This window comes from Merdimmobilis hominis (genome assembly GCF_016901855.1).
Lineage (GTDB): Bacteria > Bacillota > Clostridia > Oscillospirales > Ruminococcaceae > Paludihabitans.
Genome location: NZ_JACJKY010000011.1, coordinates 1 through 57,325 on the forward strand (window position 1 = coordinate 1; position 57,325 = coordinate 57,325).

Here is a 57,325-nt window from a genome sequence, read left to right on the forward strand (position 1 = left end):
ACTTTTTTCGAAGTTTTTTCGAGGTTTTCGCTCCCGCGACTCTCTCGATATTCCTTCTCATTTCCTTGTTTTTCCTGTCCTCCGTGACAGCTATATTATAATACCACACCCATCCCCACTTTGTCAACACCTTTTTTCAGAAAATTTGATCTTTTTTAAATGCAATGTTTGCATAATCAAAAACACACCGGAAATGCTATCCATACACAATGAATTTGAAACGGAGGAGCGTATCTTATGAAACATCCGCTCATCAAAACCTTTTTCGCTCTCTTTCTGTGTGCCGTTACTGTGACTGTCTTCGCACTGCGCGTTGATAACACGGCTTTGGCGCTTTCCAAAATGGGATCGCGCGGCACAGAAGTACGCGCCATTCAGGAAAAGCTGAAAGAACGCGGATTATATAAAGGAAGTGTGGACGGCATCTATGGAACACAGACACAGACTGCCGTAAAGCAATTTCAAAAACAGCAGGGACTGACACAGGACGGCATCGCCGGCCCTGCTACCCTCAAACGATTGGGTATCACCATCGGTAAAATTCCGCCGGCAAACGAATCGAACGTCTATCTGCTCGCCCGCATTATCTCGGCAGAGGCACGCGGCGAACCATACAGCGGACAGGTTGCCGTCGGTGCCGTCATTTTAAACCGGATTGAACATCCATCCTTCCCCGACACGCTTTCGGGCGTCATCTATCAAGAAGGCGCTTTCACCGCTATCGTGGACGGCCAGTTCAATGAACCGATTGCAGACTCTGCCTATCGCGCGGCACGCGACGCCTTAAACGGTCAGGACCCAAGCGGCGGCGCCATCTATTATTATAACCCGGACAAGACCTCCAACCAGTGGATTCGCACCCGTCCGGTCATCAAACAAATCGGCGCACATCTTTTCTGCTCGTAATACACTCTTCGACATGCTTTTTCTCGCTTTATTGGTATACTGTATCCATGCTGTGAAAGGATGTTGATGGCTATGAAATCCCGCCCGCTCTTTTGGATTGTCTGTCTGATTGTTTGTCTTGTGATTATCATATCGGTGGTTGCGATTCCGCTCATCACCGGACAGCTCACTGTTTTCCTGCCGTCTCTCATGTTCTCTTCCCCGCACCTGCTTTTGTGGAGCGGGATTGCAGCAGGACTATGGGGCGCCGGCCGCATCCTTCTATTCGTTTATTCCAAACGGCATACCGAATAATAAACAAAAACGCAGAGGAATGATTTCCTCTGCGTTTTTTACGGTTTCGTATAAATTATCGGTTCACGAGTGTTTCTACTGTCTGTGCAAACAGAGTATTTGCCCATGCAAACCATTCACGCGTAAAGTTTGCCGGATCGTTTACGTCAAAGCCCTCGTGCATGAAGTTCGTGCCGGCATGTGTGCGTGCAATCGTATCCATGCATGTGCGGATTTCTTCCTCATCGGTGGAGGTGAGTGCCTGCATTGAAAGCGAAATATGCCAGATATAGTTATTCGGTGTATGCGGGCTGCCGATGCCTTTTGCCGCAGTTCCCTCATAATAATACGGATTCTCTTTCGAAAGGATGAACAGGCGGGTGTTCTGGTAGATCGGGTCGGATGCATCGCAGTAGCCAAGATACGGAATCGCCAGAAGCGACGGCGAGTTTGCGTCGTCCATCAGATTGTAGTTGCCGAAACCATCTGTTTCATAAGCATACATTTTGCCGTATACCGGGTGTTCCACGATGCCGTAGGTCTGGATACCTTTGTCGATTTCTTTGGAAAGCTGTGTGCAGCGGTCTGCAAGCACTTCATCAGAGAAGCCCTCATGCGAAAGAACTGCCGCATAGCGCAGTGCAACAACCGCCATCATATTCGACGGAATCAGATAACCGTATTTGCAAGCATCATCGCTCGGACGGAATCCCGACCAGGTCATGCCGGTATTCGGATTAACCGGTGTGCCGCGGCCGTCGCACGGAAGCGTATCGCTCTCCGGGCAGTTTTCACGGATAAAGAAATAGCTGGTCTGATCGTGGTGCTGCTCGGCGGTAAACGTATTGACGATCGTTTCGATCATCTGATGAAGCGCCGGTGTGAAGATCGCACGGTCGCCGGTTTCTTTGAAATACTCATAGCTAAGATACAGCGATGCACACAGCGAGTCAACCTCATATTTGCGCTCCCAGATCCAGCCGCTCTGCCAATCAGTGTGATCCGCATGACCGTCTTTGCTCTCTGCGGCATTAAATGCGTTGGAATACGGGTCCATGTTCACATAAAACGCGTGTTTCTCGATGATGCTGCGCAGAATTGCACGGAGCGACTCGTCCTCTTTTGCGTATTTGATATACGGTTTGACCTGTGCGGCACTGTCGCGCAGCCACATTGCCGGAATATCGCCGGTGATGACAAAATAGCTGCCGTCATCAAGCTGCTGCACGGTTGTTTCAATCGTATTCAAAAAGCACTGTTTGACAAGCGGTTTGAGTGCCGGAAACTGCTCGGCTGTTTTCTGCTCGAGCTCCTCTGCTTTTTTTAATAAAATCTCAGGAATCTGTGTCATTCGACATCCTCCTATTTTTTTAAATTTCACATCGCGCATTATAGCACATCAGAAAACAGGTTGCAATCACTTTTTGCAAACAAAAACGCACGAACCCAAATCGGATTCATGCGTTTTTCATTTTATTTGATTAGCCCAGATTGATATTGCGCGGCGAATAGAAGTTTACTGCACCTTCATTGACGGTACGGTTTAAACCTTCTGTCCAGGATTCAACTTCTTTTACGAAATCGTCGCTCTTAACGTCGCCCAAGACAGTTTCGCGCATTTCCTCAAAGTTTTTCTCGTCCTCCATGACGTCATAGCGTTTTACAATGTAGAACGTGTCATCTTCTTCGAGTAGTTTTGCCTCGCCGCCTGCTTCCAGATCAAAAATAGATTTTACGAGTTTTTCAGACGGAGAAGTCGATTCAACATGGACATAGGTCTTTGTTTCATCATCTTCTTCGATGACATCGTCTTCGTCCTCGTCGTCATGCTCGGTATCAGCCAGCATGTGTGTTGCCATGTCGCGGACTTCATTGAATGTTTTTTCGCCGGAGTTAATCAGATCAACATATTCCTGTGCTTTCTTTTCGCGCTCTTCATTTTCGGTTTTCTGCTCATCAGTCAGATCATCACCGGTATTCAGCGTGATCGAGAAAATATTGATGCTTGCGAAGTTGTCTTTGAAGTGCTGCTCGAGCTGTTCAACCGGAACTTCCTCAAGACCGCCCTCGCCATAATATTTCATAAAGATTTTCTGGCGTTTCTGCTGTGTTTCGACAAGTTTCTGGTACGATGTTTTGCCGACGCCGTTTTCTTCGTACATTGCGCCGTACATTTCCCAAACGCTGTCAACCGAGTTTTTCACTTCGTTTTCTTCCGACTCTGTCAGCGAAAGACCCAGTTCGTCAAATTTGCGGTTGGTCACGATATATTCGTCTGCCATTTCAAGTGCCTTGTCTTTGATCCACTGCTCGGTTGTCTTGTCATCCAATGTCTGATCAAACAGATCTTTTGTGGAATCATAGTCCTCGTGCGAAGACACCTGTGTATAAGCGCTGATGGTAAATGCAATATACAAACCGCCGCTTATTTTCTCACCGTCATAATCATACACCCAACTTGTATCGCCGCTGCATGCGGTAAACGGCAAAATCATGCAGACAGCCAAAACTGCCGCAACGATTCGCGAAAAGATTTTCATTTGCTGATTCCCCCTGTGTGGTTGTTCGTTTGTTTGTTTCGGCCAAAAGCGAGCCGCTTTTTTTATTATACACACACCTTGCACGAATAGCAAGCCATTTTTTGATTTTATTTTTGTCAACTTGACATTCTTTCCGTAAAAAAAACAGACACACCCACCGCGAGCCTGCGGCAGATTGTGTCTGTACAATTATTTTTTAAGAATCGACATGCATACGCTTCGTATTTCGCTTGTAGATCGCATACAATCCATGCAGCGAAAGATATTCGTCGATCATCACCGAAAGGCGGCAGCATGGCGCAATCGCGTTTGCCATTCTGCCGGTCAGAATGACGTGTGCCGGCTGACCGAGCTCGGCTTCAATGCGCGACACCATTCCTTCCAGCATAGACGCTGTGCCGTACAGCGCACCTGACAGCATGGAATCGACGGAATTTGTACCGATTACATGGTCGATCTGCGCAAATTCAACACTCGGCAAAAGCGCCGACGACCGCGACAGCGCATCGAGCGAAATCGAAACGCCTGCCAAAATCGAAACTCCCAGGAAACTGCCGTTTTTATCGAGCACGGAAAGCTTTGTCACCGCGCCCAAATCGGCGATGATGCAGGGCATGCTGCCTTTTTTCAGTGCGCCGACAGCTGCCGACACAAGATCTGCGCCGAGGATTGCCGGATCATCGATTTTGATATTCAGCCCTGTTTTGATACCGGGTGAAACAACGAGCACCGGTCCGTTTACAATCCGGGCAGCCGCCTCTTTCCAAACAGAGGCGAGCGGCGGCACCACGCTTGCAATAATCGCGCCGTCAAGCGGTTCGAATGAACAGCCGTTTAACATCAGCAGGTTATTGAGCAAAACGGTATATTCATCCGCCGTTTTCGAAAGGTCGGTGCCGATGCGCGATGTAAACCGGCGCTTATCCTGCACAAATCCGCCGATCACGCTGTCTGCGTTGCCCACCTGTATTGTCAGCACCATGGCTTTGCTTCCTCCCGTTTCTTTGTTCTCAGAAAAATTCCATCGTCACTTTTTTGCCTGTTTTCTCGAGCTCATGCGCAAGCTCTTTGATAAGGTTTAATTTTAAGCCGAGCGAAACCGGCATGCCCGGGTTCTGGTGCGCAGGGTTCAACGCCTGACCGACCAAGAACCGCACCTCTGTGCACTCCTCCAGCAGCAGCTTGCACAGTTTCGATGCACCGTCTTTTTTGTTTAAGACAAAATCCAAGCTGTGGCCGTCGCCTGCGGTGTACTCTTTGATATAATCGACACATTTGCCGATCGTGAGCACACCCTCCGTCACAAGATCGATGCCCGGAATCCGTGCCACCGGCGGCACTGCCGGGTTTTCATAGTCAATCATGACCTCGACGTCCTTGCCGGTCACCTTCGAAACAATCTGCGAAGTCGTACCGCCGCAGACCACCTTTTTGCCTTTTGAATACATAAGCTTGTCAACGACCACGCGGTCAAGCTCCTTGTTCATCGGCGGGCCGACCATGACCGTTGCCGGCATCGACTCTTTTATGCGCATGGCACACACGGTCGAATCGTCGCCCGGTTTGTCCATATACAAGGCGTTGACGCTGCCTAAAAGCTTATGCACCATTGCACGCGGCGAAATCTCTGGCTCGTAGTTTTCCTCGATATAGCGGACAATGTTGTCATACTGCCAACCGAGATCCAAAAGCCGTCCGACGCCTGCATGCACCACGCCGTCCGAAAACGAAATGAGCATATCGCCGGGATCTGCCGTAAACTGACTGACAAAAATCTGTTTGCCGTCCAAGCACAGTTCCTTGCGCTCGATCGGCCAGACCACATGTTCATGGATATAAACGGTGAGCGGATTGTCAAACTCCGCCAAATACACCGAGCCGTCCCGATCGACCTTGACGATCGTAAATGTCGAATATGCGACACCGCGTTCCGAGCAGACCGGAAGCGTGCTCGCAATCGTTTCGACTGCTTCATCGAGCGAAGACCCCTCGGCGAGCATCGTCGCGATGATCTTACTCGTCAGCGAAGAGAGAATATTGGCTTTGACACCGCTGCCAAGCCCGTCTGCCAGCACCATCAGGAAAAAATCGTCCTGCCGCACAATCTCCACCTTATCGCCGCAGAGCTCTTCGCCGTCGTGAAACAGACTTTCCCATACTGCATCAATAAAAAGTTTCATGTTCTCACCTTATTCTGCCGAATCCGGCTGTGATTGTGCATGGTTATTCGGAAATTTCCTCGATATCTTCGATCGAGCGTTTGAGCCGCGTGAGCGCCACCTTTGTTTCGGCAGTCGTTTCACCGAGCAGACTTGCAATCTCCTGTGCGACACGCATCTGCTTTTCGATGACGTTCTGCGCCACGTTCACGGTGGACATTCTCAGATTGTTGAGCTGATCCTTGTTTGCTTCCTCATCGGAGATATCCTTTGCAAACGCAATGAACATATCGTTCTGCGGCAGATAGACCATACTCAGCTCCAGACGGATTTTTTCGTTTGCGCCCTCGATCTTTTTGACGATCGTGCGCTTATAGTCACGTGCTTCATCAAAGGCCGTTTCGCCGTACAACGCCGGAATCATCTGGCCGATAATCTCCGCACGGTCAACGCCGAACAGTTCCTCTGCTTTCGGATTAAGCTCTGTAACGTTCATGTCGGCGTCAAACGCGACGATGCCGTTCGGCGAATGCGCAATAATCATCGACGACTTGTTCTCCGCCTGCTCGCGCAAAAACGGCAGACACATCGTCACGTCCGCTTTTCCGTTATAGACAGCGATTGCCTTTTCACGGCAGGTCGCATAGCCGCAGCTGCCGCAGTTTAACTCATCTTCCGGCGTCATCTTGCCAAACCGCGCAAGAATGCTGCGCATCTCTTCCTCGGTCGGCATTTTTAATTTCACTTCGCGGTTTGCAAACACACGCGGAAGCGGCGCCTCGAGCTTTGCAGATTCTGCCGGCGTCTGATCGACCGCAGCCGGCTTGTCAGAAAGCATCATCGTCGAACGAATCAGGCTCTTGCGCTCCTTGCGCATGATCGGGCCGCCGATGCAGCCGCCTGCGCAGATATTCGCCTCGACAAAGATGTGTTCCATCTTATCCTCGGACATCGACTGGAAAAATTCCATACAGCGGTCGATGCCGTCGACTGCCACCGGCGTATAGCCGGAGAATTCACGAATCGTTTTGATGATGCCCTCCTGCTTCGGATAAATCCGCATCACCGGTTCGCACACGCCGTGTGCATCAGGGTCATCGGCTTCGATCGTGATGCCCTCCTCCGCAAACCATTTGTTGATATCACGGTAGTTTAACACGATATCGACCATGCCGCCTGCCAGCGGGTCCTCCGCCTCGTGCATTTTCGACAGACACGGCCCGATAAATACGACATAAATATCGCCGTACGCCTCACGCATCAAACGGGCATGCGCCATCATCGGCGACGAAACGGGCGCAAGCATCGGTAAAAGCTGCGGGAAATGCTGTTCAATCAGCATGACAACCGACGAACAGGCAGTGGCGATGATGTTGTTCATCTGACCGCTCTGCATCAGCTTTTCGTATTCATGCGACACCTTCGCCGCACCGATTGCCGTTTCCTCCACGCCTGCAAAGCCGAGCTTTTTGAGCGCGGCACTCATCTTCTGAAAATCGCTCGTCCCGAAAAATCCGGTATACGACGGCGCTAAGCTCACATAGACCGGTTTGCCGCTTTTGATGAGTTCTTTGACGAGCGGCGCATTATGGCGCACATATTTTGCACCGCGCGGACATGTTTCCATACACGTGCCGCAGAGCACGCACGCATCTTCAATAATTTCTGTTTTCGCATTTTTAAACTCGATTGCCTTCAGCGGACATTCACGGATACATTTAAAGCAGTTTTGGCAGTTTTGCGCATTTAACTTGATAATATTCATTGTTGTCCCCCCGAGAAAAAAGGCGAAACCTCGCCCTTTCACCTTATGCGTTTGCTTCTTTTTCTTTCTGTGCGAGCGGATAGATCTTCTCATAGAACACGCTCTCCGCGTTGCTGAATCCGACGTTGTTGACCGGTTCGCCGTTTACGGTGGTTGCGATGCCGTTTAAGCAGCATCCAAGGCAGAACGACGCTTTGAGTTTGACCACATCCGACAGATTGTTCTGGGAGATGAGTTGTTCAAACGTTTTGACCACCTGATACGAACCTTTCATGTGACATGAACTTCCGACACAAACTTTGACTTCTACCATAACAAATTACGCTCCTTTTATCTTCCGATATGCAAGAATCCAAAACGAAATTTCCGTCGTAAGCAACGGGCAGGACAGCAGTTTTTCCTGTGCTTCGCGCTTCGTGCGGTACGCATACGGCGTCATTGCAAACAGATTCCACAAATCGGTTTTGTTTTGAATGGTGATGGTTTTTTTAACTTCCCGCTTGCTCACAAACGAAAAGCCCGGCAGCGAAAAGGGCTTGACCGCATTTTCATACGGCGTTTCATACAGCAGTGTTTTCAGCCCAAACAGATGGCGTGCACCCGGAATGACCGATAAAAACACACCGTCCGGCTTTAACACGCGGAGAAACTCCTCGCCGCAGTAGGGGGCAAACAGCTCGGTGACCACATCGCACGTGCCGTCTGCCACTGGCAGGTGAAACACGCTTCCCACGGCAAACTGCACGTTTTTTACCTGTTTTGCCGCAATCGCGAGCGCCGATTTTGAAATATCCACGCCTGCAACCCGTGCGCCGTTTGATGCTTCGGCAATCGCTTTGGTGTAATATCCCTCGCCGCATCCCGCATCGAGCACAAACGCATCGTTTTTTGGCACATAGCGGCGCACTTCCTCAAAAACCGCTTTCAGCAGCGGTTCATAATATCCCGCGTTTAAAAACGCACTGCGCGCATCTACCATTTCCTTGTTGTCGCCGGGAACGGCGGCATGCTTGCGGTTTGACTGCAAGAGATTGACATACCCGCTCTTTGCACGGTCGAATGAATGATTGCTTTCACACGCAAACACCCGCTCATCGCAAAAAAGCGCTTTCCCGCACACGGGACACGAAAAACAGCTTTGCTCCAAACAGCGCTCCCCCTTTCCGATCTTTAGTTCTATCGTACCATATCCGCACACAACTTGCAACGAAAAACGGCGAAATGTGCACCGCTTCTTGCACACACGAATGGTTTATGGTATGCTATCATGGATGAAATATGGCGTTTTGCCGTATGAGAAAAAAAGGAGTGTATCCCCTTATGATTACTGTATCCGACGTCAGTTTGAGCTTTGACGGCTCGAATCTGTTTTCCAATGTAAATTTAAAATTCCTGCCCGGCAACTGCTATGGCATCATCGGCGCAAACGGCGCAGGCAAATCGACGTTTTTGCGCATCCTCTGCGGCGATTTGGAACCGTCCACCGGTGAAGTCACGATCCCGCCGGAGGTTCGCCTGTCTGTATTAAAGCAGGATCACTACGCGTTTGACAGCTATCCGGTACTCGACACCGTCATCATGGGCAACGCACGGCTTTACCAGATCATGCGCCAGAAAGAAGACCTCTATGCAAAAGAGGACTTCTCCGAAGAAGACGGCATCCTGGCGGGCGAGCTCGAGGCGGAATTTGCCGAGTTAAACGGCTGGGAGGCCGAATCGGACGCATCAAAACTCATCCAGGGCTTGGGTCTCGACGAATCGATCCTCTACAGCCAGATGTCTTCGCTTTCGGGCAACGAAAAAGTCAAAGTATTGCTTGCACAGGCACTGTTCGGCAACCCGGACATCATCCTCTTGGACGAGCCGACAAACCAGCTTGACTTGGCGGCGATTTCGTGGCTTGAGGATTTCATTTTGGACTATCCGGGCACTGTCATCGTCGTGTCGCATGACCGTCACTTCTTAAATACCGTCTGCACCCACACGGTCGACATCGACTATACGAAAATCAAAATGTATGTCGGCAACTATGACTTCTGGTATCAGTCGAGCCAGCTGATGCAGCGCTTGCAGAAGCTTCAGAACAAAAAGACCGAGGAAAAGATCAAAGAGCTCCAGCGCTTTGTCGAGCGCTTCTCCGCAAATAAATCGAAATCAAAGCAGGCAACCTCCAGAAGAAAGCTTTTAGAAAAACTGTCCGCTGAGGAGATGCCGGCATCGTCTCGCCGCTATCCGTACATCGGCTTTACGATGGACCGCGAAGCCGGCAAGGATATTCTGACCGTGGACGGTATTTCCAAGACGATCGACGGCGAAAAAGTATTAAATAACGTGTCGTTCATTGTGAAAAAAGGCGACAAAATCGCATTCGTCAGTGAGAACGCACTGGCGGCAACAACGCTGTTCCAGATTCTCGCAGGCGAGATGGAACCGGACGAAGGCTCGTACAAATGGGGCGTTTCCACCTCGCAGAGCTATTTCCCGAACGACAACTCCGCTTATTTTGAAAACGGTCTTTCGATCATCGACTGGCTCAAGCAGTACTCCTCCGACGAAACGGAGACATATCTGCGCGGTTTCTTAGGCCGCATGCTCTTCTCGGGCGACGATGTCTATAAACCGGTCAACGTCCTCTCGGGCGGCGAAAAGGTGCGCTGCATGTTCTCGCGGATGATGCTGTTTGGCTCGAACGTGCTCATGCTCGACCGTCCGACCGACCACTTAGACCTCGAGTCGATCACCGCCGTCAATAACGGTCTGTGCGAATTTAAAGGAAACGTTCTGTTCTCCTCCCACGACCACGAATTCATCCAGACGATCGCCAACCGCATCATTGAGCTGAATGCAGACGGCATTGTCGACCGCTTCTCCGACTACGACGACTATGTCGCAAGCAAAAACGGTCACGTCATCGTATAAAACCGCATATTCACCTCATCACCAGCCGCCGTGTTTTTGCACGGCGGCTTGTTTGTTTACAATTTGATAACGATTTTTTGCATCTTGCGTATTACAATATAAATTAGCACTTAAAGCACGAGAGTGCTAAACTGTGAACAATAAAACGCAAAGAGGGACTTTTTATGGCAATGAAACAATTCAAAGCAGAGTCAAAACGTCTGCTCGACCTGATGATCAACTCCATTTACACGCATCACGAAATTTTTCTGCGTGAACTGATTTCAAACGCAAGCGACGCCATCGACAAGCTTTACTACCGCACGTTAAAAGACGGCGATACCGGCTTAAACCGCAGCGACTTCTCGATTTCGATTGAGCCGAACAAGGAAGCGCGCACACTCGTCATCCGCGACAACGGCTGCGGCATGACAAAAGACGAGCTTGAAAACAACTTGGGCGTCATCGCAAAGAGCGGTTCGTTAAGCTTTAAATCCGAGCAGGAAAAATCGGACGATATCGACATCATCGGCCAGTTTGGCGTCGGCTTCTACGCATCGTTCATGGTCAGCGACAAAGTAGTTGTCGAAAGCCGCGCATTCGGCAGTGACGAAGCATGGCGCTGGACATCCTCGGGCGCAGAGGGCTACACCGTCGACCCGTGCAACAAACCGGACCACGGCACAACGATCACACTTCATTTAAAACCCGACACCGACGACGAGAAATTCTCCGACTTTTTGGAGGAATTCCGCCTGCGTTCGCTCATTAAAAAATATTCCGACTACATCCGCTACCCGATCCGCATGGAGGTCGAAAAACACCGCTTAAAAGAAGGCAGTGAAAACGACTACGAATCGTACCGCGAGGTTGAAACGATCAACAGCATGGTGCCGATCTGGAAAAAAGCAAAATCGGAAGTGACCGACGAGGAATACAACCGCTTCTATCAGGAGAAATTCTTCGACTGGAAAGCGCCGGCAAAAGTCATCCGCACCAGCACCGAGGGCACTGCCACCTACGAAGCACTGCTGTTCATTCCGTCCGCCGCACCGATGGACTACTATACAAAAGAGTACGAAAAAGGACTCGCACTGTATGCAAGCGGCGTGCTTATCATGGAAAAATGCGCCGATCTTCTGCCGGACTACTTCAGCTTTGTCCGCGGTTTAGTGGACTCGCAGGATCTCTCGCTCAACATCTCGCGTGAGATGCTCCAGCACGACCGCCAGTTAAAACTTATCGCATCCCGTTTGGAGAAAAAAATCCAGTCCGAGCTTTCGTCCATGCTCAAAAACGACCGCGAAGCGTATGAGTCGTTCTTCAAAGCGTTCGGCTTGCAGTTAAAATACGGCGTATATGCCGACTACGGCACACATAAAGACGTGCTCAAAGACCTGCTCTTATTCGCTTCGTCGAACGGCGATCATCCGACCACGCTCGCAGAATACGTTTCCCGCATGAAAGAGGGACAGACCGAAATCTATTATGCATGCGCAGAAACAGCCGCACGCGCCGCAATGCTGCCGCAGACCGAAGCCGTCCGCGAAAAGGGCTATGAGATTTTGTACCTGACCGACAACGTCGACGAGTTTGCGCTCAAGATGCTCATGACCTACGATGAAAAACCGTTCAAAAACGTGTGCGCGGACGATCTCGACCTGCGCACGGACGAGGAGAAAAAAGAAGCAGAACAGCAGCTCTCCGAGAATAAAGACCTGCTTGCGTTTTTAACCGAGTCGCTTGACGGAAAAGTCAAAGCCGTCACACTGTCGAACCGTTTGAAATCGCATCCGGTGTGCCTTTCCTCCGAAGGTGCAATCTCAATTGAGATGGAAAAGGTGTTAAACGCAATGCCGACCGGAAACGAAAGCGTCAAAGCACAGCGTGTGCTTGAAATCAACGCATCGCATCCGGTATTCACAAAGCTGTGCGCACTGTATGACACAGACAAAGAAACGCTCAAATCGTATGCATCGCTTTTGTATACGCAGGCGCTTTTGATCGAAGGACTGCCGATTGACGATCCGGTCGCATTCTCGAACGAAATCTGCAAACTGATGGCATAAATATAATGGAAAACCGGTGCAGGCTACTTGGCTTGCACCGGTTTTTTGTACTTTTATAAAAGTCAAAATTTTACTGCTCAAATTGCACAAACTGAGATTGTAATTTTCTACATATCGCTGATTGTGAAATCGTTGACAATTTCTTTTTGTTTCCATATAATAAAAATATAAATGGTGTTTCATCATTTATTATAAAAAAGGAGTTGATTTTATGAAAAAGACATTCTTGAAACACCTGTGTCGTTGTGCAATTTCGGTGATTCTTCTCTTACTTGTTTCAGCACAAGCGATTTTTGCTTGTGCAAGCGGAAGACAAACTGATTCTTCTACAGGTTGGACATTTGGCTTTCCTACAAATTATACGCATTCTGGAACAAGATATATGACATATTATTACAATAATTCAAAAGGCGCAAGTTATGCGACATATTTTGACCGAGGGAAAAGTCTTTGGAGTAACAAAATTAGTATATCTCGTATTGATAGTCAAGTTTCTGCTTCTATACACTTAAATGTTTGGGATAATTTCAAAATGACTGCATATGATCCAGATGCATATGCAGTTACAGTTTCACGTTCATCATCTCCCCCACTTTTACATAATACAAGATGGGAAATTCTAGTAAATCAATACAAATTCAATACACTCTCTGAAGATCAAAGAAAAATCGTAATGGCTCATGAAATTGGACACGCTTATGGCTTAGGTCATATAGGCTCTATTTCACAAATTATGTATCCATATAAACCTTCTTCCTCTACTATGGTTCGTTCTGAAGACTTGCGAGGAATGATTCTCATGACGCACGAACACAGTTGTTCAACTTCAACATCTCAAAACACTTATGAACGTGTTGACAACTACCGTCATAAACGGCGCTGTAAAACATGTAAATCATTCGTCTATGAATCTCATACTAACGGATACAGCTGTACGCTTTGTTAAGAAAGAGGTGCTCACTATGACAACGAAAAAACTGCTTCGTCCTCAAATTCTGTTTCCGGCGGTGATTCTCATTTTGCTTGTCATCGCGCTCATTCTCGCCGTTGCCGTCCCTTCAAAGCCGGGATTTCGGGCGGTCAAAACCGATCAACCGGGATCTGCAATGGCATCATGGGCAGATGTTGATGAAGCTCGCTTTTATGAACGCATGGCGATTGCAGTATATGCACATGTAAAAGAAGAACCCCAGTATTATGACCACTATGTGCCCGGACGCGACCACACCACAGGTGTTTCTGTTTATCAAGCTGATGTTGCTTCCGTTTTGGCACAGCCCTGCCATCTTCCTGCAGAGGAAAGAAGCACGATTTCCGTACACTCGATCCCCAGTGCTTTTTCCGATGCGCGAGTAACAAGCGGCGGCAGTTATCTGTTCTTTTTAGCCGATATGCGCGATGTACCGGACTTTGAACCGGACGAAACCGTTTCTCCGTCCTATTATGATGATTACGCGAAAACGTTTGGCTATGCGCTCATCACACCGCGGGTATCTGTCTTCCGTGCAGAGCCATATGGCGACACCATGCGCGTCAAAACTTCTCATCTGCCCGAATATCTCCGCGGCGAAGGCGAGTATACGACATTTGAGGAGCTTCGCGATATTTTAGCCGAGGGTCGTCAGCGTTTTCGCCCGGATGCCGCGCAAAATGCAGAATGAACAAATAACACGAAAGCAAAACCGCCGGTTTCATAACCGGCGGTTTTTTCATGCATCTATTCGATTGTCACACTTTCGAGTACGTTTCCCTGCTCATCCACATAGGAAAAAAGGACACCTGCTTCCGTAAACTCCACCTGCTTTTTTGCATTGCGAAGCGTCTGATAACCATCGTCGCGCGTAATGGTCTGACCTGCTTTTACAAGAAACGGACCAATCTGACGATAAAACGTCGTTGTTCCTGAAAAGAGATACGATCGCTCCTCCGCCACGAGTGCGTGGCTGTCGGTTTCGCTTTGGAACACAAACGTCTGCACGTCTTTCTGGTACGCGGCAAGATTCATGCCGTACACGAGTAAAATTCCCGCCGCCAGAAGCCCGGGCAGAACATAAAGCCATTGTTTCGGAAAGCGAATGCATCCCACAAGACTTGCCGCCAGCACAATGTCATACAAAAAGAACACCAGTGTCCCCGAAACAGCAGACGAAAACCAGAATTTCACGCCAAACAGCAGCAGTACAAGTGTCACTGCACGGACAATCAGCAGTACAGGCGCTGTTTTGCGGCAGATACGCACAAACACCGGCGGCAGAACGCGCGGTGTGATGATCAGCGTTGTTTTTGACTTGCGCATAACTGCTCCCTCCGGTTATTTGTTGTTGCCGTACAACGCGAGCATCCGCTCACGGTATGCCTTTGCCGCCTGCTCCGTTTTGTTGTCACCGAATTCATAGTACACCGTTCCACTGAGCGTATCCGGCAGATACTGCTGGGCCACATAATGTCCCGGAAACGCGTGCGGATATTTATAAAACTGGCCTTTGACTGCGGCGTCCTCACCGTCAAAGTGCTTGTTCTGCAAGCACCGCGGAATCGAGCCTGCTTTCCCCGCTTCGACATCTGCCATCGCGCGGTTGATCGCCATATATGCGCTGTTCGATTTCGGCGCAGTGCTTAAAAGCACGACAGCATCTGCCAGCGGAATCCGTGCTTCCGGCAGTCCTAACTGGAGCGCCATATCAACACACGCTTTTACAATCGGAATCGCCTGCGGATACGCAAGCCCGATGTCCTCACATGCGATGACCATAATCCGCCGGCACGCCGACAGCAAATCTCCTGCCGTTAAAAGCCGTGCCAAATAGTGCACCGCGGCGTTTTCGTCCGAGCCACGGATCGACTTTTGCAGTGCGGACACAATATCATAGTGCTGATCGCCCTGCCGGTCATACTGCATACTGCTTCGCTGAGAAAGCGACGCGGCAAGCGATTCGTCTACCACACGCACACCGTTTTCAACCGCAGCCGACAAATAGCAAAGCTCTGTGCTGTTCATCGCCTTGCGCACATCACCACCGCATGAAACAGCAATCCGGTGAAGCGCCTCATCGGAAACATTCGCCTGCTCGCCGTATTCGTCCGACAAAATCGAAAATCCGCGGCGCACCGCTTTTTCAATCTCTTCCGGCTCAACTGACTTAAACTCAAACACCGTACTGCGGCTTAATACCGCATTATAGATATAAAAATACGGATTTTCCGTCGTCGAGGCAATCAGCGTGATGCTGCCGTTTTCGATGTGCTCAAGCAGTGACTGCTGCTGTTTTTTATTTAAGTACTGAATCTCGTCGAGATACAGCAAAATCCCGCGGTATCCGGCAAACGAATGCACTTCCTCCACAATCGCCTTGATATCGGCAGTGGATGCGGACGTTCCGTTTAATTTATGAAGCCGCATCTGTGCTTTTTCGGCGATAATCCGGGCAACCGTCGTTTTGCCGACGCCCGACGGGCCGTAAAAGATCATATTCGGAATCTGCCCCGATTCAATGATACGGCGGAGCGGTTTGCCCGGTGCTAAAAGATGGGTCTGTCCCACCACTTCGTCAAGTGTAGAAGGGCGGATGCGGTCTGCAAGCGGCGATGCCATACTGTTGTTCGTCCTTTCGTGGATTTATGCGCGTGATTTCTTTTTCGAGAAGAAATAATCAAACGCCTTTTTAATTGACACATCCCAGAATTCCCAGGTGTGATCGCCCGGCCATTCCTCGTAATACGGTGCAAAGCCGAGCGTGTTAAGCAAATCAACAAACCGTTCATTCTGCTCGCGCAGGCTGTCCGATTTACCGCAGGTAATAAACAGACGCGGTGTTTTTCCTTCTGCCGCACAACGTTTTGCCAACAAGAATAAATCCTGTGATTCCGGAAGCTTATATCCGTCACCGAAAATTGCGGCAAATTCCTGATGACGGCTCTCTTCATCATAACGGTTCTGCATACTCCATGCAAGATCTGCAACAGACGAAAATGCCGCGCAGCCCGCATAGCGGTCAGGGTCGGTAAGCATACATTTCATTGCACCGTATCCACCCATCGAAAGACCCATTACATACGATTTTTCTGATGACAGCGGCAGCGAAAACAGCCGGTGCATAATTTCGGGCAGTTCTTTATAAACATAACTAAAATAATTCACTCCGTATTTCATATCGGTATAAAAGCTGCGCTGCACCTCCGGCATAACAACTGCCACACCGTATTCCTGTGCATACCGCTCTACAGCGGTACGACGAAGCCAACCGGTGCAGTTGTCCGAAAGGCCGTGCAGCAGATAGACGACGCGCACACGCGAAAGCGCGCGGTCATCGGGCAAAAGCACCTGTGCGCTTGTGCTCATGTTAAGCTCTTTGGAATGAAAATCAGCACGAATGAATGTCATAAAAATCTCTCCTTTTCTTTTTAAAAAAGCGCGTCAGCCAATCGGCAGACGCGCTTTTTCATTGTCGTTTCTTATTCGTACAGCGGATATTTTGCACACAGCGCGCTGACTGCGGCGCGTACGTCCTCTGCCGTGTTTTCGTAATCGGTTGCTGTTTTGTAAATGCAGTCGGCAATGACTTCCATGTCCTCTTCTTTTAAGCCGCGGGAAGTGACTGCCGGTGTGCCGATGCGGATACCGCTTGTGACAAACGGGCTCTGCGGATCGTCTGGGATTGCATTTTTGTTGACGGTGATATACACGGTATCGAGCCGTTTTTCGAGCTCTTTGCCGGTGATGTTCATGCTGCGCAGATCAAGCAGAATGAGGTGGTTGTCTGTACCGCCGGAAACGAGCGAGAAGCCTTTTTTCGACAGAGCCTCTGCGAGTGCAGCTGCATTTTTGACAACCTGGTGCTGATATGCTTTAAACGAGTCGGACAATGCTTCACCCAGGCAGACTGCTTTTGCAGCGATGACGTGCATGAGCGGGCCGCCCTGTGTGCCCGGGAAGATCGCTTTGTCGATCTGTTTGCCGAGTTCTTCTTTGCACAAAATCATGCCGCCGCGCGGACCGCGGAGTGTTTTGTGCGTTGTTGTGGTGACAACGTCAGCATACGGTACCGGCGAAGCATGCTCGCCTGCGGCAACCAAGCCTGCGATGTGCGCCATGTCGACCATGAAATATGCGCCGACTTCTTTTGCGATCTCGCTGATTTTTGCAAAGTCGATGGCACGCGGATATGCGCTGGCGCCTGCAACGATCAGTTTCGGTTTATTCTCAATCGCCAGTGCGCGCAGCTTGTCGTAATCGATGCGGCCGGTTTCGCTGTCCACACCGTACGGTACGAAGTTATAGTATTTGCCGCTCATGTTGACCGGAGAACCGTGGGTCAGATGGCCGCCGTGTGCCAAGTTCATACCAAGCACGGTATCGCCCGGATTCAACAGTGCAAAGTAAACGGCGAGGTTTGCCTGTGCACCCGAGTGCGGCTGAACGTTTACATGCTCTGCGCCGAACAGTTCTTTTGCGCGCGCGATTGCGATATCCTCGACCACATCGACACACTCACAGCCGCCGTAATACCGTTTTCCCGAATAGCCCTCTGCGTATTTGTTGGTGAGCACCGATCCCATCGCCGCCATCACCGCCGGGGTCACAATATTTTCGCTGGCAATGAGTTCGAGATTGCGCCGCTGACGCAAAAGCTCATGGTTCATTGCTTCTGCCACTTCTTTGTCATACTGACCGACAAAGCCGATCGTATCCATCATATCACCGTACATTGGCAACACACTCCTTTTTCTTGCTGTCATGGTTTTATCGATTATTTGTATTATACCGCAACTACGGGCATTTGACAACGAAAATCTGTTTGTTTTTTCGTTTTGCCCAAACGATTGGTTGACAGCGTCTGTTTGCCGTGGTACGATTAACAAAAAGAATGCGGGGCAGGGGGTGTTTTCCCTTTGCCCCATACTGTGCGTTATGCCGATTTTTCGACAAAAGGAAAGGAATTCCCCCATGTTTTTTAAAAAGAAATCATCGAACATTTCATGGATCATTGCAGGGCTCGGCAACCCTGAGCCGAAATATGAAATCACCCGCCACAATGCCGGATTTTTGGCAATCGACCGCATTGCCGACAACGCAAACGTTTCCATTAAAAAAATGAAATTTCACGCGCTGATTGGCGAAGCGGAGTTAGGCGGCGAACGCTGTCTGCTGTTAAAACCGCTTACCTACATGAACAAAAGCGGTGAAGCGATTGCGGAAGCCATGCGCTATTATCAGATTCCGCCCGAGCGCGTGCTTATCCTGTTTGACGATATCTCGCTCGATCCCGGCAAGCTGCGGATTCGCCAAAAGGGCAGTGCCGGCGGTCATAACGGCATCAAAAGCATCATAGAAATGACAAAATCGAGCGATTTTCCGCGCATCAAAATCGGCGTGGGCAAAAAGCCGCATCCGGACTATGACTTGGCCGACTGGGTGCTCTCGAAATTCAAAAAAGATGAACTGCCGCTCATGGACGAAGCGTTTACCAATGCGGCAGACGCCGCCGCCATGATCGTTTCCGGCAGTGTCGACCGCGCCATGAACCGCTATAACAGCTGATTTTATAAAAAGGAGGATTCCCGTGAATCTGTTTGCTCAAATCGCACATGCGCTCCCTGCTTATCGGTCGCTTGTCAAAAGCTTAAAGGACGGGCGTTCCCCTGTTTTATTGGTCGGCGCATCGGAAATTCACAAAGCGCACCTGCTCTGCGGCGCATTCGACGAATTTGCAGGCTCGATGCTCGTGCTCACACATGACGAGCCGTCCGCACGCGCGCTGATTCATAATATCAACGCCTTTTTCGACGATGAGCGTGCCGTACTCTATCCACAGCGCGATTTTAACCTGCATGACTTGGAAGCTTCCTCCCGTGAATACGAACAGCTTCGCATCAGTGTCCTGCGCCGCCTGTTAGACGCAGAAGCGCTCATCGTCGTTGCAAGCATCGAGGCGGTATTGCAGTACACCCTGCCGCCTGCCGCACTCAAAGAGAGCACGTTTTCCCTCGCGGTCGGCGACACCGTGGATGTGCAGTCGCTTGCCGAACACCTCACCCACGCAGGCTACGAAAGCCGTCCCCAAATCGAGGGTGTGGCACAGTTTTCGATTCGCGGCGGCATCATCGACATCTATCCGCCTGCACTTCCTGCACCCGTTCGTATCGAGCTCTGGGACGATGAGATTGACACGATGAGCTTTTTTGAAGTCCAGTCCCAGCGCCGGACAGACCCTGTCGAATCGATTCAAATCACTCCTGCGTGCGAAATCTTTCCACAATCGGTCGCTTCCCTTGTGGAAAACTTGACGGCTCTCGAGAAAAAGACACGCCAAAAGGACGCAAAAGCGCTGTTTGCAAAAGATATTGCACAGTTAAAGGGCGGCGTCGTTCCGCCGTCCTACGACCGGTATTTAGCGCTCATCCACGAAACGCCGGCGACGCTGTTTGACTATTTCCCGCGCGGCATCATCGCCGTGAGCGAATATACCTCGATCCGCGAAACATCCAAAACGTATCTCTGGCAGCAGCAGGAGGATCAAAAAGAGATGCTCGAAAACGGCGAGCTCACAAAAGAGCTCATCCGCTTTGACACATCGCTTGCCGATATCATCCGCCGCACTGCCGCCTATCCGACCGTATTTTTAGACACGTTTGCGCACACAAACAGCGAAATGACATTCGCGGAACTTATTTCCGTTTCACCGGTGCAGACGAGTCCGTTTTCCGGCGAGTTAAAGTTACTTGAAGAGGACGTCCGCCCGCTGCTCAGTGAAAAATACGCAGTCTTCCTGCTTGCGGGCACGCAGAAATCGGCCGACGCACTGGCAGGTGACTTGCGCGCACGCGGGCTCCCCGCCTCCACCGATCAGACCGTTTCGCTTGACGACTGTATGGGACGCATCACGGTGCTCTCCAATCATTTGACGAGCGGCTTTGAATATCCGGAGATCAAAGTGAGCGTCATCACGACCGGCTTCCAGACCGAATCGCGCAAACGCCGCACCCGTCACAAAAAAGGCCGCGCGTTAAAAAGCCTCACCGATCTCTCAAAAGGCGATCTCGTCGTACACGTTTCCCACGGCATCGGTGTGTTTGAGGGGGTCGAAAAGCTTGAGATGCAGGGTGTTGTCAAAGATTATATCAAAATCTCCTATGCTGGTTCGGATGTGCTGTTTGTGCCGGTCACGCAGATGGATCTCGTATCGAAATACATCGGTACAAAGGACGACACCAAGGTAAAACTCAACAAGCTCCACTCCGCCGAATGGCAGAACACACGCCGCCGCGCAAAACAGGCCGTTGCCGAGATGGCGGACGAACTGATTGCGCTGTATGCCAAACGAATGCAGGCGCCCGGCTATGCGTTCAGCGCCGATACCGAGTGGCAGAAGGACTTTGAACAGCATTTTGCCTTTTCGGAAACAGACGATCAGCTTCGGTGCACCGACGAAATCAAGCACGACATGGAACAGCCGCACCCGATGGACCGTGTGCTGTGCGGCGACGTCGGCTTCGGAAAAACAGAGGTGGCAATGCGCGCCGCATTTAAATGCGTAAGCGACGGCAAACAGTGTGCTGTTTTATGCCCGACGACGATTCTCGCATGGCAGCATTACCAATCATTTTTAAAACGGTTTGAAGCGTTCCCGGTCAATATTGAAGTGCTCTCCCGCTTCCGTACGCCGAAACAGCAAAAGGAAATCGTGAAAAAGGCGGCGCGCGGTCAGATTGACATCTTAATCGGCACGCACCGCATTGTGCAAAAGGACATCGAATTTAAAGACTTAGGACTTGCCATCGTCGACGAGGAACAGCGCTTCGGTGTCAAGCACAAGGAACGATTCAAAGAGATGTTCACGGGTGTCGACATGCTCACCCTTTCCGCAACACCGATTCCGCGCACACTCAACATGGCAATCAGCGGCATCCGCGATATGTCGGTCATTGAGCAAGCACCGATGGACCGCCATCCGGTGCAGACGTATGTCATTGAATATAACGGCGCGATCATCGGCGACGCGATCAAAAAGGAACTGCGCCGCGGCGGTCAGGTGTACTATATTCACAACCGCATCGAAACGATTGAGCACTGCGCCGCAAAAATTCAGTCAATGGTGCCGCAGGCGCGGATTGCAATCGCACACGGCCGCATGGAAGAGCACGAGCTTTCCGAGATCTGGCGGATGCTTCTAGAGCACGAAATCGACATTCTTGTGTGCACGACGCTCATCGAAACGGGCGTGGACGTTGCAAACTGCAACACGCTCATCATCGAGGATGCCGATCACATGGGACTCTCCCAGCTTTACCAGCTGCGCGGACGTGTTGGACGTTCGACCCGCCGTGCGTTTGCGTATTTCACGTTCACCCGCGGCAAGGTGCTCACTGAAATCGCCGCAAAACGGCTCTCTGCTATCCGCGAATTCACAAAATTCGGCTCAGGCTTCCGCATTGCACTGCGCGACTTGGAGATCCGCGGCGCCGGCAGCATCTTAGGCGCAAGACAGCACGGCCACATGGAGGCGGTCGGCTATGAGATGTATCTGCGGCTGTTGTCCGAAGCGATTGCCGAGAAAAAAGGCGAACCGGTAAAACAGCAGACATACGAATGCCAGATCGATCTGCGTTTGGATGCGCACATCCCCGAAACGTATATCAGCGAGATTTCCCAGCGGATTGATATTTACAAAAAAATCGCCGCCATCCACGATAAAGCCGACAGCATGGACGTCATCGACGAGCTCATCGACCGGTTCGGCGACCCGCCTGCCGCGGTATTAAGCCTTGTCGATGTTGCACTTCTGCGCAACACGCTCGCTTCGTTCGGATTTGAGGAGATCAACGAGAAACCGCAGGGACTTCTTTTGTATCCCAAAGAGCTCGACATGGAGATTTCCGCGAAAATTGCCGCCGCGATGAAAAACCGTGTGCTTGTAAATACCGCCGGACGGCCGCACCTTATTGTCAAGCCGAAACGCGGCGAAAAGATGAACGCCGTGGCAGTTCTGCGCGAAGTTGTCGAAGCGCTTTCTGACGGGCAAAAAACGTAAGTTTTGCTTGCGCTGACTACGTTTTTCATTTATAATAGATAGAAAGAAAAACAGAACGTTCTGTTTGAATGTGTAAAAAGGAGAGAATCAAGCATGTATCCACTCAAATTGATTTCCCCGCTCAAAGATTATATCTGGGGCGGCACAAAACTCAAAGAAGAATTCAACAAACAAACCGATCTTTCGAAAGTTGCGGAGAGCTGGCAGCTTTCGTGCCACAAAGACGGCAGCAGTGTGATTGCAAACGGTGAATTTGCAGGAAAAACACTGCCGGAATATATCGAAGCAAACGGCCGCGGCGTACTGGGCAGTGACTGCGATTCGTTTGAAAATTTCCCGATTCTGATTAAACTCATCGACGCAAAAGACAACCTGTCCGTTCAGGTGCATCCGAACAATGACTATGCACTCCGCGTCGAAGGTGAATACGGTAAAACTGAAATGTGGTATATCGTGGACTGCGAGCCGGGCGCAACACTGCTCTATGGCTTTCAACACGAAATTTCCAAAGAGGAATTTGCAGAACGCATTGCAAACAACACCCTGCTTGAAGTGACCAATGCAGTCGAAGTGCACAAAGGTGATTGCTTCTTCATTGAAGCCGGCACACTTCATGCCATCGGCAAAGGCATCCTGATCGCTGAGATTCAGCAGAACTCGAACACCACCTACCGCATTTACGACTACGGCCGTGTCGGCAACGACGGCAAACCGCGTGAGCTCCACGTCGAAAAAGCAAAAGACGTGACCGCACTCGTTCCGCCGACCCGTCCGACCAAACCGCAGGGCGATCCGGTGGACTGCGGCGGCTATGTGAGCACGCTCTTGAGCACCTGTGAATACTTCACCGTTCATGCGCTCGACGTAAAAACGGGTGCAGCACTCTCTGTTGACGACAAATCGTTCCACTCGCTGATGTGCCTGAGCGGATCGTTCACATTCGAGAGCGCACACGGCGATCTCACCATCGAAAAAGGCGACAGCGTATTCCTGCCGGCAGGCTACGGCGCATACACCGTAAAAGGCACCGGCGAACTGATCGTCACAACCGTATAATATAAAAACGGAGGAATCACTCATGAAATACTATATCGGCATTGACTTGGGCGGCACCAACATTGCGGCAGGTGTTGTCAACGAAAACAAAGAAATCGTCGCAAAAACAAGCATCAAAACCGGCAGCGGCCGTGACGTGAACCTGATCGTCGACGACATGGCACTCGCAGCAAAAACTGCCGCTGAAGGCGCAAACCTCACATTTGACGATGTGGAATGGATCGGCATCGGCGCACCGGGCACTGCAAACAAAGCAACCGGCATCATCGAATATTCGAACAACCTCGACTGGTACAACGTGCCGCTCGTTTCGATGCTCGAAGAGCGCACCGGCAAAAAAGTGTTCATCGAAAACGACGCAAACGCTGCGGCATACGGCGAATATGTTGCAGGCGCTGCAAAAGACGCAGATTCGTCCGTCATGGTAACACTCGGCACCGGTGTCGGCGGCGGTATTGTGCTGAACAACAAAATCTACACCGGCTTTAACTTTGCAGGCGCAGAGCTTGGCCACTCGGTCATCGTTGTCGACGGCCGTCAGTGCACCTGCGGACGTAAAGGCTGCCTTGAGGCATATGCAAGCGCAACCGGTTTGATCGTCACCACAAAAGAATACATGGAGCAGTACAAAGATTCCGCGATGTGGGACATCGTTGAGGGCGACATCTCGAAAGTCAACGGCCGCACCGCATTTGACGCAATGCGCAAAGGCGACGAAGCCGGCAAACTGGTTGTCGACGAATACATCAAATATCTCGCCTGCGGTGTGACAAACATCATCAACACCTTCCAGCCGGATATTCTGTGCATCGGCGGCGGCATCTCCCACGAAGGCGACACCCTGATGGTTCCGCTCAAAGAGATCGTTGCCCGTGAGGTTTACTCGCGCAACAGTGCAAGAAACACTGAAATCGTCGCAGCATCGCTCGGCAACGATGCCGGCATTATCGGTGCAGCTCTGCTCGGTTTGGCAGACTGATTTGATAACATGACACAAAACGAGGCAGAACGGGTTCGTTCTGCCTCGTTTTATAAGAGGAGAAGAAGACTGATGAAACATCCAAATATCCTGCTGATCCACGCGGATCAGCACCGGGCGGACTGCTTAGGCTGCATGGGAAACCCGGACGTTAAAACACCAGAGATCGATGCACTCGCCGCCGACGGTGTGCGTCACACACGCCACTATACCGTATATCCCGTTTGCACACCGTCGCGCTATTCGATGCTCTCGGGACTGTATCCGCACCAGCATACCGGCTGGACAAACGTGTCATCCATTCCTTCGCATACCCGCACATTCCCGAAAATGCTCAAACAAGCAGGCTACCACACCGCGGCAGTCGGAAAAATGCACATGTCCCCGACGTATCTGGACATAGGCTTTGATGAGCTTACCCTCGCAGAACAGTGCGGTGTCGGCCGGTACGAGGACGAATATCACGAAATGCTCGCCGACAAAGGCAAAATCGATGCAGTCGACGTGCGCGATCAGGTGCTCGAAGTCCGCGCACACGCATCGGCAGACTATTTTGCTTCGTTCGGCGCTGAGGAGTCGGATTTGCCTCTTTCGGAATATTCGACCGAATGGATCACCGAGCAGGCACTCTCCGAGATTCAAAACTGGAACCATGAGGGCGGCCGCTTTTTGATGGTCGGGTATGTAAAACCCCACCATCCGTTTGACCCGCCTGCGCCCTACAGCACGATGTACGATCCGGACAAGCTCACGCTTCTGCCCGATTTCACAGCAGAGAACCTCCCTGTCGATTACGCGCGCAACCCGGGCTATTTTGACATGAAAACGCTCACAGAACCAGCACTGCGCAAAGCAATGGCGCTCTATTACGGCTGTATCACCGAAATCGACGACGGCGTCGGCCGACTCGTTGCCGCGCTCAAAGAAGCCGGCCTTTACGAAAACACAATGATCATTTACACCTCTGATCACGGCGAATTTTTGGGCTGTCATCACATGCTGTTAAAAGGCAACCACCTGTATGAGCCGCTTGCTAAAATCCCGCTCATCATCAAATATCCCGAGAATGCACGCGCCGGCATCACAGACGAGGGACTCAGCGAAAACATCGACCTTGCACCGACGATTCTGCGCGTTGCAAACGCTGAAATTCCTTATGAAATGAGCAAAATTTATTTGAACGAAGGCATTTGCCGGCCGTTTGCTTTCTCGGAAGGCGACTACGGCAACGAACGTGACAACCGCTGCTTCCACTATATGATTCGTGATGAACGGTTTAAGCTGATTTTAACCGGTTCGTTTGAAAAAGGACTCTTGTTTGATCTCCAAAAAGATCCGAATGAGCTTACAAACCTGTTTGACCATCCCGAATATCACGCCGTGCGCATGTTTTTGAGCACACAGCTTTCGTCGTATCTCTTATTCCACGCACAGACGACAAACTGTCACGAACCGAATGCCGCTGTTTTGCGCGATAAGGAAATCACCGATGCACGAAGCCTCAAAGTACGCACACTCATTAAGGAAAAAACGGGCATTCTCCCCGCCGGAAACGAATGAGAAAAACGATGTCTTACCGCTTGCATTCTCCAATACATTGCGATACAATAAAGGTATCGGCAGCGTGTTTTTTCTGCACGCTGCACAAAGGAAAGGAATGAGTACAATGATTTTTAAAAACGGTCTTGTGCTTGACAAAAGCTTCCGCTTTGTCAAAACAGACGTCGAAGTAAAAGACGGTAAAATCGTCAACATCGGCAATCTTGACGGCGACGATGTCGTCGATATCTCCGGCAAATATTTAATCCCGGGTCTTGTGGATATCCACACCCACGGATGCGGCGGCGCAGACGCTTGCGACGCAACCATGGAAGCATTCGACATCATGTCCGACACTCAAGGCAAAGCAGGCATCACCTCGTTCTGCGCAACCTCGATGACCGTGCCGGAAGAGCAGATCGAGCGCATTTTCAAAGTCGTCAAAGAATACCGTGCAGGCAAACCGAAACGTGCAGATGTCATCGGCATCAACATGGAAGGCCCGTTCTTCTGCGAGAGCAAAAAAGGCGCACAGCGTGCCGACTGCTTAAAACTGCCGGATGTGGCATTCTTCCGCCACATGAACGAGCTGTCCGGTAATGTTGTAAAACTCGTTGACCTTGCACCGGAGTTAGACGGCGCACTTGACTTCATCCGCGAAGTCAAAGACGAAGTCGAAATTTCGATCGGCCACACTGCCGCAAACTACGACGAGGCAATGGCTGCAATCCTGTGCGGCGCTTCGCACGTCACCCACCTGTACAACGCAATGAACGGTCTGACCCATCGTTCTCCGGGTGTCATTGGTGCAGCTTCCGACTCGAATGTCTTCACCGAGCTGATCTGCGACGGCATCCACATCGACGCACCGGCAATCCGTGCGGCATTCAAACTGATGAACGACCGCGTCTGCTTAATCTCCGACTCGATGAGCGCTTGCGGCATGCCGAACGGTGAATATGAGCTGGGCGGCCAGAAAGTCTTCATGAACGACAAAAAAGCAACGCTCGTTGACGGCACCATCGCAGGCTCTGCAACAAACCTCGCTGACTGCATGAGAAAAGCAGTGGAATTCGGCATTCCGCTCGAAACGGCGATCAAAGCCGCAACCTTCAACCCGGCAAAATCGATCCGCATGGAAAAACAGATCGGCAGCATCGACGTAAACCTCGACGCAGACTTAATCGTCATGAACAAAGACCTCGAATTCGAGCAGATCTACTTCAAAGGCGTTTTGGCTGACTGATAAAAACACATGAAAAAAGCTCCGCTTTCAAAAGCGGAGCTTTTTTATTCTTCTGTTTTGTTTCTCACATCATGCGCATCGAGATATCAAAGCATTTGACCGAGTGTGTCAGTGCGCCGAGCGAAATGATATCCACGCCGCATTCTGCAACATCACGGATGTTTTCGAGTGTCACGTTGCCGGATGCTTCGAGCAGTGCGGCACCGTTTGTACGGCGGACAGCCTCTTTCATCGTGTCATAGTCCATGTTGTCGAGCATGATGACATCCGCGCCGGCACGCAGTGCCTCATCAAGCTCCTCAAGTGTACGGGTTTCCACTTCAATTTTGACCATGTGGCCGATTTTTTTGCGCAGTGCCGCCACGGCATTCGTGAGCGAGCCGTATGCGTCGATATGATTGTCTTTGAGCATTGCGCCGTCGCTTAAATTATAGCGATGGTTTTTGCCGCCGCCGCAGACGACCGCATATTTTTGCAGTGCACGCAGACCCGGCAGTGTTTTGCGGGTATCGGTAATGCTTGCGCGTGTACCCTTCACCAATTCCACACAGCGGGAGGTCATTGTCGCAATACCGCTCATGTGCTGCAATAAATTGAGCGCTGTGCGCTCGCCTTTTAAGAGCACGCGTGTTTTTCCGTGGATTTCCGCGATGATATCGCCCTTTTTGACCGGTTCGCCGTCTTTTACATAAACCGTAAACGTTGTGGTGTCGTCAAGCAGTGTGAACACACGCAGTGCCACATCAAGTCCGGCAAGCATACCGTCGTCTTTTGCCACAAATTTTGCGGCAGAACAGTCCGTTTCAGGAATTAAATAGTCGGTTGTCACATCGACATAGTTGATATCCTCCGTGATGGCACGGCGAATTACATCGTCAACATAAAATTGCGGCAGTGTCATAGCCGGTTCCTCCTTATTCTTCGATCAGTTCTTTCAAGATGATATATGCCACATATGCAAGGCTTCTCGCCTCCACATAGTCGCGTGTCAGATGATAGCCCGGACGGTCAAGCTCGTTTTTGATCTCCTCCACCCGTTTTACGCCCTCTTTTGCCGCCGCAAAGTCAGGTGCAACAAAGTACGCATGCTGCATGATGGCGCGGATCTCTGTGCGGAATCCGTGCGGAAGTTCACGCTCAGGCAGTACAGGCGAGAATTCGAAATCATCAAACTGCGCCGGTGTACGAAGCGCTTGTTCGTTGATGACCGATGCTGCACGACGGGAGAACACGACGGCTTCAAGCAAGGAGTTGCTTGCCAGCCGGTTTGCACCGTGCACACCGGTATGCGAGCATTCACCGCATGCAAACAGTCCCGGAATCGTTGTCTGCGAATCGGAATCGACTTGAATGCCGCCCATCAGATAATGCTGACATGGGAACACCGGAATCCGGTCGGTCGTCATGTCGATGCCCTCTTTTTTCAAGTTTTCATAGATCAGCGGGAAGCGATTGCGAATAAAATCGGGATCTTTATATGTAATATCAAGGTAAAAGTGGTCGGAGCCGGTACGTTTTGCCTCCTCCATGATCGAACGCGACACCACATCACGCGGCGCAAGCTCCAAGCGCTCGTCATACTCATGCATAAAGCGATTGCCGTGACAGTTTAACAGGTAAGCGCCCTCGCCGCGTACGCTCTCGGAAATCAGAAAGCTTTCGCGCGTTTTACGGTTTGCAAATGCCGTCGGATGGAACTGCACAAAGTGCAGATTTTTGATCGGCACGCCCATGCGGTATGCGAGCGTAATGCCGTCGCCTGTTGCGATTGCGGAGTTTGTCGTGTATTCATACACACGTCCGATACCGCCCGACGCAATGATAAAAAAGCGCGAATGAAGTGTGACCTGCTCGCCTGAAGGAAGCAGGACGAGCGCGTGGAATGTGTGTTCCGTTTTCTTCAGTTCACACACCACCGCATCCGAAAGCAGCGTGATGTTTTCCCGCTCATGCACTTTTACAAGAAGTGCGTCCACAATCGCTTTGCCGGTGCAGTCCTTGTGATGGAGAATGCGCGGGCGGGTGTGACCGCCTTCAAGCGTGAGGTTCGGCGTACCGTCCTCGTTTAAATCGAAGTCCACACCGAGTTTTGCAAGGTTCATGACATCCGCCGGACCCTCTGTGGTGAGAATCTCCACCGCCCTGCGGTCGTTGCGGAATCCGCCGGCAACCAATGTATCGTTGATATGTTTTTGCACACTGTCGTTTTTCGTGTCGGTCACTGCGGCAATACCGCCCTGTGCCAGACTCGAGTTGCTGAGCGTCTCACTCTGTTTTGTGAGTACAAGCACGCGCAGCCGCTTGTCGAGATTCAGCGCGCCATACAATCCGGCTGCACCGCCTCCCATGATAATCACGTCAAACTGTTTCTCCAAAAGACCCACTTCCTCATTGTTTCACGTAAAAAAGATGAATACATCTGTTTAACTTATAAAAAGTTATACTTATTTTAGTATAACACGGATTTTACAAAAAAGAAAGATATTCTGCGCTGTTTTCGCGCATGACACCCCCCTTTTTTCGATATGTATATAACATCGCATACCGTTTCTTTACCCATCGCCGATGCAAACAGGAGCTTTCTGTTTCATCCGAATCATCCTTCTGACCGCTTTATTGGAATCACAGCACTTCTTTTTTGAAAAAGCCCTGTTTTACGGCACTTTTGCGTTGTTTCGTGTTGCGAAAAAAGCGAAAACATGGTATGATTAATTTTGATTAAAATTTAGACAGGATGGCGTTTTGATATGACCAAAAAAATGAGTCTTGGACTGGTTTTCGGCGGCGCATCGAGCGAATATGAAGTTTCGCTGTTGTCCGTCACGTCCGTACTGAATCAAATTGACCGCGAAAAATATGACATTCACCGCATCGGCATCACAAAAGATGGCGCGATGTTTTACTATACCGGCGAAGACAGCCGCATTGCCGAAAACAAATGGCAGGGCGAGGGCTGTGTTCCGTGTGTACTGAGCCCTGACCGCACACATCACGGCATTCTGGTGCTTGAGGGCACACCGCGCGTAATCCGTTTGGACTGCGTATTCCCCGTACTCCACGGCAAAAACGGCGAAGACGGCACCATTCAGGGTCTTCTGACCATGGCAGGCATTCCGTTTGTCGGCTGCGGCACACTCGCAAGCGCTGCGTGCATGGATAAAGTCACCACGCACACCATGCTCGACAAAGCCGGTGTTCTGGGTGCAAAATGGCGCTCGGTCACACAACATGAATACGCGCGCGACAACGACGCATTCTTAAACGAAGTCGAGCATGCACTTGGCTATCCGTGCTTTGTCAAACCGGCAAACGCAGGTTCGTCTGTCGGTATCACAAAAGCACATGACCGCGCCGAACTTACTGACGCAATGACACTCGCACTGTCGCACGACAGCAAAGTGATTGTCGAAGAGATGATCACCGGTCTTGAGGTCGAATGCGCTGTACTTGGAAACGAGGAGCCGATCGCATCGTGCATCGGCGAGATCGCACCGTCGAACGAATTTTACGACTATAACGCAAAATATTTGGACGGCAAAAGTGTGACTTACATCCCTGCTCGCATCGGTGAAAAGGAATCGGAAGAAATCCGCCGCATTGCCGCACACGCATACACCATCATGGGCTGCCGCGGATTCTCCCGTGTCGACTTCTTCCTGTGTGAAAACGGCGAGATTCTCTTAAACGAGATCAATACCATCCCGGGATTTACAAGCATCAGCATGTATCCGCAGCTGTTTATTGAAAGCGGCATTCCCTACAGCGAGCTGATCGATCGTCTGATCGGTTATGCAATGGAATAAAAAGGAGCGAACTCAATGAATGACAGCCGCCCCATCGGCGTGTTTGACTCAGGACTCGGCGGACTCACCGCCGTGCGCGCACTGCAAACCCTGCTGCCAAACGAACATATCGTCTATTTCGGCGACACCGGCCGCGTTCCTTACGGTACGAGAAGCCGCGAAACGGTCCGCAAATATGCAAGACAGGATATGCGGTTTTTGCTCTCGCATGAGGTCAAAATGGTGATTGCCGCCTGCAACACGGTGAGCGCAAGCGTGTCGGACGACGATCTTTCCCTGCTCCATGTGCCGTTCATCGAAGTGCTCACACCGGCGGCGCGCCGTGCGGTATCATGCACCAAAAACAAAAAAGTGGCGCTGATTGGCACGCCTGCAACCGTCAAAAGCGGTGCATATGAGCGCGCCATTCATGCGCTGAATCCGGATATTACGCTCACACCGGTTGCTTGTCCGCTGTTTGTGCCGCTTGTCGAAAACGGCTTCACCGCAGACGACGATCCTGTCACAACGCTCGTGGCACAAAAATATCTGGCACCCGTCATTGAAAGCGGCGCAGATACGCTGATTTTAGGCTGCACGCACTACCCGATTTTAAAAGGGGTGCTCCGACGTGTGCTCGGCGATTCGGTAACGCTCATCGACTCGGGCAAAGAGGCCGCCAAACAGGCAAAAAGCTGTTTGATGCAAAACGGCCTGCTTGCAGCTGATACACAGACCGGTGAAACGCAGTATTATGTGAGCGACAGCGCAGAGAGCTTTGCGATGCTGGCAGAGCCGATCATCGGCGAATCGGTTGCAGACTGCGCCACCCAGATCGACATCGACACCTATTAACAAAACGAAAAGGACGTATTCATGAAAAAAGAGGTATTCATCAGCATTCGCGGTGTCCAGCACATCGGCGAAGAGGAAGACGTCACCGAGCTGTTTACACAGGGTACTTTTTACCACAAAAACGGCAGTTTCTATATCGCCTACGAGGAAAGCGAAACGACCGGTTTTGCGGGAAGCCGCACAACCTTGAAAGTCGATCCGAAAGGACGCATTACTCTGTTTCGAAACGGCGCAGTGCGTTCACACCTCATCATTATGCCGGGTGAACGCAACATCGGCCACTACGGCATGGCAGAAGGCGATCTGATGATCGGCGTCAGTGCAAAAGCGGTCGATTCCACACTGACCGAACACGGCGGCGATCTGCATTTTTCATACAGCTTGGACGTCAATTCCTCGCTGTTAAGCGAAAACGAAGTATTTATCAATATCAAGGAATAATCAGGAGGACTTTATGAACAACCCTATTGCACAGGCAAAAGCACAAATCCGCGAACTGCTCTTAGGCGCACTCGGCCGCTTGACCGCTGCCGGCACATTCGAGGCGGTTCCTGTTCCGGACTTCACCGTCGAAATCCCGGCTGATCCGAAAAACGGCGACTTTGCCGCAAACCTCGCAATGGTTTCGGCAAAAGCATTCCACATGGCACCGCGCAAAATTGCAGAGGCGATTGCCTCGGAAATGAACATGACCGGCACCATGTTTGACCGCATGGAGATCGCAGGCCCGGGCTTTTTGAACTTTTATTTAAACGACCGCTTCTATGCGGACGTTCTGCGCGAGATTGAATCCGCAGGCAAAGACTACGGCCGCACCGATTTCGGCAAGAAAAAACGCGTCATGGTCGAATTTGTATCGGCAAACCCGACCGGTCCGATGCACATCGGCAACGCACGCGGCGGCGCAATCGGCGACAGCTTGGCTTCCGTGCTCGACTGGGCAGGTTATGATGTCACCAGAGAATTTTATGTAAACGATGCCGGCAACCAGATCAATAAATTCGGCCTGTCGCTCTCTGTGCGCTATCAGCAGGTGTTTAAAGGCGAAGATGCAGTGGAACTCCCGGCAGACGCATATCAGGGCAAAGATATCTTGGAGCACGCAAAGAAATTCGCAGAGATCTACGGCGACAAATATCTTGACTGCGACGAGGAAACCCGCCGTGCCGCACTTGTAAACTACGCGCTCCCGCTCAACATCGAAGCGCTCAAAAACGACCTCGCAAAATACCGCATTTTCTATGATGTATGGTTCTTGGAGAGTACTTTGCACGAATCGGGTGAAGTCATGAAATCGGTGGAGCGTCTGACCGAAAACGGCTACACCTACGAAAAAGACGGCACCATTTTCTACAAAGCAACCGCATTCGGCGCAGAAAAAGACGACGTGCTCGTCCGTGCAAACGGTGTGCCGACCTATTTTGCGGCTGACATCGCATATCACTACAACAAATTCGCTGTCCGCGGCTTTGATAAAGTCATCAACATCTGGGGCGCTGACCACCACGGCCACGTTGCACGTTTGAAAGGTGCAATGGATGCCATCGGCTTGGACGGCAACAAACTCGATATCGTGCTGATGCAGCTTGTCAAGCTGATGCGTGACGGCCAGCCGGTCAAAGTCAGCAAACGTACCGGCAAATCGATCACCCTCGTCGACCTGCTCGAAGAAGTGCCGATCGATGCAGCACGTTTCTTCTTTAACCTGCGTGAGGCAAATTCGCAGATGGACTTTGACTTGGATCTCGCAGTGGAAGAAAGCTCGAAAAACCCGGTTTACTACGTCCAGTACGCACACGCACGTATCTGCAGCATTCTGCGCACACTCGAAAGCGAATCGATCACACCGAAAGCGATGTGCGAAAACGATCTGTCCGTGCTTTCGGCCGATGAGGAAAAAATGCTCATTCGTTTCCTCGCAAAACTGCCACAGGAGATCATCGATGCTGCAAACGACTACGATCCGGCACGCATCACCCGCTATGCGATCGACCTCGCAACACTGTTCCACAAATTCTACAATGCATGCCGCGTCAAATGCGGCGACGACTGCACCATGCACGCACGTTTGGCGCTCTGTGTGGCAGTCAAAACCGTCCTCGGCAACGTGCTCTCTCTGTTAAAGATTGATGCACCGGAGTCGATGTAATCAGAGAAAGGATGTATCATGCAAGACGATATTCCCCGACCGTATACGATTTTGGACGGCGCGGCAGCAACCAATCTGTTTGCCGCCGGAATGCCGCGCGAAGGTGTGCTCTATGAAGAGTGGATTCTCTCCCACAAGGAGGTTCTGCTCTCACTGCAGACTGATTTTGTAAATGCCGGCGCTTCTGTTTTATACACGCCGACACTCACCGCAAACGAAGCGTCGCTGATTCGCCGCGGTGTCGAAGAGCCGGATGTGGACAGCTTAAACAAATCGCTTGCCGCGCTGACGATCACTGCGGCAGCAGGCAAAGCGAAGGTTGCAGGCTGTTTGGGTCCGACAGGACTCGCGCTCGCGCCGGCAGGCGAAACCGAATTTGACGAGCTGTGCCAGATTTATGCCGAGCAGGCAGGCGCACTCGACGAAGCCGGTGTCGATCTGTTTGTGATTGAAACGATGGTGTCTGTTCCGGAAGCGCGTGCCGCTGTGCTCGCCTGCCGCAAATACAAAAAGCCGGTCATGGTAAGCATGGCGTTAAACGATGACGGTGAACTGATTTCCGGCGGTGATCCGCTCGCGTGTCTGATTTCGATGCAGGCACTCGGTGTGGATGCATTCGGTTTTAACTGCGGAAAAAGCCCGGCTGTCATGGAAGAAGCACTGCGCGCCATCGCACCGTATGCTTCCGTACCGCTTTTGGCAAAACCAAGCGCAGGTGAACCAAATCCGATATTGCCGAATCAATATGAGATTTCACCTGTGATGCTTGCAAAGGCATGCGAGAAACTCATGGATGCAGGTGCGTCGATTGTCGGCGGCTGCTGCGGCACAACACCTGCGCACATTCGCGCGATTACCGAAATGACAAAGACATATGAGAAAAAGCCGCTCCCCAAGCTCACCACCGAGCAGGAAAACGACATCTGGCTTACAAATGACCGCGCACTGTTTGCGCTTGACGAAGAACGTATTGAATTCACTTCACCGATCGACTGCGGCTATGATATGTCAGACGACTTTCTGGCAGCAGAAGACGACAGCTATGACGTCATGCTGATTCGCGTGGAAACACCGGATGAGGCGCTTGATTTCGCGCACAATGCGCCGTTTGCGGCACTGCCGGTCTGTTTTCAGTCGGATGATCCGGAGGCGCTGAGCCGCGCCTTGTTTTTATATAACGGCCGTGCAATGGTCGATTCCAACTGTGAATTGGAAGATGCACAGCTGCAAAAAATCGCCGCACGTTACGGTGCATTTGTCTACTGATTCAATTTTCAACAAACGAAAAAACCGCTCGTGGAAAATTCCACGAGCGGTTTTGTTTATTCCACAACTTTTTTGCTGCACCATGCGTCTCCGCGGAACCGAATCCGGAATGCAACCGTTTTTACAAGCCATTCGAGTCCCATTGAAATCCACACGCCGTAAATGCCCAGTCCGCACCAGATCGCCAGCGCATAACCTGAAAAGACGCGCACCGCCCACATACATACAAGCGAAGTCACCGATGTATACGTTGCATCGCCTGCCGCACGCAGTGTGTTCGGCATAACGTTTGCGCCGGACCATACAAACGGCATGAACGCACAGCCAATCCACATCACCTGATAAATCGTCGGCAGCGTTTCCGGCTGCGGTGCATACAGCGAAAGCAGAAGCGGCATCAGCGGCATCAAAATTACAACGGAAAGTGTACAAATCGTATTGCCGAGCCACTCCATACGGCTGCCGTACCGTCTCGCAAGCGCCACTTCACCCGCACCGATACATTGTCCGACAATCGTGAGTGAAACGGTGCTCACCGCAAAGCCGCATGCATAAATCAGGCTGAACGCACTGCTTGCAATCGCATTGGCTGCCACCGCAATGCCGCCGAGCTGTACCAAATAGGACTGCACGATGATGTTGCCGCCGTTATAAAACGCCTGCTCCATCGCAACAGGCACACCCATGCGTGCAATCGTAATCATGAGCTTCGGGTTCACCTTTAAAATATCACGTACACGCACCTGCATGATGCCGCGCTTTGTCATGAGCAGATAAAGCGCAATCATTCCACCGATAAACCGGGCTAAGATGTACGAAAGAACGGTGCCCCAAATATCAAGATGCAGAATATTCAACAGCAGAATACTCAGCAGAAAATGCACCACGTTGATCATAATCGTAAGCCACAAACATGTTTTCGACGCACCGACACCGCGCAGTGCCGCAAACGCTGCACTGTAAAATGCAAACGGAATCATCGAAATGCCCATACCGGACAGAAATTCCACGCACTTTCCTTTGACCGCCGCTTCCGCCGAACCAAACAGCCATGAAATAATCGGCTCTGCAAAGAAAAAGCAGCAAAGCCCGACAATCAGCGCCACAATAAACGTAGCGAGCGTCGCCTGACCTGCGGCCTGACGCACTTTTTCCGGGTCGTTTTTGCCCTTATACTGTGCGACAACAACCGTACCGCCGGACGCGACCGCACCGAACAGCGCCATTGCCAAAAAGATAATCGGATTGACAAGACTCACCGCCGAAACGGAGTCCTGGCTTGATGCACTGACCATTGAAACGGTCACCATACTGATAAAATAGACGAAAAACTGGTCTAAAATGACCGGACCTAATATTTTAAAAAACTCCTTGCTTGTAAACATGGAGCTGCCGAACTGACGCTCTAAAAAACCGCCGATTTTGACTGCGGCAGCATTCTTCTTTTTCATATCGATATTCCCCTCTTGATTGCCCTCTTTTAACTGCATTATATCTGTTTTGTTGCGTCTTGTAAAGAGATTTTACTTTTAAATCACAGACGAAGATTTCGGCGGGAACATTTGCGGATTTTCTTTCATAGGATATTACGCCGTATCGCTGTTTGTTTGTTGTGAAGGAGTGATGTACCCATGAACAGCACACGCATCCTCATTGCCGGCGGCGATCTGCGGCAGGCATATCTGGCAGACGTTCTCTGCCGCACCTGTGCGGTAGAGACGATCGGGCTTGATAAAATCCCAAACCCGCCGGGCCCTCTGCCGGAAACCGCACTTGCCGCACTTGCCGCACCGGATTATCTGATGCTTCCCGTCCCTGCCATGTCGGATGACACGTACTTAAACACCCCGTTTTCCGCAAAGCGTATCCCGATTGACGAGGTGCTTGACTGTGCCTCTGCACAAACCGTCATTCTCGGCGGAAAAATCAGCGGCACGCTTGCCCAAAAGCTGAAAGAGCGCAATCTTTCATTCATCGACTACATGGAATGGGAGCCGCTTGCCGTCAAAAACGCTTCGGTGACCGCAGAAGCCGCCGTTCAAATCGCCATGGAGGAGCTTCCTGTCGCGATTGAAGGTCTGCCGGTTCTGATTATCGGTTACGGACGAATCGGCAGGCTTTTGCTGCGCAAATTCTCCGCACTCGGCGCATCGTGTATTGTCGCAGCACGTTCGCCGGCCGCACGCGCATGGAGCGAAATGGAAGGCGCATTTTCCTGCGACATGACAGCACTGATTGACGGTGTGGAACGCAGCCGGCTCATCATCAACACCGTTCCTGTCTGTCTGCTCACAAAGGACATTCTCGCCCATGCCAGAGAGGACTGTCTGCTCATTGACCTTGCCTCCAAACCGGGCGGTATTGACCAGGCAGCAGCCGGCGCATTCGGTCTGCACACCATCTGGGCGCTGTCGCTTCCCGGAAAGGTTGCGCCTGCAACTGCCGCCGATATTTTGGCAAAAACCATTTTTGAAATTGATGCCGAGAGGAGGAATGGTCATGGCACGCTGTAAACTCGGATTTGCAATCACCGGTTCATTTTGCACGATTCGTCAAAATCTCGACTTGATGCGCGCACTTTCGGCGGATTATGATATTCTGCCGATTTTTTCATACCACGCCGCCTCGCTCGACACTCGATTCGGAAAAGCCGCCGATTTTATAAAAGAAGCCGAGGAAATCGCCGGCAAAAAAGCCATCTGCACAATTCCCGAAGCAGAACCGATCGGACCAAAGCACCTGACCGATTTGATGCTCGTTTCCCCTTGCACCGGAAACACGCTCGCAAAGCTGGCGCTCTCCATCACCGATACACCGGTGACTATGGCGGTCAAATCGCATCTGCGCGGTAAAAAACCGGTTGTCATTGCCGTTTCGACAAACGACGCCATTGCGGGTTCCGCAAAAAATATCGGCGTGCTCACAAACCTAAAGCACTATTTCTTTGTACCGCTACGGCAGGATGATTATGAAAAAAAGCCGGCATCACTTGTTGCCGACTTTTCACGTGTAAACGAAACTCTGTCAGCGGCAAGCAAGCACATGCAGGTGGAACCGCTGTTTCTGCCGCCGCTGTAATATTCTTTTTATGGAAAAAACGCCCGCAATGCGGGCGTTTCTTTGTGCTCTTATTCAGCGTTCTCTTCGATGTATTTGACGATATCACCGACGAGTTTGATGTTCTGAAGCTGATCGTCCGGAACCTCAACATCGAATTCTTCTTCGATCGACATAACGATATCCGCAACGTCCAGAGAATCTGCACCCAGATCTTCTGTGATCGACGCTTCCATTGTAACTTTCTCTTCTTCTACATCAAGTTGGTCAACCAGAATCTCTTTGATTTTCTCAAAAACCATGAAACGTAACCTCCTTTATTTTTTGATAGTGTTTATATCACGCACAGATCAAACGATCGACGCGTAACATACAAGAAATTGGAAAAATCAAGCCTCTTCGAATTCCCCGATTTTTCTAAATTTATTATATCGGCTGTCGAGCAGGATTGCAACATCTTTTTGCATAATTTTTTGCAATGTGCGGTAAAGATATTCGGAAATGTTCTCTGCCGTCTGCTGCGGATTGTTATGCGCACCGCCGGCAGGCTCCTCAATCGTCGCCTCGCTTACACCAAGTTCTAAAAGATCCTGTGCCGTAATCCGCAGACGATCTGCCGCCTCTTTTTCGCGGGAAGCATCTTTCCAGAGAATACTTGCAAATCCACGCGGCGAAATGACCGAATACACGGCATTTTCGAGCATTGCAAGTTCGTCGCACACGCCGAGCGCCAGCGCACCGCCCGAACCGCCTTCGCCCAGCACAATCGAAATGATCGGTGTTTTTAAACGCGAAAACTCGAGCAGATTGCGGGCAATCGCCTCGCCCTGACCGCGCTCTTCTGCCGCCACGCCGCAGAATGCACCCGGTGTGTCGATAAAGCAGACGACCGGACGTTTGAATTTCTCAGCCTGTTTTGCAAGACGAAGCGCTTTTCGATATCCTTCCGGATGCGGCATCGCAAAGTTTGCGCGTTTATTTTCCTCCAAGTTGCGGCCTTTGACCTGTGCAATCACGGTGATCGGAATGCCGCGGAAATTCGCAATACCGCCGATGATTGCGTGATCGTCGCCGTACAAACGGTCGCCGTGCATCTCGCAGAACTCATCAAACAGCATCGGGATATAATCATAAATTGTCGGACGATCCTTGTGACGGATGATCTCAATCCGTTCCGAAGCAGAAAGTGTACTCATCGGTTGGCCTCCTTTGTATGCAGCCGAATCAGCCGCGATAAGGTACGGCGGATGTTCTTGCGCTCAACGATCATATCGACAAAGCCGTGCTCCAGCAGAAATTCTGCCGACTGGAAGTCATCAGGCAGACGCTGACGAATCGTATCCTCGATGACACGACGGCCCGCAAAGCCAATCAATACTTTCGGTTCAGCGATGATGATATCGCCTAGCGACGCAAACGAAGCGGTCACGCCGCCGGTGGTCGGATCGGTGAGCACCGTGATATACAAAAGACCTGCATCGCTGTGACGTGCAACAGCCGCCGACGTTTTTGCCATCTGCATGAGCGACACAATACCCTCCTGCATTCTCGCACCGCCCGATGCCGAGAACACCACGACCGGAAGCCGTTTTTCGGTGGCACGCTCAAACGCACGCGCCAGCTTTTCACCGACGACACTGCCCATTGATGCCATCATGAAGTGCGAGTCCATCACGGCAATGACGCAGTGCTTGTTGCGGATGTTGCACTCGCCGGTCAGAATTGCATCGCGCAGTCCTGTTTTTTCCTGAAGCTGTGCGATTTTTTTCTCGTACCCGTCAAAATCAATCGGGTTTTTGCTCGTCATGTTCGCGTCGTACTCGACAAACGTCCCTTTGTCGATCGTCATGTCAAGCCGCTCTTTCGCAGTCAAACGCGAATGATAGCCGCAGTTTGAACACACCTTTGCCGCACCGACAAAATCGTCCATAAACATTGCGCTGCCGCAGCGCGGACACTGAAACAGCAAATCGCGCGGAATATTCACCTTGTTTTTCTTTTCCGCACGGGCATCGTTTTCCGCACGAAATTTTACTACCTTGAATAAATCTTCAAGCAACCCGGTCGCCTCCTGTCAATCCGCACGGGTGTGCGTGTTATTGTTTGTCTGCTTTTGCTTTTAATTTTCTGCCCAGATAGCCGATGTCGTAGTTTGCCGAAGCAAAGTTCGGATCACGCAGCAAATCAAGCTGAAAATCAATGTTCGTATCGACGCCCTCAACCAAAAATTCGGCAAGCGCCCATTTCATTTTGCTGATCGCCTCTTCGCGGTTCGGCGCATACACAATCAGCTTTGCAATCATACTATCATAATACGGCGAAATCGTAAAGCCCTGATACACAGCGCTGTCGATGCGCACGCCCGGGCCGCCCGGCATATGAAGCGCGGTGATCTTGCCCGGAGACGGACGGAATCCGAAATCCGGATTCTCCGCATTGATGCGGCATTCGATCGAATGGCCGGTCAGATGCACATCATCCTGTGTAAACGAAAGCGGCTCGCCCGATGCAATCAGAATCTGCTGACGCACCAGATCAATGCCGGTCACCTGCTCGGTAATCGGATGCTCGACCTGAATACGGGTGTTCATCTCCATGAAATAGAAGTTGCCGTCCTCCGCAAGCAAAAATTCGATCGTACCGGCGTTTTTATAGCCGCATGCTTTTGCCGCTTTGACCGCTGCTTCACCCATTTTTGCGCGAAGTTCCGGCGTCATGATCGGACACGGCGATTCCTCAAGCACCTTCTGGTTTCTTCTCTGCATCGAGCAGTCACGCTCGCCCAAATGCACCACATTGCCGTATCCGTCGGCCAAGATCTGAATCTCGACATGGCGCGGATTGACAATAAATTTTTCGATATATACCTCATCGTTTGCAAAAAACGACAGTGCTTCCTGCTGTGCCTGAATCATCGACGGCTCAAGCTCTTCCTCACGGTTTACAAGCCGGATACCGCGTCCGCCGCCGCCTGCCGATGCTTTGATCATCACCGGATAGCCGATTTCTGCGGCGATTTTTTTCGCTTCCTCAACGGTTTTGACAATACCGTCGGAGCCCGGGACAACCGGAACGCCTGCATTTTTCATCGTCTGTTTTGCGGTTGCCTTGTCACCCATCATATCCATCGATTCCGCACTCGGACCGATGAATGCGACGCCGCAGCGCTCACAGTTTCTTGCAAACGCCGAGTTTTCCGACAAAAAGCCGAATCCCGGATGAACGGCATTCGCACCAGTTAATTCACATGCCGCCAGAATCGCTTTGACGTTTAAGTAGCTGTCCTTTGTGGCAGCGGGACCGATGCAGATCGCCTCATCGGCAATCTGCGCGTGCAGTGCACCGCGGTCAGCCTCTGAAAACACTGCCACCGTGCGTACACCGAGCTCACGGCATGCACGAATAATCCGAACCGCAATCTCGCCGCGGTTCGCAATCAGAATTTTATCAAACATGGCAGCTCCCCCGCATCACGCGCCGATGGCAAACGTGATTTCACAGGTGACTGCGCGTTTTCCGTCAACCGAAGCGGTTGCTTTGCCGACACCGATGCTGCCGCGTGTTTTGATGATCTCCACTTCGAGTGTGAGCGTATCGCCCGGAACCACTTTTTTGCGGAATTTTGCTTTGTCGATGCCTGCAAAATAAGCGATTTTGCCTTTGTTCTCCGGCAGGGAAAGTGCGCACACAGCGCCTGCCTGTGCAAGCATTTCAACCGTCAGCACACCCGGCTGTACCGGCTCCTGCGGGAAATGACCTTTAAACCAGAACTCGTCCGGTTTTAAATATTTTTTCGCCACAACACGAACGCCCGGCTCCATCTCAACGACCTCGTCGATGAGCAAAAACGGATCGCGGTGCGGAATAATCTCTTTGATCTGTTCCTGATTCAACAATGCCATCGCACATTCCTCCTTATTCCACAATCAGAATCGGCTGATGGAATTCGACGCCCTGGCCGTCCTCCACCAGAATTTTTGTGACAACGCCGTCAACCTCGCTGTTGACCTCGTTCATGAGTTTCATCGACTCGATGATAAACAGCACGTCGCCTTTTTTGACCGTATCGCCCACTTTGACAAACGGCTCTTTGTCCGGCGCCGGTTTCGAATAAAACGTACCGACGATCGGCGAGAGAACCGGTGTGCCGGACACTTCTTCCTCAGTGTTGGCTGCCGGCTGTACCGGTGCTGCTGTCGGTGCAGCAGAGAGCACCACCGGCGCTGCCTGCTCGGAAGCGGCAACGACAACCGGCTGTTTGCCCTCGATTTTCAACGAAAAGCCGTCCTGCTGGATGCTTACTTTCTGAAGTCCCAGGCGGGATGCTTCTGCCATGAGCGCTTTGATTTCCTCTACATTCAGTTTAAGCTCTGCCATAGTGCCGCTCCTTTTAATCTTCGTATTTTTTAAACAGCAAGCTTGCATTGTGGCCGCCGAAGCCGAGTGAGTTCGAGATCGCATAGTGAATCTCTTTTTCGCGGGTTCCCTCGGTCACATAGTCAAGGTCGCATTCCTCATCCGGCGTTTTGTAGCCGATTGTTGCCGGAATGACACCTTCCTCGAGCGCTTTTGCACAGACAATCGCTTCGATTGCGCCTGCCGCACCCAGGAGGTGACCGGTCATCGACTTCGTGGAGCTGACTGCCAGCTCTTTTGCATGGTCGCCGAATGCTGCTTTGATTGCTTTTGTTTCGTATTTATCGTTTAATCCGGTCGAGGTGCCGTGTGCGTTGATATAGTCGACACAGTCGGTCGAAACGCCTGCTTCCTCACATGCAAGCTGCATTGCTTTTGCAGCGCCTGCACCTTCCGGATCCGGGCTTGTCATATGATATGCGTCGCCTGTTGCACCGTAGCCAACGACTTCCGCATAGATTCTCGCACCTCTTGCCTTTGCATGCTCGAGCTCCTCAAGCACTAGGATCGCGCCGCCCTCGCCCATAACGAAGCCGTCACGCTCTTTATCGAACGGAATCGATGCACGCGCCGGATCAGACGCATGGCTGAGTGCTTTCATGTTGTCGAATCCTGCAACAGCAAATTCGATGATTGCTGCTTCCGAGCCGCCGGTGACGCAAGCGTCCAAATATCCGTTGCGGATTGCGCGGAATGCCTCGCCCACTGCGTGCGAAGAAGTTGCACATGCGGTGACCGGCGCATAGTTGATGCCTTTAAAGCCGTATTTCATCGAGATGCTGCCGGCTGCCATGTTGATAATCATCATCGGCACAAAGAACACCGACACACGGCTGCCGCCTTTTTCCATGAATTTGCGGTATTCCGTTTCGATCGAATGGAAGCCGCCGATGCCGCTGCCGACGATGCAGCCGACACGGAACGGATCAAGATCTTTAAAATCGGTGCCGCAGTCTTTGACTGCCTCATCCGCAGCCACAAGCGCAAACTGATTGAACCGGTCGGTACGGCGCAGTTCACGTTTATCAAAATAGTTGAGCGGATCAAAGTTTTTTGCCTCTGCCGCCACTTTGACATCATAGTTCGATGTATCAAATCCCTCGATTAACGAGATGCCGCTTTTTCCGGCTTTGATATTTGCCCAAAACTCTTCCACAGTCAAACCGGTTGCACTGACTGTGCCCATTCCTGTAATGACTACTCTTCTCATTGCATTCAAACCTCCAGCCAAACTGCTGTTTTCTTACATCGGCATACCGCCGTCGATCACGATAACCTGTCCGGTGATATAGGACGCATCCTCAGACACCAAGAACGATACGGCACCTGCGATTTCCTCCGGCTGACCGAAACGGCGCAGCGGAATCTGCTCTTTGATTGCTTTTTTGTATTCTTCGTCGAGCACGTCGGTCATCGGGGTCTGGATAAAGCCCGGTGCAACGGCGTTTACTGTAATATTTCTCGGACCCAGCTCTTTTGCGGCGGTCAGCGTCATGCCGACAACGCCTGCTTTCGACGCACTGTAATTCATCTGGCCTGCATTGCCGTAAAGACCTGCAACGCTTGTGACGTTGACGATGCGGCCGCTTCTCTGTTTCATCATGACCGGTGTGACGTGGCGGATCATGTTGAACACGCCTTTGTAGTTGACGCTTGCAACGATGTCAAACTGCTCCTCGCTCATGCGGGCAATCAGACCGTCTTTTGTGATGCCTGCGTTGTTGACAAGAACGTCAACCGAGCCAAACCGAGCTTTCACTGCTTTGACCATCTCTTCGCATGCAGCAAAGTCCGAAACGCTTGCAATGAAGCACTCAGCCTCAACACCCAGCGCCTCACACGCTGCTTTGACCTCGAGGCCGCCGTTTTCTACTTCTGCCTGCGAACGGCAGTTGACTGCAATGTTAAATCCGTCTGCTGCAAGCCGTTTTGCGATGCAGGCACCGATGCCCTGCGATGCACCTGTAATAAGCGCTGTTTTTCTCATCTTGAATCTCTCCTGTTCTTTGTTTATCTGTACGCCTTTTACCATTCAAATACTGCTGCTGCGTACACAAGACCGCCGCCGAAGCCGACAGTGCACAGCTTTTGTCCGCGGACAAGCTTGCCTTCACGCTGTGCAAGTGCCATACAAACCGGGATGCACGCGCTCGACATATTGCCGTAGTCCGCGATATTCATATAAAATTTCGAGAGCGGCACTTTTAAGTTTTTCGCCGCCGTTTCCAAAATACGGGCGTTTGCCTGATGGGAAAAGACCCAGTCCAGTTCGTCCGGATCAATGTTTGCTTTCTCGCACGCCGCTTTCACCGCTGACGGCATTGCACGCGTTGCAAATTTATAAACCTCGCGGCCGTCCTGGTGAAGCTTGTGCGGTGCGGCTTTTGCAAATCCGTCCGATTCCGGGTTAAACGGCTCTTTCGAAAACGGGTTGCCCGGTTCAACGCCGCGGGCAAACAAAAATTTGTTGCCGGACGGATCGGAGCCTAATTCACTCACAAACGGGTCGTCCGATTTTGTCACAACGCAAGCACCTGCGCCGTCGCCGAACAGCACACATGTCGAGCGATCCTCATAGTCGGTCATTTTGGAAAGAAGCTCGCTTGACACAATCAAAACATTGCGGTAATCGTCGTCGCTTAAATACCGTTTTGCCATATCGAGTGCATACACAAAGCCGGCGCACGCGCTGTTAATTTCAACACATGCCGGTTTTTTTGCGCCCAGCTCGTTTGCAACCATGCAGGCAAGCGACGGCGTTAAATAATCCGGGGTGCAGGTGGTTCCAATCACCAGGTCAATCTCGTCGATCGAAATGCCGGCATCATTAAGCGCCATCTGCGCCGCACGCGCTCCTATCTGATAGCCGAGTGTCTGACCGGTTGCAATGTGGCGGGTTTTAATACCGGTGCGCGTTGTAATCCACTCGTCATTTGTATCGACAATCTTGGCAAAATCCTCGTTTGTTACAATCGTTTCCGGCACATCATATCCCGTTCCAATGATTCGAATGCCCACACTGTTCTCCTCCTTCAAGATTCTTTTTGAAAATCAATTGACACCGGTTGCAATCCGCTTTTTGGCTGTGGTATACTTTTTTAAAGACAAGCAAAATTGCCGTTTTTGTGTCAATGTTATCTTTATAATTTTAAAGGTTTTTGCAGCCTTTGTCAATGTGAATCCAGATAAAATTTGACATTCTCATTCGTTTGTGTTGTATTATGATTAAATTTTTTATGAAGGAGACGTTTTTCTTATGGAAAAGACTTGTTTTTTATTTGCAGGACAGGGTTCCCAGTATCCGGGCATGGGCGCGGAGCTCGCTGCCCGTTTTCCTGCTGCAAACGAAATTTTTAACGTTGGAAGCGAGATTTTGAGCTTTGACTTATTAAAAGCCTGCACCGAATATTCTGCTGAAGAGCTCGCAAAAACCGAGATCTCCCAGCCTGCAATCATGGCGACTTCACTTGCCGCACTTGAAGCGGTCAAATCGCTTGGCATCTCTCCGGACATGGTCGCCGGCCACTCGCTCGGCGAATATGCCGCAATGACAGCGGCCGGCATGCTCACACTTGAGGACGCATTCCGTGTCATCCGCGAACGTGCACGCGCCATGGGCGAATGTGCAAAACATCAAAACGGTGCAATGTGCGCCGTACTCGGCCTTACTGCTGAGGAAATCACTGCTGTCTGTGAACAGACCGAAGGCTTTGTCATTCCGGTCAACTACAACTCCCCGGCACAGACTGTCATCGCCGGTGAAGCAGACGCGGTTGACCGTGCAATCGAAACATTCACCGCAATGGGCAAACGCACCGCAAAACTCGCTGTCAGCGCAGCGTTCCATTCAAAATTTATGCAGCCGGCAGCCGACGACTTCAAAGCTGCCATCGCATCGATTCCGTTCTCTGCACCGAAGATCGACTTTTATTCAAACCTCACCGGCGAACTGCTGACTGACACGTCCGATATGCCGTCCTACCTGGCAGCACATCTTGTTTCTCCGGTGCAGTTTGTCAAAGAATTAAACACAATCCAAGCAGCGGGTGCCACCCGCTTTATCGAATGCGGCCCGAACAAAGTGCTCACCGGCTTGGTGCGCAAAACGCTCACTGGTGTCGCTTATGCAAACGTCGAAAACGACAAGACGCTCGATAAGCTGGCGGCTTCGCTGTAAAATGCGATGAAAAAGAAGGGGATTATGATGAGAAAACAAATCACCGGCTCCTGGTTTGAATTCTGCCACCACAACCGTTTAGAAGGCAAATACTTAAACCCGGTCTGCCGCCGGTGGACAGAGGAACAGTGGCGCACAAAGCTCCGCGAAATGGCAGAGCTTGGCATGCGCTATCTTGTCCTTACGTTCACTTCCTTAAAAGACGATGATTTTTCCGAATCATATTTTGAAGACGGGCCGTTCCCGTTTCCGTCGGACTTTGTATGCAGTGATCCGATCGGTGTGATGCTTGACGAAGCGGATCGGTTAGACATGCGTGTGTTCATGTCCGTCGGATTTTACGGCATCTGGACGCATACAGAAGAAAACATGACGAGCGAAGCTGTAACAAAACGGGCATTTGATGCTATGCGTACGCTCTATCAGCGATACGGTGCGCATCCGTCGTTTTACGGCTGGTATTATCCGGACGAAACGTGCATTGACCCGTATTTTTCGGACGAATTCATCGACTATGTAAACCGCTACAGTGCATTTGCGCGCACACTTTCGCCTGCACTCAAGACGATGATTGCGCCGTACGGCATCTGCCGGCTTCACGCAGACGAACACTATGTCGAGCAGCTTGCTTCGCTCGATGTAGATATCATCGCGTATCAGGATGAGGTCGGTGTGCAGAAAACGACACCCGAACAGACCGGTGCCTTTTATGCCGCACTGCGCAAGGCACACGACAAGGCAGGACGCGCCGCACTCTGGGCGGATGTTGAGCTGTTTGCATTCGAAGGCGCAGTCTATCAATCGGCACTGATTCCGGCGAACATCGACCGCCTGACGCGCCAGATTGACGCAATCTGCGATTATGTAGGCGAAATTCTCGTATATGAGTACATCGGCATCATGAACAAGCCGGGTACGATCGCCTGCGCCGGTCATCCCGACTCTGTTTCGTATTATGAGGACTACAAGAAAGCAATTTCCGAAAACGCATAGGAGGAATACGCGATGCAAACGCTCTGCCAAACGGACTGCTGCACGCAGTGTGTGAAACAAGCAGAATGCGGCGGCTGTATCAAAACGAACGGACATCCGTTCGGCGGGACGTGCATTGCCGCTGAATGTGTCGCACGCGGCGGGATGGCGGAGTTATCGTGCTTAAAGCAACAGCTCATCGATGAAATCAACACACTCGGGCTCCCGCATCTGCACGTGGATACGCTCCATCTGCCCAGTGGCGGGTATGTGAATCTCTCCTATCCGCTCCCGAATCAGACAGCGGTACCGTTTCTTACGGAGAACCGCGTCTACTTTGGAAATCAGATCGAGCGTCCCGACAGTGAGCGGTGTTACGGCGTGGTTTGCGACGAAACGTTTTTGCTCGTGAGTGAGTACGGATGCGGCGGCGCTGACCCACAGCTTCTGCTTTATAAGAAGCGGTCGATCAGCTGAATCTTTTGCACGGAGGGAGAAAAAACATATGAGCGAAATCAAGCATGCCAACATCAAAGTGTTGGAAGCCAGCCATAAATGCGAGCACGAAGACTATGAATACGATCGGCGCAAATTTGTGCCCTTTGGTGATGCCAAACATACGCTTGTCAGTGTTTATGAAGTCCCGCCGATGAAATCGCCCTATCCGTATCACTACCATCATAAAAACGAGGAAACCTTTTATATCATCAGCGGAGAAGGGATTTTAAAAACACCCACCGGTGAGCGAAACGTTACAGCGGGTGATTTCCTGTTCTTTCCGACCGGCCCGGAAGGCGCCCACAAGCTGACCAACTGCTCTAAAACAGAGAAACTCGTTTATATCGATTTCGATGTGGTTCATGATATCGATATTGCAGTCTACCCTGATTCCGACAAAATCGGCGTTTGGGGCATGGGAATTAACAAAGTCTACCCGCAATCCGCCGATGTCCCATATTACGACGGAGAATAAACTTTCATTCTTACAGCAAAAAGAACCCCCGTCTGACCGGAGTTCCGGTCAGGCGGGGGTTTCGTTTATTCTGATTTGTCCGGCGATTCATTTTTCACCGGCTCAACATAGACAAATTTGTGGCAATGCGGACAGCGCAGTACTTTGCCCTCAACCGCATTCGTGGAAACAATCATTTTTAGTAGCATCGGCCGAAACGAAGTGCCGCACTCCGGGCAGGTAAAGTGCTGTGTACGGTAAAACCGGACAAGCACCACAGCCGCCCAGACGAGTGCAAGCAAAAGCACCACAAGCGCACCGATCAGAATTTTTTCTTCGATTGGCATACGTTCGCCTCTTTTCACAATACAAACTGTAATATCAAACGATATTATAACGCCCAGTTTCCGTTTTCGAAGATCAGTGTCTCATTGCCGTCCTTGTCGATACCGGTGATCGTCAAGTCCGCAGTACCCACCATGAAGTCGACGTGGTTTTTCGCATTGTTGCCGCCGCGGCTGCGAAGTTCTTCTTTTTCCATGAACTCGCCGCCTTTCATATTGTTCGGATAGCACTGGCCGAGCGCAAAGTGGCACGACGCGTTTTCGTCGAACAGCGTTTCCAAAAAGAGAATGCCCGTGTTCGAAATCGACGAATCATACGGCACGAGTGCAACCTCGCCGAGCCGTTTCGAGCCCTCATCGGTGTCGAGGATCATGCGCAGTGTTTCTTCGCCCTCTTCGGCATGACAGTCGACAACCTTGCCCTCATGGAAGTGAAGCGTGAAGTTTTTGATCATGCTGCCCTGATGCGAAAGCGGCAGTGCACTTTTGAGCACGCCCTCTGCCTTTTCGCAGTGCGGCATCGTGAACACTTCCTCGGTCGGCATATTTGCAAAGAACGGTACACCCTGTACCGTTTTATCACTGCCGCCTGCCCACACATGATTTTCTACGAGTCCCACCGTGAAATCGGTGCCCAGGCTGTTCTGGTAGCGAAGCGATACAAACTGCTTTTCGTTGAGCAGTGCGCAACGTTTTGCGAGCAGTTCGCCGTGTTTCTGCCACAATTCCTCGCCGTTTTCCTCGACGCGTGTTGCCGCAAAAATTGCCTCCCACAGCGCCTCGACAGCCTCGTCCGCCGATTTATCCGGGAACACACGCACTGCCCACTCGACAGACGGTACTGCTGCCACACACCATTGCAGTTCATTTTTGTCCATGCGGTCATAGTAGCCGCGGAATGCTTCGTGTGCCGCAATGGTACGCGCCATCATCTTTTTGGAATCAACGCCTTTCAATGCTTCCGGGTCCTCGGAAACGATGCTCAAAAATGCGGCGCCGCGTGCGGCATAGTAGTTCATGCTCTCCGCTTCCCAAGCAGGAATCTTCTCGAACACTTCCATGGGTGCATATTCGTAGCGCAGGCGGCTTAATTGATCGTCGCGGAAATGGACGATGACCTCGCGTGCGCCGCAGTCATATGCCGCTTTTGCAACAAGACGTGCAAACGGCGCCACATCAGCTGCACACCGGATGACCAGTTCCTGATCTTTCTGCACATTCACGCCGAGCTTTACCAAAAGTTCAGCATACTTCTGCTGTTTTTCGCTCATATTCATATGATTTTCCTCCAATCAGAAAAAGCACCCTGCTCGGGTGCTTTTTCGCAATCTGATATTATACCAACTCGATTACAGCCATTTCTGCTGCATCGCCGCGGCGCGGACCTATTTTGATTATCCGGCAATATCCACCGTTTACGTCTGCGTATTTCGGTGCGATTTCGTCGAACAATTTTTTCACAACTTCTTCTTTTGTGATATAGGCGAATGCCTGGCGTTTGGAGTGGAGATTGTTGTTTTTGCCGAGCGTAATCATTTTCTCAGCCATTGCGCGAACCTCTTTTGCTCGGGTCACTGTGGTCTCGATCTTGCCTGTTTCCAGGAGATAGGTGACCATAGCGCGGAGCATTGCTCTTCTGTGATCAGAGGTTCTGCCCAGTTTTCTGCTTCCTGCCATTGAAATTCACTCCTTACTGGTTTAAGCATTGTTTTGCCGAATCGGCGGGGGCTTTGATGTAATGGTGTGTCATCAAAGCGCCGGAGAAAGCCGGTCTGCCCGCTTATTCATCGTCGGAAGTGAGGTCAAATCCGAGTGAACGGAGTTTTGCGATGACCTCTTCCAAAGACTTTTTGCCGAGGTTTCTGACTTTCATCATTTCTTCCTCAGACTTGCTGATCAGGTCTTCCACCGTGTTGATGCCCGCACGTTTCAGACAGTTGAAGGAACGTACAGACAAGTCAAGCTCCTCAATAGTCATCTCGAGAACTTTTTCCTGTGGGTTTTCGCCCTTTTCAACCATTATCTCAACATTTGCTGCCTGTTCGGAAAGATCGACAAACAAATTGAGATGCTCATTCAGAACCTTGGCAGCCAAAGATACAGCCTCTTTTGCGGAAATTGTTCCGTCGGTCCATACCTCGAGCGTCAGTTTATCATAGTCTGTAATCTGACCAACACGTGTGTTTTCTACCGTATAGTTTACCTTTAAAACCGGTGTGTAGATGCTGTCGACCGGAATCGCGCCGATGCTTGCGATCATCTCAGCCTTGTTGCGCTCAGCCGGAACATAGCCGCGGCCTCTGTCGATGACAATCTCCATGTGGAGTTTTGCGCCTTCGCCGAGTGTTGCAATGTGCATGCCCGGATTCAAGATCTCGACCTCGGAATCTGCTTTGATATCGCCGGCAGTAACCTCGCCTTCGCCCTCTGCTTCGATGTAAACCGTTTTCGGTGCATCGCCGTAGATTTTTGCGGTCAGGCTTTTGATATTCAAAACGATTTCCGTTACGTCCTCTTTCACGCCCGGAATGGTCGAGAATTCGTGTTGCACTCCATCAATTTTGATGGATTTTACCGCAACGCCGGGAAGCGAGGAGAGCAGTACGCGTCTTAAGCTGTTGCCCAGTGTGGTACCATAGCCACGCTCAAGCGGCTCAAGAACAAATCTTCCGTATGTGCCGTCCGATTTGATATCGGCCGTCTCAATTCTTGGCTTTTCGATTTCAATCATTTAAAACCCTCCTGTCTGCAGTCATGTTCTGCACTGAATGACCCATTCCCTATAAACAATCAGTCGTACAGCGTCTAATTATTTCGAGTAATACTCGACGATCAGGAGTTCCTGAACATCAAGGTCGATGTCCTCACGGTTCGGCAGGCGAACAACTTTTGCTTCATATGTTTCTTTGTTCATATCAAGCCACATCGGAACCGGGCGAGCGCCGCAGGTTTCAACGATTGCTTTGAGTTTGTCGCTTGCACGCAGTTTCTCACCAACAGAAACGACATCGCCAGCTTTCACCTGGTAGGACGGAATGTCCACGCGTTTGCCGTTTACGTTGAAATGACCGTGAACAACGAGCTGTCTTGCCTCTGCTCTGGAAGTTGCAAGACCCAGTCTGTAAACGATGTTGTCAAGACGGGACTCACAAATACGCAGCAGGTTTTCACCTGTCATACCCGGCTGACGCTCTGCCTCATTGAAGTAACCTTCAAACTGGCTCTCGAGAACGCCGTAGTAACGTCTTGTTTTCTGTTTTTCTCTCATCTGAATACCATATTCAGAGATCTTTTTGCGGTTCTGACCGTGCTGGCCCGGTGCATAAGCTCTGCGAGTAAAGGAGCATTTGTCCGAGTAGCATCTCTCGCCTTTGAGGAACAGTTTCGCGCCCTCACGACGGCACATTCTGCAAACCGCATCCGTATATCTTGCCATTACTGGTTACACCTCCTGGTTTAGTCACTGCTGCGTGTTTCACGCAGCGTTTGTTTCACAACAATCAGACACGTCTTCTTTTCGGCGGACGGCAGCCGTTGTGAGCGATCGGTGTTACGTCACGGATCATGGAAACTTCCAGACCGACAGCCTGCAGTGCGCGGATCGCAGCTTCGCGTCCCGAGCCCGGGCCTTTGACATACACTTCAACAGTTTTCAAGCCGTGCTCCTGCGCAGCTCTTGCAGCTTTTTCAGCAGCAGTCTGTGCAGCGAACGGTGTGGATTTTTTGGAACCTCTAAATCCCATTTCGCCAGCACTTGCCCACGAAATTGCGTTGCCCTGAACGTCTGTGATGGTGATGATGGTGTTGTTAAAGGTAGACTGAATGTGAACTGCGCCGCGCTCAATGTTTTTGCGCTCGCGGCGTCTGCGAACAACTTTTTTTGCTGTTGCTTTTGGTGCCATATGCGTTAGCCTCCCTTATTTCTTCTTGTTAGCAATTGTCTTTTTCGGACCTTTGCGTGTACGAGCGTTTGTTTTGGAACGCTGACCACGAACAGGGAGACCTTTTCTGTGACGGGTTCCTCTGTAGCTGCCGATCTCGATCAGACGTTTGATGTTGAGTGCGGTTTCTCTGCGGAGATCACCCTCAACGATGCAGTGTTTGTCAATATAATCTCTCAGCAAAGATGCCTCGTCTTCTGTCAGGTCTTTCACACGGGTGTCCGGGTTGATTCCTGTTCCTGCGAGAATGTCTCTTGCTGTTTTCGGACCGATACCAAAGATGTAAGTCAGAGCGACCTCGACTCTTTTTTCTCTGGGCAGGTCAATACCGGCTATACGAGCCATTAAGTTGCACCTCCAATACAGTGTGAGCACGTTTAATCAAGGCAATCAGCCCTGACGCTGTTTGTGTTTCGGGTTCTGGCAAATGACCATGATGCGGCCTTTGCGTCTGATAACCTTGCATTTTTCACATATTGGCTTTACCGAAGGTCTTACTTTCATTTGAAATTACCTCCTTCACGGTTTGCCGGAATTTCCGGCATTTGCATCAATCTTTGATTATTTCGAACGCCATGTGATGCGTCCTTTTGTCAAATCATACGGGGACATTTCCACCGTAACTTTATCGCCGGGAAGAATGCGGATGAAGTTCATCCGAAGCTTGCCGGAAATGTGGGCCAAAATGGTGTGGCCGTTTGGAAGTTCTACCTTGAATTGTGCATTCGGCAACGCATCAACCACGGTGCCTTCAATTTCGATGACATCTTGTTTAGACAAGCGGGTTACCTCCCTGCGTGTTAGCGTTCTCTTCGCTGCCGTAGTTAAACGGATGAAGTGCACGCCTGAGTGTTCGGTTTGTTTCGGTTTCGGCTTTCGTGAGGATCGTGTTTGTCTTGTGCAGGTGCCGCGGATTTTTACGCTTCGGATCTTCGACCTTTCTGCGCTTGCCGTCTGCGATAAACACGCTTTCGTTTTCGATTTTGACAATCACATAAAAACGATTTTTGTCATGTCCGGCCATCGACCGTACAACCATTCCTTCTGTAAACTGCACAGTGTTCCTCCTAACTTAATGAACGGTCAGGATTTTGACGCCGGTTTCGGTAATCAAAACCGTGTGTTCAAAGTGTGCAGAGATACTTCCCGATTTCGTCACAACGGTCCATCCGTCAGCAAGCTGGCGAACACCCGCGCCCGAAAGATTGATCATCGGCTCGATCGCCAGCGTCATGCCGGGTACCAGCCGCATCCCTCTGCCGGGATTGCCGAAATTCGGAACCTCCGGGTCCTCGTGCAGGTCTTTTCCCACACCGTGGCCGATATATTCCCGCACGACTCCATATCCGAATGACTCGGTATATTCCTGAATCGCGTGGCCGATATCACCAATCCGGTTGCCGGGTTTTGCCTGCGCAATGCCCAGTGAAAGGCTTTCTTTTGTGACCTCGAGGAGTTTTTTTGCCTCGGGGGAAACCGTCCCAACCTCAAAGGTATAGGCGTTGTCGCCGTGGAAGCCGTTATAATAAGCGCCGACATCCACACTGACGACGTCGCCGTCTTTGAGAATCGTTTTGGCGGACGGGATGCCATGAATCACTTGATCGTTGATCGAAATACATGCGCTTGCCGGAAATCCGCCGTATCCCAAAAACGAAGGTTTTCCCCCCGCTTTGACGATGAACTGGTGGATCACATGGTCGATTTCCTTTGTGGAAACGCCCGGCTTCATGAACGGCTCTGCCGCCCACAATGCCGCGTTCGACAGCCGGCATGCTTCGCTCATCTTCTCAATTTCATGTGCATTTTTGAGAATAACCATATTCTCACGCCTCCAGCGCTTTCAGAGTTAATGCGGATGTATCCGCAACCTCGTCCTGCCCTTCGACAGGATAAAGCTTACCCTGCGCTTTATAGTAAGCGATCAGCGGCTCGGTCTGCGCATGATAGACGTTCAGCCGTTCCTTGACGGTATCCGGATGATCGTCTGTGCGCTGCACCGTTTTTGCGCCGCATTTATCGCAGATGCCTTCGACTTTCGTCGGTTTAAAGGCGGTGTGATAGGAAGCACCGCAGCCTTCGCAGACTCTGCGTCCCGAAAGACGTTTGGTGATCTCCTCATCACTCACTTCAATATCGATGACCTTATCAATGATGATTCCCATTTTGTCAAGTGCTTCGGCCTGCGGCACTGTCCGGGGGAAGCCGTCCAAAATGAAACCGTTTTTGCAGTCGTCTTTCGCCAGACGTTCTTTCACCATTTGGATCACAACGTCGTCGGGAACGAGCTGCCCTGCTTCAATGTACTGTTTGACTGCCATGCCAAGCTCCGTCTGATTCTTGATTGCCTCGCGAATCAGGTTGCCGGTCGAAATCGCCGGAATCGAAAGCTTGTCGCAAATAACTTCCGCCTGTGTGCCTTTACCGGCACCAGGGGCACCTAACAAAATCAGATTCATACGCTCACCTTTCTTCTTAAAAAACTCTTATTCCAAGAATCCTTTGTGGTGACGCATCAGCAGCTGCGACTCGAGTTGTTTCATCGTGTCAAGCGCAACGCCTACCACGATGATGATCGAGGTACCGCCAAGCGCAACCGGAATGCTGAAGATTGCATTGAACACGATCGGGAATACTGCGATGATACCAAGGAACAACGCGCCGATCAACACAATCTTGCTGATGACTTTGCTGATAAAGGTCGATGTCGGTTTGCCCGGACGGATGCCCGGAATCGCACCGTTGTTATTTTTAATGTTGTTTGCCATTTCAATCGGATTGTACTGCATCGTAACATAGAAGAAGTTGAAGCCGATAATCAGAATGAAATACAAAATACCGTAGAACCAATGCGACGGTGACAGCCAGTACAGAACATTGTACCAGAATCCACCCGGCGCCGGGTTTGCAAATGCGCCGATGGTGCTCGGAATCGACAAAAGCGAAGAAGCAAAGATGATCGGCATAACACCGCTCAGGTTGACCTTAATCGGCACAAACGAGCTCTGACCGCCGTACATTTTTCTGCCTACAACGCGTTTTGCGTACTGCACCGGAATCCGGCGCTCCGCATCGGTCATGATGATGATGAACACGATCATTGCTGCAAAAACTAACAGAATGATCGGAACGATCACATAGTTGATTCCGCCTTCCATGAATTTGTTAATCAAAATATCAATGTTGGACGGAAGTCCTGCGAGAATACCGGCAAACAGGATAATCGAAATACCGTTGCCAAGTCCTTTTTCTGTGATCTGGTCACCGATCCACACCACGGCACAAGCACCGGCTGTGAATACGAACATAATGACAACCATCACAAAATATTTCATACCGCCTTTTAAGTACTCCGATGCGATTGCATTCTGGCTTACCAAAAGGGTGTAATAACCGAACGACTGCAACAGGCTCATGCCAACCATCACAAAACGAGTGATCCGGTCGAGCTTTCTGCGGCCTGCCTCGCCCTCTTTTGCAATCCGCTCCAGCGGAGGAATTGCAACCGTGAGAAGCTGAATCACGATCTGAGCGGTGATGTACGGCGAAACGGACAATGCAAAGATTGTCGCATTTGCGAACGCACCACCCGAGAAGGTGTTGAGCAGTCCGAAGAAGTTGTTGCCGTCACCGACCAGCTCTTTGAGCGCCGATCCGCTTACAAACGGAACGATGATCGCAGAACCGAAACGGAAGATGACGAGCATCACGATTGTGAACAACAGTCGTTTTCTTAAGTCCGGGTTTTTAAATGCATTTCGGATGGTCGTAAACACCTTAGATCACCTCTGCATTTCCGTGAGCTTTCTCGATTTTCTCCTTTGCAGAAGCCGAAAAAGCAGCAGCTTTTACGGTAAAGTTCTTGGTGAGTTCGCCGTTGCCGAGAACTTTCACACCGTCGCAGACTTTTTTGACGAGTCCGCAAGCTTTCAAAGCCTCAGCATCGATGACAGCGC

60 protein-coding genes (1 of these 60 cut by a window edge) are annotated in these 57,325 nt (G+C 51.0%); 23 read left to right on the forward strand and 37 right to left on the reverse strand.

Annotated elements, in window-relative coordinates; all coding sequences use genetic code 11:
* The first annotated feature begins 237 nt into the window (after positions 1-237).
* Both sleB and H6A12_RS07835 read left to right on the forward strand, forming a co-directional pair.
* Positions 238-906, forward strand: coding sequence for a spore cortex-lytic enzyme (gene sleB, locus H6A12_RS07830; RefSeq protein ID WP_204446612.1), 669 nt, complete (start codon positions 238-240; stop codon positions 904-906).
* Positions 907-978: 72 nt separating this feature from the next.
* Positions 979-1,200, forward strand: a complete 222-nt coding sequence (locus H6A12_RS07835; protein WP_204446613.1) for a hypothetical protein — start codon at positions 979-981, stop codon at positions 1,198-1,200.
* A gap of 55 nt (positions 1,201-1,255) precedes the next feature.
* On the opposite strand, the gene H6A12_RS07840 is transcribed toward H6A12_RS07835, so the two are convergent.
* The 7 genes from H6A12_RS07840 to H6A12_RS07870 all read right to left on the reverse strand — a co-directional run bounded on the left by H6A12_RS07840 (position 1,256) and on the right by H6A12_RS07870 (position 8,790).
* Positions 1,256-2,530 carry a glycoside hydrolase family 125 protein gene (locus H6A12_RS07840; protein WP_204446614.1) on the reverse strand — a complete coding sequence of 425 codons (1,275 nt, stop codon included), beginning with the start codon at positions 2,528-2,530 and terminating at the stop codon, positions 1,256-1,258.
* 130 nt (positions 2,531-2,660) lie between these two features.
* A complete protein-coding gene (locus H6A12_RS07845) occupies positions 2,661-3,719 on the reverse strand; it encodes a hypothetical protein (RefSeq protein WP_204446617.1) in 1,059 nt (352 codons plus the stop codon).
* Positions 3,720-3,915: 196 nt separating this feature from the next.
* Entirely contained in the window at positions 3,916-4,701 is a 786-nt protein-coding gene (locus H6A12_RS07850; protein ID WP_204446619.1) for a type III pantothenate kinase, read from the reverse strand.
* Between the two features lie 28 nt (positions 4,702-4,729).
* Complete coding sequence (locus H6A12_RS07855) at positions 4,730-5,899, reverse strand: SpoIIE family protein phosphatase (protein ID WP_204446621.1); 1,170 nt, start codon at positions 5,897-5,899, stop codon at positions 4,730-4,732.
* Positions 5,900-5,942: 43 nt separating this feature from the next.
* Complete coding sequence (locus H6A12_RS07860) at positions 5,943-7,643, reverse strand: [Fe-Fe] hydrogenase large subunit C-terminal domain-containing protein (protein ID WP_204446622.1); 1,701 nt, start codon at positions 7,641-7,643, stop codon at positions 5,943-5,945.
* 43 nt (positions 7,644-7,686) lie between these two features.
* On the reverse strand, positions 7,687-7,956 hold the full coding sequence (locus H6A12_RS07865; protein WP_204446625.1) for a (2Fe-2S) ferredoxin domain-containing protein: 270 nt from the start codon (positions 7,954-7,956) through the stop codon (positions 7,687-7,689).
* Positions 7,957-7,962: 6 nt separating this feature from the next.
* Positions 7,963-8,790 (reverse strand): methyltransferase domain-containing protein, encoded by an 828-nt coding sequence (locus H6A12_RS07870; RefSeq protein WP_204446627.1) that lies wholly within the window; start codon positions 8,788-8,790, stop codon positions 7,963-7,965.
* A 173-nt stretch (positions 8,791-8,963) separates the two neighbouring features.
* On the opposite strand from H6A12_RS07870, the gene H6A12_RS07875 reads away from it, so the two are divergent.
* From H6A12_RS07875 to H6A12_RS07890, 4 genes are all read left to right on the forward strand, one after another.
* The gene (locus H6A12_RS07875; RefSeq protein WP_204446629.1) at positions 8,964-10,562 is read left to right on the forward strand and encodes an ABC-F family ATP-binding cassette domain-containing protein; all 1,599 of its coding nucleotides are present in this window, start codon (positions 8,964-8,966) and stop codon (positions 10,560-10,562) included.
* 164 nt (positions 10,563-10,726) lie between these two features.
* Positions 10,727-12,610 (forward strand): molecular chaperone HtpG, encoded by a 1,884-nt coding sequence (htpG, locus tag H6A12_RS07880; protein ID WP_204446631.1) that lies wholly within the window; start codon positions 10,727-10,729, stop codon positions 12,608-12,610.
* A 211-nt stretch (positions 12,611-12,821) separates the two neighbouring features.
* Complete coding sequence (locus H6A12_RS07885; RefSeq protein ID WP_204446632.1) at positions 12,822-13,556, forward strand: matrixin family metalloprotease; 735 nt, start codon at positions 12,822-12,824, stop codon at positions 13,554-13,556.
* 16 nt (positions 13,557-13,572) lie between these two features.
* On the forward strand, positions 13,573-14,271 hold the full coding sequence (locus tag H6A12_RS07890) for a hypothetical protein (protein ID WP_204446633.1): 699 nt from the start codon (positions 13,573-13,575) through the stop codon (positions 14,269-14,271).
* A 56-nt stretch (positions 14,272-14,327) separates the two neighbouring features.
* Here H6A12_RS07890 and H6A12_RS07895 read toward each other — a convergent pair whose 3' ends face one another.
* From H6A12_RS07895 to glyA, 4 genes are all read right to left on the reverse strand, one after another.
* Positions 14,328-14,906 carry a hypothetical protein gene (locus tag H6A12_RS07895; protein WP_204446634.1) on the reverse strand — a complete coding sequence of 193 codons (579 nt, stop codon included), beginning with the start codon at positions 14,904-14,906 and terminating at the stop codon, positions 14,328-14,330.
* A gap of 15 nt (positions 14,907-14,921) precedes the next feature.
* Positions 14,922-16,202, reverse strand: a complete 1,281-nt coding sequence (locus H6A12_RS07900; RefSeq protein ID WP_204446635.1) for a replication-associated recombination protein A — start codon at positions 16,200-16,202, stop codon at positions 14,922-14,924.
* A gap of 24 nt (positions 16,203-16,226) precedes the next feature.
* A complete protein-coding gene (locus H6A12_RS07905; RefSeq protein WP_204446637.1) occupies positions 16,227-16,991 on the reverse strand; it encodes an alpha/beta hydrolase in 765 nt (254 codons plus the stop codon).
* A 71-nt stretch (positions 16,992-17,062) separates the two neighbouring features.
* Entirely contained in the window at positions 17,063-18,316 is a 1,254-nt protein-coding gene (gene glyA / locus H6A12_RS07910) for a serine hydroxymethyltransferase (protein ID WP_204446638.1), read from the reverse strand.
* Positions 18,317-18,554: 238 nt separating this feature from the next.
* Here glyA and pth point away from each other — a divergent pair, with 238 nt between their 5' ends.
* From pth to nagA, 6 genes are all read left to right on the forward strand, one after another.
* Positions 18,555-19,148, forward strand: coding sequence for an aminoacyl-tRNA hydrolase (pth, locus tag H6A12_RS07915; protein WP_204446639.1), 594 nt, complete (start codon positions 18,555-18,557; stop codon positions 19,146-19,148).
* A 22-nt stretch (positions 19,149-19,170) separates the two neighbouring features.
* Positions 19,171-22,638, forward strand: a complete 3,468-nt coding sequence (gene mfd / locus H6A12_RS07920; protein WP_204446640.1) for a transcription-repair coupling factor — start codon at positions 19,171-19,173, stop codon at positions 22,636-22,638.
* A gap of 93 nt (positions 22,639-22,731) precedes the next feature.
* Positions 22,732-23,694 carry a type I phosphomannose isomerase catalytic subunit gene (locus H6A12_RS07925; RefSeq protein WP_204446641.1) on the forward strand — a complete coding sequence of 321 codons (963 nt, stop codon included), beginning with the start codon at positions 22,732-22,734 and terminating at the stop codon, positions 23,692-23,694.
* A gap of 22 nt (positions 23,695-23,716) precedes the next feature.
* Positions 23,717-24,673 (forward strand): ROK family protein, encoded by a 957-nt coding sequence (locus H6A12_RS07930; RefSeq protein WP_204446643.1) that lies wholly within the window; start codon positions 23,717-23,719, stop codon positions 24,671-24,673.
* A gap of 72 nt (positions 24,674-24,745) precedes the next feature.
* On the forward strand, positions 24,746-26,233 hold the full coding sequence (locus H6A12_RS07935; protein ID WP_204446645.1) for a sulfatase family protein: 1,488 nt from the start codon (positions 24,746-24,748) through the stop codon (positions 26,231-26,233).
* Positions 26,234-26,339: 106 nt separating this feature from the next.
* Positions 26,340-27,458, forward strand: coding sequence for an N-acetylglucosamine-6-phosphate deacetylase (gene nagA / locus H6A12_RS07940; protein ID WP_204446647.1), 1,119 nt, complete (start codon positions 26,340-26,342; stop codon positions 27,456-27,458).
* A gap of 64 nt (positions 27,459-27,522) precedes the next feature.
* Here nagA and nadC read toward each other — a convergent pair whose 3' ends face one another.
* Positions 27,523-28,359, reverse strand: a complete 837-nt coding sequence (gene nadC, locus H6A12_RS07945; RefSeq protein ID WP_204446650.1) for a carboxylating nicotinate-nucleotide diphosphorylase — start codon at positions 28,357-28,359, stop codon at positions 27,523-27,525.
* A 13-nt stretch (positions 28,360-28,372) separates the two neighbouring features.
* Complete coding sequence (nadB, locus tag H6A12_RS07950) at positions 28,373-29,833, reverse strand: L-aspartate oxidase (RefSeq protein WP_204446652.1); 1,461 nt, start codon at positions 29,831-29,833, stop codon at positions 28,373-28,375.
* 372 nt (positions 29,834-30,205) lie between these two features.
* Between nadB and H6A12_RS07955 the strand changes: the two genes are divergently transcribed.
* The 5 genes from H6A12_RS07955 to H6A12_RS07975 are packed head-to-tail and all read left to right on the forward strand — an operon-like array spanning position 30,206 to position 35,510.
* Positions 30,206-31,261, forward strand: coding sequence for a D-alanine--D-alanine ligase family protein (locus H6A12_RS07955; protein WP_204446655.1), 1,056 nt, complete (start codon positions 30,206-30,208; stop codon positions 31,259-31,261).
* Between the two features lie 15 nt (positions 31,262-31,276).
* Positions 31,277-32,095: a glutamate racemase gene (murI, locus tag H6A12_RS07960; protein WP_204446658.1), complete on the forward strand. Its 819-nt coding sequence runs from the start codon at positions 31,277-31,279 to the stop codon at positions 32,093-32,095.
* Positions 32,096-32,116: 21 nt separating this feature from the next.
* Positions 32,117-32,536, forward strand: a complete 420-nt coding sequence (locus H6A12_RS07965) for a DUF1934 domain-containing protein (protein ID WP_204446660.1) — start codon at positions 32,117-32,119, stop codon at positions 32,534-32,536.
* A gap of 13 nt (positions 32,537-32,549) precedes the next feature.
* A complete protein-coding gene (gene argS / locus H6A12_RS07970; protein ID WP_204446663.1) occupies positions 32,550-34,244 on the forward strand; it encodes an arginine--tRNA ligase in 1,695 nt (564 codons plus the stop codon).
* Positions 34,245-34,262: 18 nt separating this feature from the next.
* Positions 34,263-35,510, forward strand: a complete 1,248-nt coding sequence (locus tag H6A12_RS07975) for a homocysteine S-methyltransferase family protein (protein WP_204446664.1) — start codon at positions 34,263-34,265, stop codon at positions 35,508-35,510.
* Between the two features lie 56 nt (positions 35,511-35,566).
* Here H6A12_RS07975 and H6A12_RS07980 read toward each other — a convergent pair whose 3' ends face one another.
* Entirely contained in the window at positions 35,567-36,961 is a 1,395-nt protein-coding gene (locus H6A12_RS07980; protein ID WP_204446665.1) for an MATE family efflux transporter, read from the reverse strand.
* A 180-nt stretch (positions 36,962-37,141) separates the two neighbouring features.
* On the opposite strand from H6A12_RS07980, the gene H6A12_RS07985 reads away from it, so the two are divergent.
* Positions 37,142-38,023: a dipicolinate synthase subunit DpsA gene (locus tag H6A12_RS07985; protein ID WP_204446666.1), complete on the forward strand. Its 882-nt coding sequence runs from the start codon at positions 37,142-37,144 to the stop codon at positions 38,021-38,023.
* On the forward strand, positions 38,010-38,588 hold the full coding sequence (locus tag H6A12_RS07990) for a dipicolinate synthase subunit B (RefSeq protein ID WP_204446667.1): 579 nt from the start codon (positions 38,010-38,012) through the stop codon (positions 38,586-38,588). Before H6A12_RS07985 ends, H6A12_RS07990 begins: the two co-directional genes overlap by 14 nt.
* A 50-nt stretch (positions 38,589-38,638) precedes the next feature.
* Here the strand turns inward: H6A12_RS07990 and H6A12_RS07995 are convergent, their stop codons facing one another.
* The 9 genes from H6A12_RS07995 to H6A12_RS08035 form a co-directional block, all read right to left on the reverse strand.
* Positions 38,639-38,869 (reverse strand): acyl carrier protein, encoded by a 231-nt coding sequence (locus tag H6A12_RS07995; RefSeq protein WP_204446669.1) that lies wholly within the window; start codon positions 38,867-38,869, stop codon positions 38,639-38,641.
* An 87-nt stretch (positions 38,870-38,956) separates the two neighbouring features.
* Positions 38,957-39,763, reverse strand: a complete 807-nt coding sequence (locus tag H6A12_RS08000; protein ID WP_204446672.1) for an acetyl-CoA carboxylase carboxyltransferase subunit alpha — start codon at positions 39,761-39,763, stop codon at positions 38,957-38,959.
* Positions 39,760-40,626 carry an acetyl-CoA carboxylase, carboxyltransferase subunit beta gene (accD, locus tag H6A12_RS08005; protein ID WP_204446674.1) on the reverse strand — a complete coding sequence of 289 codons (867 nt, stop codon included), beginning with the start codon at positions 40,624-40,626 and terminating at the stop codon, positions 39,760-39,762. The genes H6A12_RS08000 and accD overlap by 4 nt, the downstream gene beginning before the upstream one ends.
* A 37-nt stretch (positions 40,627-40,663) precedes the next feature.
* Complete coding sequence (accC, locus tag H6A12_RS08010; RefSeq protein ID WP_204446676.1) at positions 40,664-42,022, reverse strand: acetyl-CoA carboxylase biotin carboxylase subunit; 1,359 nt, start codon at positions 42,020-42,022, stop codon at positions 40,664-40,666.
* 15 nt (positions 42,023-42,037) lie between these two features.
* On the reverse strand, positions 42,038-42,469 hold the full coding sequence (fabZ, locus tag H6A12_RS08015) for a 3-hydroxyacyl-ACP dehydratase FabZ (protein ID WP_204446677.1): 432 nt from the start codon (positions 42,467-42,469) through the stop codon (positions 42,038-42,040).
* A gap of 13 nt (positions 42,470-42,482) precedes the next feature.
* The gene (accB, locus tag H6A12_RS08020) at positions 42,483-42,944 is read right to left on the reverse strand and encodes an acetyl-CoA carboxylase biotin carboxyl carrier protein (protein ID WP_204446678.1); all 462 of its coding nucleotides are present in this window, start codon (positions 42,942-42,944) and stop codon (positions 42,483-42,485) included.
* A 13-nt stretch (positions 42,945-42,957) separates the two neighbouring features.
* Positions 42,958-44,193: a beta-ketoacyl-ACP synthase II gene (gene fabF, locus H6A12_RS08025; protein WP_204446679.1), complete on the reverse strand. Its 1,236-nt coding sequence runs from the start codon at positions 44,191-44,193 to the stop codon at positions 42,958-42,960.
* 33 nt (positions 44,194-44,226) lie between these two features.
* On the reverse strand, positions 44,227-44,970 hold the full coding sequence (gene fabG / locus H6A12_RS08030; RefSeq protein WP_204446680.1) for a 3-oxoacyl-[acyl-carrier-protein] reductase: 744 nt from the start codon (positions 44,968-44,970) through the stop codon (positions 44,227-44,229).
* 38 nt (positions 44,971-45,008) lie between these two features.
* The gene (locus H6A12_RS08035; RefSeq protein ID WP_345941233.1) at positions 45,009-46,001 is read right to left on the reverse strand and encodes a beta-ketoacyl-ACP synthase III; all 993 of its coding nucleotides are present in this window, start codon (positions 45,999-46,001) and stop codon (positions 45,009-45,011) included.
* A gap of 238 nt (positions 46,002-46,239) precedes the next feature.
* Here H6A12_RS08035 and fabD point away from each other — a divergent pair, with 238 nt between their 5' ends.
* Genes fabD through H6A12_RS08055 form a run of 4 tightly spaced genes read left to right on the forward strand, consistent with a single transcriptional unit; the run spans position 46,240 to position 49,105 of the window.
* Complete coding sequence (gene fabD / locus H6A12_RS08040) at positions 46,240-47,160, forward strand: ACP S-malonyltransferase (RefSeq protein ID WP_204446682.1); 921 nt, start codon at positions 46,240-46,242, stop codon at positions 47,158-47,160.
* A gap of 24 nt (positions 47,161-47,184) precedes the next feature.
* A complete protein-coding gene (locus H6A12_RS08045) occupies positions 47,185-48,153 on the forward strand; it encodes a DUF4434 domain-containing protein (RefSeq protein ID WP_204446684.1) in 969 nt (322 codons plus the stop codon).
* 12 nt (positions 48,154-48,165) lie between these two features.
* Complete coding sequence (locus H6A12_RS08050) at positions 48,166-48,609, forward strand: DUF3795 domain-containing protein (RefSeq protein WP_204446685.1); 444 nt, start codon at positions 48,166-48,168, stop codon at positions 48,607-48,609.
* Positions 48,610-48,637: 28 nt separating this feature from the next.
* Positions 48,638-49,105 (forward strand): cupin domain-containing protein, encoded by a 468-nt coding sequence (locus H6A12_RS08055; RefSeq protein ID WP_204446686.1) that lies wholly within the window; start codon positions 48,638-48,640, stop codon positions 49,103-49,105.
* Positions 49,106-49,170: 65 nt separating this feature from the next.
* On the opposite strand, the gene H6A12_RS08060 is transcribed toward H6A12_RS08055, so the two are convergent.
* The 14 genes from H6A12_RS08060 to rplO form a co-directional block, all read right to left on the reverse strand.
* A complete protein-coding gene (locus H6A12_RS08060; protein ID WP_204446687.1) occupies positions 49,171-49,431 on the reverse strand; it encodes a hypothetical protein in 261 nt (86 codons plus the stop codon).
* A 44-nt stretch (positions 49,432-49,475) separates the two neighbouring features.
* A complete protein-coding gene (locus tag H6A12_RS08065; protein WP_204446688.1) occupies positions 49,476-50,705 on the reverse strand; it encodes an aminopeptidase in 1,230 nt (409 codons plus the stop codon).
* 58 nt (positions 50,706-50,763) lie between these two features.
* Positions 50,764-51,105, reverse strand: a complete 342-nt coding sequence (gene rplQ / locus H6A12_RS08070) for a 50S ribosomal protein L17 (protein WP_204446689.1) — start codon at positions 51,103-51,105, stop codon at positions 50,764-50,766.
* A gap of 103 nt (positions 51,106-51,208) precedes the next feature.
* Positions 51,209-52,159 (reverse strand): DNA-directed RNA polymerase subunit alpha, encoded by a 951-nt coding sequence (locus tag H6A12_RS08075; protein WP_204446691.1) that lies wholly within the window; start codon positions 52,157-52,159, stop codon positions 51,209-51,211.
* A 78-nt stretch (positions 52,160-52,237) separates the two neighbouring features.
* Positions 52,238-52,864: a 30S ribosomal protein S4 gene (rpsD, locus tag H6A12_RS08080; protein WP_204446692.1), complete on the reverse strand. Its 627-nt coding sequence runs from the start codon at positions 52,862-52,864 to the stop codon at positions 52,238-52,240.
* A 64-nt stretch (positions 52,865-52,928) separates the two neighbouring features.
* Entirely contained in the window at positions 52,929-53,330 is a 402-nt protein-coding gene (gene rpsK / locus H6A12_RS08085) for a 30S ribosomal protein S11 (RefSeq protein WP_204446693.1), read from the reverse strand.
* 15 nt (positions 53,331-53,345) lie between these two features.
* Positions 53,346-53,714 (reverse strand): 30S ribosomal protein S13, encoded by a 369-nt coding sequence (gene rpsM, locus H6A12_RS08090; protein ID WP_204446694.1) that lies wholly within the window; start codon positions 53,712-53,714, stop codon positions 53,346-53,348.
* A 45-nt stretch (positions 53,715-53,759) separates the two neighbouring features.
* Entirely contained in the window at positions 53,760-53,873 is a 114-nt protein-coding gene (gene rpmJ, locus H6A12_RS08095; RefSeq protein ID WP_204446695.1) for a 50S ribosomal protein L36, read from the reverse strand.
* 57 nt (positions 53,874-53,930) lie between these two features.
* Positions 53,931-54,149, reverse strand: a complete 219-nt coding sequence (gene infA, locus H6A12_RS08100) for a translation initiation factor IF-1 (RefSeq protein WP_204446697.1) — start codon at positions 54,147-54,149, stop codon at positions 53,931-53,933.
* Positions 54,142-54,426 carry a KOW domain-containing RNA-binding protein gene (locus tag H6A12_RS08105; protein ID WP_345941234.1) on the reverse strand — a complete coding sequence of 95 codons (285 nt, stop codon included), beginning with the start codon at positions 54,424-54,426 and terminating at the stop codon, positions 54,142-54,144. The genes infA and H6A12_RS08105 overlap by 8 nt, the downstream gene beginning before the upstream one ends.
* Positions 54,427-54,441: 15 nt before the next feature.
* Positions 54,442-55,191, reverse strand: coding sequence for a type I methionyl aminopeptidase (map, locus tag H6A12_RS08110; protein WP_204446698.1), 750 nt, complete (start codon positions 55,189-55,191; stop codon positions 54,442-54,444).
* A gap of 4 nt (positions 55,192-55,195) precedes the next feature.
* Positions 55,196-55,828, reverse strand: coding sequence for an adenylate kinase (locus H6A12_RS08115; RefSeq protein ID WP_204446699.1), 633 nt, complete (start codon positions 55,826-55,828; stop codon positions 55,196-55,198).
* 27 nt (positions 55,829-55,855) lie between these two features.
* Positions 55,856-57,145: a preprotein translocase subunit SecY gene (secY, locus tag H6A12_RS08120; protein WP_204446700.1), complete on the reverse strand. Its 1,290-nt coding sequence runs from the start codon at positions 57,143-57,145 to the stop codon at positions 55,856-55,858.
* A 1-nt stretch (position 57,146) separates the two neighbouring features.
* Positions 57,147-57,325, reverse strand: partial view of a 50S ribosomal protein L15 gene (gene rplO, locus H6A12_RS08125; protein WP_204446702.1) — the 3' portion only. 265 nt of this gene lie beyond the right edge of the window; the window shows 179 of its 444 coding nt (coding positions 266-444); its start codon lies off the right edge, out of view — the gene reads right to left on this strand; the stop codon is at positions 57,147-57,149.

Excerpts from the sequence above, each read along its gene's own strand:
- sleB (WP_204446612.1), top strand. The coding sequence starts at position 238 with ATGAAACATCCGCTCATCAAAACCTTTTTCGCTCTCTTTCTGTGTGCC.
- H6A12_RS07835 (WP_204446613.1), top strand. The coding sequence starts at position 979 with ATGAAATCCCGCCCGCTCTTTTGGATTGTCTGTCTGATTGTTTGTCTT.
- H6A12_RS07840 (WP_204446614.1), bottom strand. The coding sequence starts at position 2,530 with ATGACACAGATTCCTGAGATTTTATTAAAAAAAGCAGAGGAGCTCGAG.
- H6A12_RS07845 (WP_204446617.1), bottom strand. The coding sequence starts at position 3,719 with ATGAAAATCTTTTCGCGAATCGTTGCGGCAGTTTTGGCTGTCTGCATG.
- H6A12_RS07850 (WP_204446619.1), bottom strand. The coding sequence starts at position 4,701 with ATGGTGCTGACAATACAGGTGGGCAACGCAGACAGCGTGATCGGCGGA.
- H6A12_RS07855 (WP_204446621.1), bottom strand. The coding sequence starts at position 5,899 with ATGAAACTTTTTATTGATGCAGTATGGGAAAGTCTGTTTCACGACGGC.
- H6A12_RS07860 (WP_204446622.1), bottom strand. The coding sequence starts at position 7,643 with ATGAATATTATCAAGTTAAATGCGCAAAACTGCCAAAACTGCTTTAAA.
- H6A12_RS07865 (WP_204446625.1), bottom strand. The coding sequence starts at position 7,956 with ATGGTAGAAGTCAAAGTTTGTGTCGGAAGTTCATGTCACATGAAAGGT.
- H6A12_RS07875 (WP_204446629.1), top strand. The coding sequence starts at position 8,964 with ATGATTACTGTATCCGACGTCAGTTTGAGCTTTGACGGCTCGAATCTG.
- htpG (WP_204446631.1), top strand. The coding sequence starts at position 10,727 with ATGGCAATGAAACAATTCAAAGCAGAGTCAAAACGTCTGCTCGACCTG.
- H6A12_RS07885 (WP_204446632.1), top strand. The coding sequence starts at position 12,822 with ATGAAAAAGACATTCTTGAAACACCTGTGTCGTTGTGCAATTTCGGTG.
- H6A12_RS07890 (WP_204446633.1), top strand. The coding sequence starts at position 13,573 with ATGACAACGAAAAAACTGCTTCGTCCTCAAATTCTGTTTCCGGCGGTG.
- H6A12_RS07895 (WP_204446634.1), bottom strand. The coding sequence starts at position 14,906 with ATGCGCAAGTCAAAAACAACGCTGATCATCACACCGCGCGTTCTGCCG.
- H6A12_RS07900 (WP_204446635.1), bottom strand. The coding sequence starts at position 16,202 with ATGGCATCGCCGCTTGCAGACCGCATCCGCCCTTCTACACTTGACGAA.
- H6A12_RS07905 (WP_204446637.1), bottom strand. The coding sequence starts at position 16,991 with ATGACATTCATTCGTGCTGATTTTCATTCCAAAGAGCTTAACATGAGC.
- glyA (WP_204446638.1), bottom strand. The coding sequence starts at position 18,316 with ATGTACGGTGATATGATGGATACGATCGGCTTTGTCGGTCAGTATGAC.
- pth (WP_204446639.1), top strand. The coding sequence starts at position 18,555 with ATGTTTTTTAAAAAGAAATCATCGAACATTTCATGGATCATTGCAGGG.
- H6A12_RS07925 (WP_204446641.1), top strand. The coding sequence starts at position 22,732 with ATGTATCCACTCAAATTGATTTCCCCGCTCAAAGATTATATCTGGGGC.
- H6A12_RS07930 (WP_204446643.1), top strand. The coding sequence starts at position 23,717 with ATGAAATACTATATCGGCATTGACTTGGGCGGCACCAACATTGCGGCA.
- H6A12_RS07935 (WP_204446645.1), top strand. The coding sequence starts at position 24,746 with ATGAAACATCCAAATATCCTGCTGATCCACGCGGATCAGCACCGGGCG.
- nagA (WP_204446647.1), top strand. The coding sequence starts at position 26,340 with ATGATTTTTAAAAACGGTCTTGTGCTTGACAAAAGCTTCCGCTTTGTC.
- nadC (WP_204446650.1), bottom strand. The coding sequence starts at position 28,359 with ATGACACTGCCGCAATTTTATGTTGACGATGTAATTCGCCGTGCCATC.
- H6A12_RS07955 (WP_204446655.1), top strand. The coding sequence starts at position 30,206 with ATGACCAAAAAAATGAGTCTTGGACTGGTTTTCGGCGGCGCATCGAGC.
- murI (WP_204446658.1), top strand. The coding sequence starts at position 31,277 with ATGAATGACAGCCGCCCCATCGGCGTGTTTGACTCAGGACTCGGCGGA.
- H6A12_RS07965 (WP_204446660.1), top strand. The coding sequence starts at position 32,117 with ATGAAAAAAGAGGTATTCATCAGCATTCGCGGTGTCCAGCACATCGGC.
- argS (WP_204446663.1), top strand. The coding sequence starts at position 32,550 with ATGAACAACCCTATTGCACAGGCAAAAGCACAAATCCGCGAACTGCTC.
- H6A12_RS07975 (WP_204446664.1), top strand. The coding sequence starts at position 34,263 with ATGCAAGACGATATTCCCCGACCGTATACGATTTTGGACGGCGCGGCA.
- H6A12_RS07980 (WP_204446665.1), bottom strand. The coding sequence starts at position 36,961 with ATGAAAAAGAAGAATGCTGCCGCAGTCAAAATCGGCGGTTTTTTAGAG.
- H6A12_RS07985 (WP_204446666.1), top strand. The coding sequence starts at position 37,142 with ATGAACAGCACACGCATCCTCATTGCCGGCGGCGATCTGCGGCAGGCA.
- H6A12_RS07990 (WP_204446667.1), top strand. The coding sequence starts at position 38,010 with ATGGCACGCTGTAAACTCGGATTTGCAATCACCGGTTCATTTTGCACG.
- H6A12_RS07995 (WP_204446669.1), bottom strand. The coding sequence starts at position 38,869 with ATGGTTTTTGAGAAAATCAAAGAGATTCTGGTTGACCAACTTGATGTA.
- H6A12_RS08000 (WP_204446672.1), bottom strand. The coding sequence starts at position 39,763 with ATGAGTACACTTTCTGCTTCGGAACGGATTGAGATCATCCGTCACAAG.
- accC (WP_204446676.1), bottom strand. The coding sequence starts at position 42,022 with ATGTTTGATAAAATTCTGATTGCGAACCGCGGCGAGATTGCGGTTCGG.
- fabZ (WP_204446677.1), bottom strand. The coding sequence starts at position 42,469 with ATGGCATTGTTGAATCAGGAACAGATCAAAGAGATTATTCCGCACCGC.
- accB (WP_204446678.1), bottom strand. The coding sequence starts at position 42,944 with ATGGCAGAGCTTAAACTGAATGTAGAGGAAATCAAAGCGCTCATGGCA.
- fabF (WP_204446679.1), bottom strand. The coding sequence starts at position 44,193 with ATGAGAAGAGTAGTCATTACAGGAATGGGCACAGTCAGTGCAACCGGT.
- fabG (WP_204446680.1), bottom strand. The coding sequence starts at position 44,970 with ATGAGAAAAACAGCGCTTATTACAGGTGCATCGCAGGGCATCGGTGCC.
- fabD (WP_204446682.1), top strand. The coding sequence starts at position 46,240 with ATGGAAAAGACTTGTTTTTTATTTGCAGGACAGGGTTCCCAGTATCCG.
- H6A12_RS08045 (WP_204446684.1), top strand. The coding sequence starts at position 47,185 with ATGATGAGAAAACAAATCACCGGCTCCTGGTTTGAATTCTGCCACCAC.
- H6A12_RS08050 (WP_204446685.1), top strand. The coding sequence starts at position 48,166 with ATGCAAACGCTCTGCCAAACGGACTGCTGCACGCAGTGTGTGAAACAA.
- H6A12_RS08055 (WP_204446686.1), top strand. The coding sequence starts at position 48,638 with ATGAGCGAAATCAAGCATGCCAACATCAAAGTGTTGGAAGCCAGCCAT.
- H6A12_RS08060 (WP_204446687.1), bottom strand. The coding sequence starts at position 49,431 with ATGCCAATCGAAGAAAAAATTCTGATCGGTGCGCTTGTGGTGCTTTTG.
- H6A12_RS08065 (WP_204446688.1), bottom strand. The coding sequence starts at position 50,705 with ATGAATATGAGCGAAAAACAGCAGAAGTATGCTGAACTTTTGGTAAAG.
- rplQ (WP_204446689.1), bottom strand. The coding sequence starts at position 51,105 with ATGGCAGGAAGCAGAAAACTGGGCAGAACCTCTGATCACAGAAGAGCA.
- H6A12_RS08075 (WP_204446691.1), bottom strand. The coding sequence starts at position 52,159 with ATGATTGAAATCGAAAAGCCAAGAATTGAGACGGCCGATATCAAATCG.
- rpsD (WP_204446692.1), bottom strand. The coding sequence starts at position 52,864 with ATGGCAAGATATACGGATGCGGTTTGCAGAATGTGCCGTCGTGAGGGC.
- rpsK (WP_204446693.1), bottom strand. The coding sequence starts at position 53,330 with ATGGCACCAAAAGCAACAGCAAAAAAAGTTGTTCGCAGACGCCGCGAG.
- rpsM (WP_204446694.1), bottom strand. The coding sequence starts at position 53,714 with ATGGCTCGTATAGCCGGTATTGACCTGCCCAGAGAAAAAAGAGTCGAG.
- rpmJ (WP_204446695.1), bottom strand. The coding sequence starts at position 53,873 with ATGAAAGTAAGACCTTCGGTAAAGCCAATATGTGAAAAATGCAAGGTT.
- map (WP_204446698.1), bottom strand. The coding sequence starts at position 55,191 with ATGGTTATTCTCAAAAATGCACATGAAATTGAGAAGATGAGCGAAGCA.
- H6A12_RS08115 (WP_204446699.1), bottom strand. The coding sequence starts at position 55,828 with ATGAATCTGATTTTGTTAGGTGCCCCTGGTGCCGGTAAAGGCACACAG.